Origin of the sequence: Bradyrhizobium sp. 1 (assembly GCF_023073315.1) — a bacterium.
Classification (GTDB): domain Bacteria; phylum Pseudomonadota; class Alphaproteobacteria; order Rhizobiales; family Xanthobacteraceae; genus Bradyrhizobium.
On the sequence record NZ_JADPJH010000033.1, the window covers coordinates 883,098 to 938,982 of the forward strand.

At 63.8% G+C, this 55,885-nt stretch carries 55 protein-coding genes and 1 riboswitch; of the genes, 25 read left to right on the forward strand and 30 right to left on the reverse strand.

The window, feature by feature from the left end; all coding sequences use genetic code 11:
- Window positions 1-4: 4 nt before the first annotated feature.
- The 4 genes from IVB29_RS29275 to grxD are packed head-to-tail and all read right to left on the reverse strand — an operon-like array spanning window position 5 to window position 3,483.
- Window positions 5-1,267, reverse strand: coding sequence for a serine hydrolase domain-containing protein (locus tag IVB29_RS29275; protein ID WP_247506852.1), 1,263 nt, complete (start codon window positions 1,265-1,267; stop codon window positions 5-7).
- 1 nt (window position 1,268) lies between these two features.
- A complete protein-coding gene (locus IVB29_RS29280; protein ID WP_247506853.1) occupies window positions 1,269-2,555 on the reverse strand; it encodes a serine hydrolase domain-containing protein in 1,287 nt (428 codons plus the stop codon).
- 46 nt (window positions 2,556-2,601) lie between these two features.
- A complete protein-coding gene (locus IVB29_RS29285) occupies window positions 2,602-3,153 on the reverse strand; it encodes an O-acetyl-ADP-ribose deacetylase (protein ID WP_247506854.1) in 552 nt (183 codons plus the stop codon).
- Window positions 3,154-3,156: 3 nt separating this feature from the next.
- The gene (grxD, locus tag IVB29_RS29290) at window positions 3,157-3,483 is read right to left on the reverse strand and encodes a Grx4 family monothiol glutaredoxin (protein WP_247506855.1); all 327 of its coding nucleotides are present in this window, start codon (window positions 3,481-3,483) and stop codon (window positions 3,157-3,159) included.
- Between the two features lie 240 nt (window positions 3,484-3,723).
- Between grxD and egtB the strand changes: the two genes are divergently transcribed.
- Together egtB and egtD are read left to right on the forward strand one after the other, a co-directional pair.
- On the forward strand, window positions 3,724-5,022 hold the full coding sequence (gene egtB / locus IVB29_RS29295) for an ergothioneine biosynthesis protein EgtB (RefSeq protein ID WP_247506856.1): 1,299 nt from the start codon (window positions 3,724-3,726) through the stop codon (window positions 5,020-5,022).
- Window positions 5,023-5,073: 51 nt separating this feature from the next.
- On the forward strand, window positions 5,074-6,045 hold the full coding sequence (egtD, locus tag IVB29_RS29300) for an L-histidine N(alpha)-methyltransferase (RefSeq protein ID WP_247506857.1): 972 nt from the start codon (window positions 5,074-5,076) through the stop codon (window positions 6,043-6,045).
- Window positions 6,046-6,058: 13 nt separating this feature from the next.
- Here egtD and IVB29_RS29305 read toward each other — a convergent pair whose 3' ends face one another.
- Both IVB29_RS29305 and IVB29_RS29310 read right to left on the reverse strand, forming a co-directional pair.
- Window positions 6,059-7,252, reverse strand: coding sequence for a low temperature requirement protein A (locus IVB29_RS29305; protein ID WP_247507010.1), 1,194 nt, complete (start codon window positions 7,250-7,252; stop codon window positions 6,059-6,061).
- 41 nt (window positions 7,253-7,293) lie between these two features.
- Entirely contained in the window at window positions 7,294-7,530 is a 237-nt protein-coding gene (locus tag IVB29_RS29310; RefSeq protein WP_008139419.1) for a BolA family transcriptional regulator, read from the reverse strand.
- Window positions 7,531-7,737: 207 nt separating this feature from the next.
- On the opposite strand from IVB29_RS29310, the gene IVB29_RS29315 reads away from it, so the two are divergent.
- The gene (locus IVB29_RS29315) at window positions 7,738-8,097 is read left to right on the forward strand and encodes a DUF427 domain-containing protein (protein WP_247506858.1); all 360 of its coding nucleotides are present in this window, start codon (window positions 7,738-7,740) and stop codon (window positions 8,095-8,097) included.
- Window positions 8,098-8,208: 111 nt separating this feature from the next.
- Here IVB29_RS29315 and IVB29_RS29320 read toward each other — a convergent pair whose 3' ends face one another.
- Window positions 8,209-8,382 (reverse strand): DUF1328 domain-containing protein, encoded by a 174-nt coding sequence (locus tag IVB29_RS29320; protein ID WP_008139417.1) that lies wholly within the window; start codon window positions 8,380-8,382, stop codon window positions 8,209-8,211.
- A 179-nt stretch (window positions 8,383-8,561) separates the two neighbouring features.
- Here IVB29_RS29320 and IVB29_RS29325 point away from each other — a divergent pair, with 179 nt between their 5' ends.
- A complete protein-coding gene (locus tag IVB29_RS29325; protein ID WP_247506859.1) occupies window positions 8,562-9,749 on the forward strand; it encodes an acyltransferase in 1,188 nt (395 codons plus the stop codon).
- A gap of 144 nt (window positions 9,750-9,893) precedes the next feature.
- Here IVB29_RS29325 and purL read toward each other — a convergent pair whose 3' ends face one another.
- A complete protein-coding gene (gene purL / locus IVB29_RS29330; RefSeq protein ID WP_247506860.1) occupies window positions 9,894-12,104 on the reverse strand; it encodes a phosphoribosylformylglycinamidine synthase subunit PurL in 2,211 nt (736 codons plus the stop codon).
- A 183-nt stretch (window positions 12,105-12,287) separates the two neighbouring features.
- Here purL and IVB29_RS29335 point away from each other — a divergent pair, with 183 nt between their 5' ends.
- Together IVB29_RS29335 and IVB29_RS29340 are read left to right on the forward strand one after the other, a co-directional pair.
- A complete protein-coding gene (locus IVB29_RS29335) occupies window positions 12,288-12,767 on the forward strand; it encodes a PaaI family thioesterase (RefSeq protein ID WP_247506861.1) in 480 nt (159 codons plus the stop codon).
- Window positions 12,768-12,841: 74 nt separating this feature from the next.
- On the forward strand, window positions 12,842-13,810 hold the full coding sequence (locus IVB29_RS29340; protein WP_247506862.1) for a DMT family transporter: 969 nt from the start codon (window positions 12,842-12,844) through the stop codon (window positions 13,808-13,810).
- A gap of 1 nt (window position 13,811) precedes the next feature.
- Here IVB29_RS29340 and IVB29_RS29345 read toward each other — a convergent pair whose 3' ends face one another.
- The 5 genes from IVB29_RS29345 to purC all read right to left on the reverse strand — a co-directional run bounded on the left by IVB29_RS29345 (window position 13,812) and on the right by purC (window position 17,415).
- Window positions 13,812-14,549 (reverse strand): tetratricopeptide repeat protein, encoded by a 738-nt coding sequence (locus IVB29_RS29345; protein ID WP_247506863.1) that lies wholly within the window; start codon window positions 14,547-14,549, stop codon window positions 13,812-13,814.
- A gap of 177 nt (window positions 14,550-14,726) precedes the next feature.
- Window positions 14,727-15,698, reverse strand: a complete 972-nt coding sequence (locus IVB29_RS29350) for a tripartite tricarboxylate transporter substrate binding protein BugD (RefSeq protein ID WP_247506864.1) — start codon at window positions 15,696-15,698, stop codon at window positions 14,727-14,729.
- Entirely contained in the window at window positions 15,695-16,396 is a 702-nt protein-coding gene (gene purQ / locus IVB29_RS29355; RefSeq protein ID WP_247506865.1) for a phosphoribosylformylglycinamidine synthase subunit PurQ, read from the reverse strand. The genes IVB29_RS29350 and purQ overlap by 4 nt, the downstream gene beginning before the upstream one ends.
- Window positions 16,396-16,635 (reverse strand): phosphoribosylformylglycinamidine synthase subunit PurS, encoded by a 240-nt coding sequence (gene purS, locus IVB29_RS29360; RefSeq protein ID WP_015685059.1) that lies wholly within the window; start codon window positions 16,633-16,635, stop codon window positions 16,396-16,398. Before purS ends, purQ begins: the two co-directional genes overlap by 1 nt.
- A gap of 12 nt (window positions 16,636-16,647) precedes the next feature.
- Entirely contained in the window at window positions 16,648-17,415 is a 768-nt protein-coding gene (gene purC, locus IVB29_RS29365; RefSeq protein ID WP_173015815.1) for a phosphoribosylaminoimidazolesuccinocarboxamide synthase, read from the reverse strand.
- Between the two features lie 341 nt (window positions 17,416-17,756).
- On the opposite strand from purC, the gene IVB29_RS29370 reads away from it, so the two are divergent.
- Window positions 17,757-18,080 (forward strand): DUF1476 domain-containing protein, encoded by a 324-nt coding sequence (locus IVB29_RS29370; protein WP_247506866.1) that lies wholly within the window; start codon window positions 17,757-17,759, stop codon window positions 18,078-18,080.
- Window positions 18,081-18,161: 81 nt separating this feature from the next.
- Window positions 18,162-19,601 carry an adenylosuccinate lyase gene (gene purB, locus IVB29_RS29375; protein WP_247506867.1) on the forward strand — a complete coding sequence of 480 codons (1,440 nt, stop codon included), beginning with the start codon at window positions 18,162-18,164 and terminating at the stop codon, window positions 19,599-19,601.
- Window positions 19,602-19,662: 61 nt separating this feature from the next.
- Here the strand turns inward: purB and cynS are convergent, their stop codons facing one another.
- The 4 genes from cynS to IVB29_RS29395 form a co-directional block, all read right to left on the reverse strand.
- Window positions 19,663-20,145 (reverse strand): cyanase, encoded by a 483-nt coding sequence (gene cynS / locus IVB29_RS29380; RefSeq protein ID WP_247506868.1) that lies wholly within the window; start codon window positions 20,143-20,145, stop codon window positions 19,663-19,665.
- Between the two features lie 14 nt (window positions 20,146-20,159).
- Complete coding sequence (locus tag IVB29_RS29385) at window positions 20,160-21,083, reverse strand: ABC transporter ATP-binding protein (protein WP_247506869.1); 924 nt, start codon at window positions 21,081-21,083, stop codon at window positions 20,160-20,162.
- Window positions 21,084-21,282: 199 nt separating this feature from the next.
- Window positions 21,283-22,125, reverse strand: coding sequence for a nitrate ABC transporter permease (gene ntrB, locus IVB29_RS29390; protein ID WP_247506870.1), 843 nt, complete (start codon window positions 22,123-22,125; stop codon window positions 21,283-21,285).
- 141 nt (window positions 22,126-22,266) lie between these two features.
- Entirely contained in the window at window positions 22,267-23,646 is a 1,380-nt protein-coding gene (locus IVB29_RS29395; RefSeq protein ID WP_247506871.1) for a CmpA/NrtA family ABC transporter substrate-binding protein, read from the reverse strand.
- A 159-nt stretch (window positions 23,647-23,805) separates the two neighbouring features.
- Here IVB29_RS29395 and IVB29_RS29400 point away from each other — a divergent pair, with 159 nt between their 5' ends.
- Entirely contained in the window at window positions 23,806-25,716 is a 1,911-nt protein-coding gene (locus IVB29_RS29400) for a sigma 54-interacting transcriptional regulator (protein WP_247506872.1), read from the forward strand.
- 127 nt (window positions 25,717-25,843) lie between these two features.
- Window positions 25,844-26,839 carry a DMP19 family protein gene (locus IVB29_RS29405; protein ID WP_247506873.1) on the forward strand — a complete coding sequence of 332 codons (996 nt, stop codon included), beginning with the start codon at window positions 25,844-25,846 and terminating at the stop codon, window positions 26,837-26,839.
- A 65-nt stretch (window positions 26,840-26,904) separates the two neighbouring features.
- Here the strand turns inward: IVB29_RS29405 and IVB29_RS29410 are convergent, their stop codons facing one another.
- From IVB29_RS29410 to IVB29_RS29420, 3 genes are all read right to left on the reverse strand, one after another.
- On the reverse strand, window positions 26,905-27,783 hold the full coding sequence (locus IVB29_RS29410) for a sulfurtransferase (protein WP_247506874.1): 879 nt from the start codon (window positions 27,781-27,783) through the stop codon (window positions 26,905-26,907).
- Between the two features lie 71 nt (window positions 27,784-27,854).
- The gene (locus IVB29_RS29415) at window positions 27,855-28,967 is read right to left on the reverse strand and encodes an acyl-CoA dehydrogenase family protein (RefSeq protein WP_247506875.1); all 1,113 of its coding nucleotides are present in this window, start codon (window positions 28,965-28,967) and stop codon (window positions 27,855-27,857) included.
- Window positions 28,968-28,999: 32 nt separating this feature from the next.
- Window positions 29,000-29,542: an OsmC family protein gene (locus IVB29_RS29420; RefSeq protein WP_247506876.1), complete on the reverse strand. Its 543-nt coding sequence runs from the start codon at window positions 29,540-29,542 to the stop codon at window positions 29,000-29,002.
- Between the two features lie 246 nt (window positions 29,543-29,788).
- On the opposite strand from IVB29_RS29420, the gene IVB29_RS29425 reads away from it, so the two are divergent.
- Entirely contained in the window at window positions 29,789-30,439 is a 651-nt protein-coding gene (locus tag IVB29_RS29425) for a TetR/AcrR family transcriptional regulator (protein WP_247506877.1), read from the forward strand.
- 114 nt (window positions 30,440-30,553) lie between these two features.
- On the opposite strand, the gene IVB29_RS29430 is transcribed toward IVB29_RS29425, so the two are convergent.
- Window positions 30,554-32,119 carry an alpha/beta fold hydrolase gene (locus IVB29_RS29430; protein WP_247506878.1) on the reverse strand — a complete coding sequence of 522 codons (1,566 nt, stop codon included), beginning with the start codon at window positions 32,117-32,119 and terminating at the stop codon, window positions 30,554-30,556.
- A gap of 147 nt (window positions 32,120-32,266) precedes the next feature.
- On the opposite strand from IVB29_RS29430, the gene mddA reads away from it, so the two are divergent.
- From mddA to IVB29_RS29450, 4 genes are read left to right on the forward strand one after another with little or no spacing between them, the layout of a single operon-like run.
- Window positions 32,267-33,037: a methanethiol S-methyltransferase gene (mddA, locus tag IVB29_RS29435; RefSeq protein ID WP_247506879.1), complete on the forward strand. Its 771-nt coding sequence runs from the start codon at window positions 32,267-32,269 to the stop codon at window positions 33,035-33,037.
- Window positions 33,034-33,687, forward strand: coding sequence for a helix-turn-helix transcriptional regulator (locus IVB29_RS29440; protein WP_247506880.1), 654 nt, complete (start codon window positions 33,034-33,036; stop codon window positions 33,685-33,687). Before mddA ends, IVB29_RS29440 begins: the two co-directional genes overlap by 4 nt.
- Window positions 33,684-34,661 carry an NADPH:quinone oxidoreductase family protein gene (locus IVB29_RS29445; RefSeq protein ID WP_247506881.1) on the forward strand — a complete coding sequence of 326 codons (978 nt, stop codon included), beginning with the start codon at window positions 33,684-33,686 and terminating at the stop codon, window positions 34,659-34,661. The genes IVB29_RS29440 and IVB29_RS29445 overlap by 4 nt, the downstream gene beginning before the upstream one ends.
- Before the next feature lie 27 nt (window positions 34,662-34,688).
- Window positions 34,689-35,441: a hypothetical protein gene (locus IVB29_RS29450; RefSeq protein WP_247506882.1), complete on the forward strand. Its 753-nt coding sequence runs from the start codon at window positions 34,689-34,691 to the stop codon at window positions 35,439-35,441.
- Between the two features lie 123 nt (window positions 35,442-35,564).
- Here IVB29_RS29450 and IVB29_RS29455 read toward each other — a convergent pair whose 3' ends face one another.
- Window positions 35,565-36,917, reverse strand: a complete 1,353-nt coding sequence (locus IVB29_RS29455) for a tetratricopeptide repeat protein (protein WP_247506883.1) — start codon at window positions 36,915-36,917, stop codon at window positions 35,565-35,567.
- Window positions 36,918-37,024: 107 nt separating this feature from the next.
- Window positions 37,025-38,224 carry a TrmJ/YjtD family RNA methyltransferase gene (locus tag IVB29_RS29460; RefSeq protein WP_247506884.1) on the reverse strand — a complete coding sequence of 400 codons (1,200 nt, stop codon included), beginning with the start codon at window positions 38,222-38,224 and terminating at the stop codon, window positions 37,025-37,027.
- A gap of 338 nt (window positions 38,225-38,562) precedes the next feature.
- Here IVB29_RS29460 and IVB29_RS29465 point away from each other — a divergent pair, with 338 nt between their 5' ends.
- Both IVB29_RS29465 and IVB29_RS29470 read left to right on the forward strand, forming a co-directional pair.
- A complete protein-coding gene (locus IVB29_RS29465; RefSeq protein ID WP_247506885.1) occupies window positions 38,563-39,777 on the forward strand; it encodes an NADP-dependent isocitrate dehydrogenase in 1,215 nt (404 codons plus the stop codon).
- A gap of 125 nt (window positions 39,778-39,902) precedes the next feature.
- A complete protein-coding gene (locus IVB29_RS29470; RefSeq protein ID WP_247506886.1) occupies window positions 39,903-40,403 on the forward strand; it encodes a DUF3455 domain-containing protein in 501 nt (166 codons plus the stop codon).
- A gap of 4 nt (window positions 40,404-40,407) precedes the next feature.
- On the opposite strand, the gene IVB29_RS29475 is transcribed toward IVB29_RS29470, so the two are convergent.
- On the reverse strand, window positions 40,408-41,634 hold the full coding sequence (locus IVB29_RS29475) for a cyclic nucleotide-gated ion channel (RefSeq protein WP_247506887.1): 1,227 nt from the start codon (window positions 41,632-41,634) through the stop codon (window positions 40,408-40,410).
- Window positions 41,635-41,640: 6 nt separating this feature from the next.
- Window positions 41,641-44,319, reverse strand: coding sequence for an alanine--tRNA ligase (alaS, locus tag IVB29_RS29480; RefSeq protein WP_247506888.1), 2,679 nt, complete (start codon window positions 44,317-44,319; stop codon window positions 41,641-41,643).
- Window positions 44,320-44,552: 233 nt separating this feature from the next.
- A riboswitch (glycine riboswitch) is annotated at window positions 44,553-44,643 on the forward strand.
- A gap of 142 nt (window positions 44,644-44,785) precedes the next feature.
- On the opposite strand from alaS, the gene gcvT reads away from it, so the two are divergent.
- From gcvT to gcvP, 3 genes are read left to right on the forward strand one after another with little or no spacing between them, the layout of a single operon-like run.
- On the forward strand, window positions 44,786-45,934 hold the full coding sequence (gcvT, locus tag IVB29_RS29485; RefSeq protein WP_247506889.1) for a glycine cleavage system aminomethyltransferase GcvT: 1,149 nt from the start codon (window positions 44,786-44,788) through the stop codon (window positions 45,932-45,934).
- Between the two features lie 9 nt (window positions 45,935-45,943).
- Window positions 45,944-46,312: a glycine cleavage system protein GcvH gene (gene gcvH / locus IVB29_RS29490; RefSeq protein WP_247506890.1), complete on the forward strand. Its 369-nt coding sequence runs from the start codon at window positions 45,944-45,946 to the stop codon at window positions 46,310-46,312.
- Window positions 46,313-46,329: 17 nt separating this feature from the next.
- Entirely contained in the window at window positions 46,330-49,197 is a 2,868-nt protein-coding gene (gcvP, locus tag IVB29_RS29495; RefSeq protein ID WP_247506891.1) for an aminomethyl-transferring glycine dehydrogenase, read from the forward strand.
- Window positions 49,198-49,416: 219 nt separating this feature from the next.
- Here the strand turns inward: gcvP and IVB29_RS29500 are convergent, their stop codons facing one another.
- The 3 genes from IVB29_RS29500 to recA form a co-directional block, all read right to left on the reverse strand.
- Window positions 49,417-50,292 (reverse strand): hypothetical protein, encoded by an 876-nt coding sequence (locus IVB29_RS29500; protein WP_247506892.1) that lies wholly within the window; start codon window positions 50,290-50,292, stop codon window positions 49,417-49,419.
- A gap of 60 nt (window positions 50,293-50,352) precedes the next feature.
- On the reverse strand, window positions 50,353-51,342 hold the full coding sequence (locus tag IVB29_RS29505; RefSeq protein ID WP_247506893.1) for a hypothetical protein: 990 nt from the start codon (window positions 51,340-51,342) through the stop codon (window positions 50,353-50,355).
- Window positions 51,343-51,446: 104 nt separating this feature from the next.
- Window positions 51,447-52,535: a recombinase RecA gene (recA, locus tag IVB29_RS29510; RefSeq protein WP_092028156.1), complete on the reverse strand. Its 1,089-nt coding sequence runs from the start codon at window positions 52,533-52,535 to the stop codon at window positions 51,447-51,449.
- 259 nt (window positions 52,536-52,794) lie between these two features.
- On the opposite strand from recA, the gene IVB29_RS29515 reads away from it, so the two are divergent.
- The gene (locus IVB29_RS29515; protein WP_247506894.1) at window positions 52,795-52,992 is read left to right on the forward strand and encodes a hypothetical protein; all 198 of its coding nucleotides are present in this window, start codon (window positions 52,795-52,797) and stop codon (window positions 52,990-52,992) included.
- Window positions 52,993-53,141: 149 nt separating this feature from the next.
- On the opposite strand, the gene IVB29_RS29520 is transcribed toward IVB29_RS29515, so the two are convergent.
- Window positions 53,142-53,306, reverse strand: a complete 165-nt coding sequence (locus tag IVB29_RS29520; protein WP_247506895.1) for a hypothetical protein — start codon at window positions 53,304-53,306, stop codon at window positions 53,142-53,144.
- Between the two features lie 257 nt (window positions 53,307-53,563).
- Here IVB29_RS29520 and IVB29_RS29525 point away from each other — a divergent pair, with 257 nt between their 5' ends.
- Both IVB29_RS29525 and IVB29_RS29530 read left to right on the forward strand, forming a co-directional pair.
- Window positions 53,564-53,740, forward strand: coding sequence for a hypothetical protein (locus IVB29_RS29525; RefSeq protein WP_177196107.1), 177 nt, complete (start codon window positions 53,564-53,566; stop codon window positions 53,738-53,740).
- Between the two features lie 389 nt (window positions 53,741-54,129).
- The gene (locus tag IVB29_RS29530; protein WP_247506896.1) at window positions 54,130-54,333 is read left to right on the forward strand and encodes a hypothetical protein; all 204 of its coding nucleotides are present in this window, start codon (window positions 54,130-54,132) and stop codon (window positions 54,331-54,333) included.
- 22 nt (window positions 54,334-54,355) lie between these two features.
- Here IVB29_RS29530 and IVB29_RS29535 read toward each other — a convergent pair whose 3' ends face one another.
- Window positions 54,356-54,568 (reverse strand): hypothetical protein, encoded by a 213-nt coding sequence (locus tag IVB29_RS29535; protein WP_247506897.1) that lies wholly within the window; start codon window positions 54,566-54,568, stop codon window positions 54,356-54,358.
- A gap of 200 nt (window positions 54,569-54,768) precedes the next feature.
- On the opposite strand from IVB29_RS29535, the gene IVB29_RS29540 reads away from it, so the two are divergent.
- Complete coding sequence (locus IVB29_RS29540) at window positions 54,769-54,969, forward strand: hypothetical protein (RefSeq protein WP_247506898.1); 201 nt, start codon at window positions 54,769-54,771, stop codon at window positions 54,967-54,969.
- A gap of 146 nt (window positions 54,970-55,115) precedes the next feature.
- On the forward strand, window positions 55,116-55,298 hold the full coding sequence (locus tag IVB29_RS29545) for a hypothetical protein (RefSeq protein ID WP_247507014.1): 183 nt from the start codon (window positions 55,116-55,118) through the stop codon (window positions 55,296-55,298).
- Window positions 55,299-55,885 lie beyond the last annotated feature (587 nt).

A 55,885-nucleotide genomic window follows, 5' to 3' on the forward strand; every position in this document is an offset into this window, starting at 1 on the left:
AAATCTACCGCCCCATCGCCTGATAGATCAGCGTCTTCAGCGCGAGCTGAATCCGGCCGCGCTGCGACGGGGTCTGCACCATGAAAATCCCGAACAGATCGTCTTCGGGATCGATGAAGAAGAACGTGCCGCCGACGCCGTCCCAGCGATATTCGCCAAGCGGCCATGAAGTCCCTGAAGGCACCGAGGTGCGCACGGCGAAGCCGAGGCCGAAGCCGCTGGTCCCGCCCGGATAATAATTCTGGTCGCGCGCGATCTTGGTCTCGGGACCAATGTGATCCGACGCCATCATCGCGATGGTCTCGGGCTTGAGATAGCGCCGGCCCTCATATGTGCCACCGTTGAGCAGCATTTGTGAGAAGCGCGCATAGTCGCTGACCGTGCCGACCATGCCGCCACCACCCGATTCCCATTTCAATGGTTTCCTGGGATCGCGGACCTGCGTCATCGGACTGATCGCGCGATCAGCCGGCATCGGCTCGGCGATGCGCGGCCATTTGGCGGGATCGGCCACGTAGTATGCGGTATCCGTCATTCCGAGAGGATCAAGCAGCCGCTCCTTCTCGAACTGGAGCAGCGTCTTCCCCGAGATCACCTCGATGATGCGGCCGAGCACGTCGGTGGAATGGCCGTAATCCCAGATCGTGCCGGGCTGTTCGGCGAGCGGCAGCGCCGCGATCTTCGCGACGAGTTCGGCATTGGTCAAAGCCTTGTTGTCGAACAGACCCGCGTCGGCATAGACCTTGTTCACCAGGCTCCCGCCATAATAGCCGTAGGGCAGTCCGGCGGTGTGGCGCATCAGATCCTTGATCGTGACGGGGCGATTGAGCGGCTCCAGCGCCAACGAAACCTTGCCGTCCTCCGCCTTCTTCTCGACGCCGACCTTCATCTCGCCAAAGGCCGGAATGTACTTTGCGACGGGATCGTCGAGCGAGAGCTTGCCCTCCTCGACCAGCATCATCGCCATGACTGTCGTGATCGGCTTCGACATCGAATAGAGACGAAAGATCGTATCCGTGCTCATCGAAATTTCGGTCGCGACGTCGCGGACGCCGAAATTCTCGTAATAGACCGGCTTGCCGTGCTGCTGAAGCAGCAGGATCGCGCCCGGAAACGTGCCGGCCACGATCTCGTTCCGGATGTAGTCGGAAACCTTTGCGAGGCCCTCGGGCGAGAGATTGTGCGTGGTGCGCTCGGAGCCTGCCTTCGCACCCACGACGCCGAACAGAACAACAAGCGCCGCGATCAGTGCGCGGCGCCCGTTCATGTCACTTTTCCATAGCTTCATAAACCAACTGCTTCAATGTCCGCTGCACGCGCTGGCGCTCGGTCGGGGTCTGCTCCAGCAGGACAAAGAACATGTCCTGCTTCGGGTCGATCACGAAATAGCAGCCGGAGGCGCCGTCCCACTTCAATTCCCCGAGATCACCGGGCGGCGGCGGTTTTGCGTTGCCGGGGTCGGTGCGAACCGCAAGGCCAAGGCCGAAGCCAAAGCCGTCGCCGGGGAAGTAGAAATAGTCGCGATCGACGCCGGACTTCGGACCGATCTGGTCGGTCACCATCAGCTTGAACGTTTCGGGCTTGAGGATGGTCTTGCCGTCGAGCGAACCGCCGTTGAGCAGCATCTGCGCAAAGCGCTCGTAGTCCGCCATGGTCGAGACCATGCCGCCAGAGGCCGACTGCCATTTCTTGACAACGGTCGGATCGTTGATCCGGCCGACGCGGAAATCGCTGTCGTTCGGCACCGGCTGCGCGAGAAGCTTTTGTTTCTCGGGGTCGGTAACGAGGAAGCCGGTGTCGACCATGCCGAGCGGACCGAGCAGCTTCTCCCGCTCGATGTCCAGCAGCGGCTTGCCGGCCGCGACTTCCATGACGCGCGCCAAAATGTCGGTGGAATGGCCGTATTGCCAGAGCGCGCCGGGCTGATTGTGCAGCGGCAGTTTGGCGATGCGCTCCGCGAACTCGGCGAGGTCGAAATCGCCGTCGTAAATCTTGGCGTCACGATAGGCCTTGCGGACAAGACTCTCGCCGTAGAAGCCATAGGTGACGCCTGAGGTGTGCGTCATCAGATCGTGCACCGTCATCGGCCGGTTTTGCGGCACCAGCTCGAGCGACTTGGTGCCGTCGTCGGCCTTCTTCTCGACGCCGACCTTCAAATTGGCGAAGGACGGAATGTATTTCGAGACGGGATCATCGAGCTTGATCGTGCCGTCCTCGACCAGCTTCATCGCGACCACCGAGGTGATCGCCTTGGTCATCGAGAACAGACGGAAGATCGTCTTGTCGGTGATCGGCGCCTTGCTGGCGACGTCCTGCACGCCGAAGGCTTCGCGGAAGACCGGCTTGCCATGCTGCTTGATCAGCACGGTTGCGCCGGAGATCTTGCCGGTCGCGACCTCGTTCTTGAAGAACTCGCTGATCTTGGCGAGCTTCTCCTGATTGAAATGCGCGCCGGCGGGAATCTCGTAAGTGCCCTCCGCGCGCGCGAGCGACATCGCGCCGAGCGAAACGAGCGCGCCGCAGACCAGCGCACGCAGTCCAGACTGTAAAATCATATCCCCTCCCCGGAACATGGGCGGGCGGAGTGTACTGGCCGCGCCATCAGGCACAAGGGTTGCCGTAGCGCGCCAAAACGTCCGTGTGGAGAGCGGCGCTTGCCTCGGAGAAGCAACAAAATATGACATGCGCGACCAGCGGCGCGGCCGGCAGGGCTTCCATGGTCGCATTGATCGCGATCTTCGCGGCCCGGTCGGCCGGGAAACGGAAAATGCCGGTCGAAATCGCGGGGAATGCTACCGAGGTCAGCTTGTGCTTGCCGCACAGCTCGATCGAACGGCGATAGCAGGAGGCGAGCAGATCGTCCTCGCCGAGCGTACCGCCGTTCCAGACAGGTCCGACGGTGTGGATCACATGCGCGGCCTTGAGCCGATAGCCTTTGGTGATCTTGGCATCGCCCGTCTTGCAGCCGTGAAGCATACGGCACTCGGCGACGAGATCAGGCCCAGCAGCCCGATGGATCGCACCGTCCACGCCGCCCCCGCCAAGGAGCGACGTGTTGGCCGCGTTGACGATGGCGTCAACGCTCAGCGTGGTGATGTCAGCAACGACGACCTCAAGCCTGGCGCCGCCAATGCGGCGCGACAGCGAGGTCATGCGTCAGGCCGCGACGGCGACGCCCTTCTCGGAGAGAAGCTGCTGCAATTCGCCGGCCTGGAACATCTCGCGGATGATATCGCAGCCGCCGACGAACTCGCCCTTCACATAGAGCTGCGGAATGGTCGGCCAGTTCGAAAAGGTCTTGATGCCGTCGCGGAGCTCGGCGGATTCGAGAACGTTGAGGCCCTTATAGCCGACGCCGATGTGGTCGAGGATCTGGACGACCTGGCCGGAGAAACCGCACTGCGGAAACTGCGGCGTGCCCTTCATGAACAGAACCACGTCGTTCGACTTGACTTCGTTGGCGATGAATTCCGCGATGCTCATATCCGTGTCCTTCTGGGGCGGAGCCCCCAACAATTGGTTCGGGCCGGCTCAGCCGATCTAACCCGATCCTTCCCTATATATGTAGCCCAAACCGTTGTGCATCCAAAGTAAAATGGCGGCGAACAGCCCCAGAATGAGCGGTCCAGAGGGCGCCGGGCTCATTGCATGATGCCACGAATATCATCGCCGGGGAGGACTTTCATACCGTAACGGAGCCCCTATCTAGGACAAACCCCGGTTTTGGAACCGGGCAACGCCAACAACGTTCTCTTGTCCTGTCTGGAGAAAAACGTGACGAAACAAGCCTCCGCTACGGCCAGTCCGCCGCTTTCGTCACCGCCTTTTGACCGGGGCAACCTCGCCCGGCGGCTGGAGGACGCCTTTGTCACCGTCCGCAACGAGACCGAACGTCGGGCCGCGCCGCTCTCGCCCGAGGACCAGCAGATCCAGTCCATGCCGGACGCGAGCCCTGCGAAATGGCACCGGGCCCACACCACCTGGTTCTGGGAGCAATTTTTGCTTGGCGAGCATGCGCCGGGCTACCGGCCCTTCCACCCCGATTTCGCGTTCCTGTTCAATTCCTATTACGTCAGCGCGGGCCCTCGTCATGCCCGCAATCATCGCGGTGACATCACCCGTCCCGGCGCCAACGAGGTCGGGGCCTATCGCAGCCATGTCGATGCGGCCGTCGTCAAATTCTTCCGCGAAACCAGCGAAGACAAGCTCCAGGCCCTGGCACCGCTGGTCGAGGTCGGGCTCAATCACGAGCAGCAGCATCAGGAATTGATGTTCACCGACATCCTGCACGCCTTCGCGCAGAACCCGGTCTATCCGGCTTACGACCGGGACTGGCGCTTTCCGTCCGCGACGCGCACCGGTGACGACTGGCTGATGCTCAACGAAGGCATCCACACCGTCGGCCATGTCGACGACAGTTTTCATTTCGACAACGAGAAGCCGGCGCATCGCGCGCTCGTCGGCCCCGTCAAGGTCGCCCGCAATCTCGTCACCAACGCCGAATGGCTCGCCTTCATGCGCGACGGCGGCTACGCAAAAGCAACGCTCTGGCTGATGGACGGCTTTGCCGCCGCCAGCAAGGAAGACTGGCAAGCCCCAGGCCATTGGCGCGAGGTCGACGGCGCATGGCAGGTGATGACGCTCGCAGGCCTGAAGCCCGTCGATCCGGACGCACCGGTCTGCCACATCAGCTATTACGAAGCCGACGCCTTCGCGCGCTGGACCGGGAAACATCTGCCGACCGAGACGGAATGGGAGGTCGCGGCACGCGCGGGCGCGCTCAACGACGCCTTCGGCATCGTCTGGCAGTGGACCCGCAGCTCGTACTCACCCTACCCCGGCTACCGCGCCATCGAAGGCGCGCTCGGCGAATACAACGGCAAGTTCATGATCAACCAGCTGGTGCTGCGAGGCTCCTCGCTTGCAACTCCTGACGACCACAGCCGTATTACCTATCGCAACTTCTTCTATCCGCACCATCGCTGGCAGTTCACCGGACTGCGGCTCGCAGATTACGTCTAGTCTTTAATCCGACGACAGATGCGCGCCGGACAGCGCGTTCAGGAGAGTATCATGAATGTGCACGCCAGCGCTTTGGCCGAAGCCCATCTTCCCGACGAGCAGACCACCGCCTTCGCCCGCGAGGCCATCGAGGACCTCTCGCAGCAGCCGAAAAAGCTGTCGCCGAAATACTTTTACGACGCGACAGGGTCGGAGCTGTTCGAGGCCATCACGAAGCTGCCGGAATATTATCCGACGCGCACCGAGCTATCGATCCTGAAGGAACGCGGCAGCGAGATCGCAAAGATCATTCCGGAGCATGCGGCGCTGGTCGAGTTCGGCGCGGGTGCAACCACGAAGGTCCGCCTGCTGCTCAACCAGTGCAAGTTCGCGGCCTATGTGCCCGTCGATATCTCCGGCGATTTCCTGAAAGCGCAGGCGAACGGCCTGAAGCGGGATTTTCCCTCGCTCGGTATCTATCCGGTGGCCGCCGACTTCACCACGCCATTCGAGCTGCCCAAGGCGGTCGCGTCGATGCCCAAGGTGGGCTTCTTCCCGGGCTCGACCATCGGCAATTTCGAACCGCATGAAGCCCAGGCCTTCCTGAGGAGCGCACGCGAGATCCTCGGCCGGGGCGCGCAGATGATCATCGGCGCGGATCTCGAGAAGGACGAGCGCGTGCTCCACGACGCCTACAACGATGCCGCCGGCGTCACCGCGCGCTTCAACCTCAATGTTCTCGTGCGGATCAACCGCGAGCTCGGCGGCAATTTCGACCTGTCCGCCTTCACCCATGGCGCGATCTACAATCGCGAGCGGCACCGCATCGAGATGCACCTGATCAGCAAGAAGAACCAGACGGTGCGCCTGCTCGGCACCAGCTTCTCGTTCCGCCCGGGCGAGAGCATCCACACCGAGAACAGCTATAAATACAGCATCGAACGTTTCGCCACGCTGGCGCAGGGCGCCGGCTGGCGGGTGCGCGAGAGCTGGACCGATGCGGCGAAGATGTTCTCGGTGCATGCGCTGGAGGTGGCGGAGTAAGCGCTTCGGAAGTTCAGTGCTCCGCGGCCTCCTCCACCTTTGACCCCAGCGACAGCGACTCCCACACCGCCACGACGATCATGATCACGGTCGTCGCGACCGACAGCCAGAGCGGCGAGAGATCGGCGGCGAACCACCACAGCATCAGCAGCAGGATGATGCCGATACCGTGCGAGAGCTGGAGGAAGCCGCGGATCGCGTGCTTGAACAGAATGGTGCCGACCAGGAATACCAGGGGCCCGCCGATCGTGCTGACGATGGTCCTGATATCGGAATGTCCGGTCGGGTGCTTCAGCACCAGTTCGTCCGCGACCGCGGTCAGGATGATGCCGGCGATGATCGGCATGTGCAGATAGGTGTAGGCGAGCCGCGCCAGCCGGCCGGATTCTGCGGATTTCGAGATCGTTTCGGAGCCGGCCTCGGCGCCCTTGTGGAAATACACCCACCACATCGCGATGGCTCCGACCAGTGCCGAGACGAAGGCCAGGATGTTGTCCGCGGTCCACTCCAGCTCGGCGAAGGTCGCGCCGTTGACGACGACGGCCTCGCCGAGCGCGATGATGATGAAGAGTGAGCAGCGCTCGGCCATGTGGCCGCCTTCGACGGCCCAGGCCTCGACCGACGAGAAACCCAGCTTCGGGACCCAGAAGCGGACCGACGGCGAGACATATTCGATCGTCAGCGCCACGATCCAGAACCACAGCCGCGCCTCATCATGCGCGAGGCCGCCGACGATCCAGAAGATCGCGGAGCCGCACAGCCAGACCAGGATGCGGATCGCATTGTGCCGGACCGCGGTCCGGTGACGCGGGGTCGCAAACAGCCAGAACGCGGTGCGTCCGACCTGCATGGTCGCGTAGGCGATCGCAAACCAGAGGCCACGGCCGTCGAAGGCGGTCGGGATCGTCGTGGACAGCACGAGGCCGCCGAGCATCATCAGGAAGATCAGGATGCGGACCGGCGTCAGTTCGGGATTGAGCCAGTTGGTGACCCAGGCGGTATAGACCCACACCCACCACACCGCCAGAAACAGCAGCGTGACCTCGACCGCGCCGAGCGGCGTGAAATGGTGCAGCAGCGTGTGTGACACCTGTGTCACCGCAAAGACGAAGACGAGATCGAAGAACAGCTCGACGTTTGTGACCCGGCTGTGCTGGTTCGGCAGGATGACGCGGAACATCGCGCCGCGTGGATTGTCCGCAGCCATCATCGTGCCCCGTCGCGCTGGTCAGGTCGGGTGCAACTTCGTCAAGTGCCGGGTACGCCGGTTTGCAGCGCCAGCGCGTGCAGCACGCCGCCCATCTGGCCTTGCAGCGACTGATAGACGATCTGGTGCTGCTGGACGCGGGACTTGCCGCGGAAGGATTCCGAGATCACGGTCGCGGCATAGTGATCGCCGTCACCGGCGAGGTCACGGATGGTCACCTCGGCATCGGGGATCGCTGCCTTGATCATCGCCTCGATATCGTGGGCGTCCATGGGCATTCGGGTCGTGCTCCTGTCTCGTCTTTCGGTCTCGGCTTCGAATCGCTTGCCGGGGTCCGGATCGGTAAAGCCAAACTTGCCGGCAGGGCCAAACTTAGCGTGAACGGCCTTCTACGTCACGCCTTCAGGCACTATATGCCTGATCCCATCCGGATAAAGGCACGACAAAGTGCCGCGCGCGGCAGATGATCGAAAAGGCGTGAACTCATGAAGCTCCCAGGGCCCGACCACCCCATCACCATCACCCAAAACCCCCGCCGCGTCCGCGTCACGGCCGGCGACGTCGTGATCGCCGAGAGCAGCAAGGCGCTGGTCTTGAAGGAGGCCAAATATCCGGCGGTGCAATATGTGCCACGGGAGGACGCCAACATGGCGCTGCTGGAGCGCACCGAACGCGTCACCCACTGCCCGTACAAGGGCGACGCGAGCTATTACAGCGTCAAGGCCGACGGCAAGACGCTCGACAACGCGATCTGGACCTATGAGGCGCCCTTCCCCGCGATGACGGAGATTTCCGGTCATCTCGCCTTTTATCCGGACAAGGTGAAGATCGAGGAAGTGGGGTAGCCCCCGCTATACGTCGCCGTCATGGCCGGGCCTCGTCCCGGCCATCCACGTTCTTTGCCACTGCCCGGGACAAGCCCGGCATGACGGCTGAGTGCGTGGCAAGCAGTCCGGCTACGCCCTGAAGATCGTGAGCCCGAGCACCAGCAGCACCAGGAAGATCACGACGAAGACGTAGAACAGGAAGCGGGCAATATCGGCGGAGGCGGCCGAGATGCCGGTGAAGCCGAGCACGCCCGCCACGATCGAGATCAGCAGGAAGATCAGCGCCCATTTCAGGATCGTCATCGCCAACTCCGATCTAAGGGCGCGCCTTACGGCCCTCAACCTTTACGTGGACCCTAACTACGCTGCACGGAACTGGTTCCTGACGCGCTGCGCGGGCGATGCGCGGCACAAACTGCGCTTGCTGAATCCGGTTCCCGGCGGCACAGTCCGCCCGGGACAGGAGCGCAACCGGGGCGGCCATGATCACGATGTCACATTCCGCGGCGATCGGTGCAGAGGCGCATGCCGCGCCGAAGGCCAAGGCGCGCAACGTCTCGCTCGATCGCGCCCGCACCTTGCTGACGCTGGTGGTGCTGCTGCATCACGCCGTGATTCCCTACACCTATTTCGGTCACACCGATCCGGCCTCCTGGATCGGCTTCGACATCGTCGTGCTCGCCACCGACAGCTTCTTCATGGCGATGTTCTTCTTCCTGTCGGGCCTGTTCACCTGGCCCGGCATCGCGCGCAAAGCGCCTTCAGTTTTCCTGCGCGATCGCCTGCTGCGGCTCGGGCTGCCGTTCGCGATCGCGGCGTTCACCGTTATTCCGCTCGCCTATTACGCGATCGCGCTGCGGGCCGATCCCGAGCTGACCTTCGCCGCGTTCTGGTGGAAGACGATTACCGTTGGCCCATGGCCGAGCGGCCCGATCTGGTTCGTGTGGGTGCTGCTGGCCTTCGACCTGACCGCAAGCCTGCTCTACCGGGTCTCTGCGCATCTGGTCGATCCCGGCAACCGCGTCTCGCTGCGCGGATTTGAGCAGCCGTTCGTCTTCTGGCTGATGGTCGCTATTGTCTCGATCATCGCCTACGTACCGGCGCTGATTTATTTCGGCGGCAGCAGATGGTTCGAGTTCGGGCCGTTCTCGGTGCAGGCGAGCCGCATCCTGCTTTACTTCGCCTATTTCTTCATCGGCGTCAGCGTCGGTGCTGCGAATTTCGATCGCGGCATTCTCAGCGCCGACGGCCAGCTGCCGAAAAGCCGCTGGCTATGGGTGATCGCCACGCTGATCCCGTACTGCCTGATGTGGGTGATGATCTACATCAAGCGCGAAGTTTTGGGCAATCCAGACCCGCAGCCGCACTGGTACCAAGCGATCTACGGCACGTTCTTCGTGCTGTTCTCGGCCGGAATCCTGCTCGCGATCCTCGCTTTCTTCCTGCATTCGAAGGCGCCGGGCCCGAACCTGCTCGACCGCATGCAGGCGGACGCCTACGGCATGTTCCTGGTGCACTATCCGATCGCGCTGTGGATCCAGTACGCGCTGTTCGACACCAGCCTGCCGGCGATCGTGAAAGCGGCGATAGGCTTCGTGCTCACGGTGATGCTGAGCTGGGGCCTGACGGCGGGCTTACGGAAGATTCCGGGGGCCTCGCACGTGCTGTGAGGCCGAGGTCTCTCAACGCGTCATTGCGAGGAGCTCGCGACAAAATTGCGAAGCAATTTTGCGCTGATGCGACGAAGCAATCCAGAGTCCCTCCGCAGAAAGACTGGATTGCTTCGCTACGCTCGCAATGACGGAGAAAGCAGCTTACGCCGCCTTCCCGCCCATATACTCCGGCAGCCAGCGCTCGAACGATTTCCGCAAGCTGTCGATCGCAACCGGTGCCTCGCCCGCGATCGCGATCGTGTCGCCACCTGTGGTGCCGATCCGCACGCAAGGTACCTCGCAGCCGCGCATTTTTGCGAGCACGCGGCCGGCTTCGGTTTCCGGCACGGTGACGAGATAGCGCGCCTGATCCTCGCCGAACCAGTAGGCCTGCGAGACAAGCGAAGTCGGCGCCGCCAGCAGCTTTGCGCCGATGCCGCTCGCCATCGCCATCTCGGCGAGCGCGATCAGCAGGCCGCCATCCGAGAGGTCGTGCACGGCGGTCGCGGTGCCCGCATGGATCATGCCGCGCACGCAATCGCCGTTGCGCTTCTCGGCAGCGAGATCGACCGGCGGCGGCGCGCCCTCCTCGCGACCGCAGATGTCGCGCAGATAAACGGACTGGCCGAGCCAGCCATGGGTGTCGCCAATCAAGAGAATCGCCTCGCCCTCGGCCTTGAAGGCTAGCGACGCCGACTTGGTGAAATCGTCGAGCAGGCCGACACCTCCGATCGACGGTGTGGGGAGGATCGCGCGGCCGTTGGTCTCGTTGTAGAGCGAGACGTTGCCGGAGACGACCGGGAAGTCGAGCGTGCGGCAGGCCTCCGAGATGCCCTTCAGGCAGCCGACGAACTGGCCCATGATCTCGGGCCGCTCAGGGTTGCCGAAATTGAGATTGTCGGTGATCGCGAGCGGCCTGCCGCCGACCGCCGTGATGTTGCGCCAGGCCTCCGCCACCGCCTGCATGCCGCCTTGATAAGGATCGGCCTCGCAATAGCGCGGCGTGACGTCGACGGTCAGCGCCAGCCCCTTCGGCCCGTCCTGCACACGCACCACGGCGGCATCGCCGCCCGGGCGCTGCATGGTGTTGCCAAGGATGACGTGGTCATACTGCTCCCAGACCCAGCGCTTGCTGCACATGTCGGGCGTGCCGATCAGCTTCTCCAGCGCGGCACCGAGGCCCATCGGCGCCGGCACCTCGCGCGCATGCACGACCGGCAGCGCCGCGGAGGGGACATGCGGGCGGTCATAGAGCGGCGCCTCGTCGCCGAGCTCCTTGATCGGCAGATCGGCCATGACGTCGCCGCCATGCTTGACCACGAAGCGCTTGCTCGGCGTGGTGTAGCCGACCACGGCGAAGTCGAGCCCCCACTTCTTGAAGATCGCCTCGGCTTCCTTTTCCTTCTCGGGCTTGAGCACCATGAGCATGCGCTCCTGGCTCTCCGAGAGCATCATCTCGTAGGCGCTCATGCCGGTCTCGCGGGTCGGCACCGCATCGAGATCGAGATCGACACCGAGGTCGCCCTTGGCTCCCATCTCGACCGCCGAACAGGTGAGCCCCGCCGCGCCCATGTCCTGGATCGCGATGACGCAATCGGCTTCCATGATCTCCAGGCAGGCCTCGAGCAGCAGTTTTTCGGCGAAGGGATCGCCGACCTGCACGGTCGGGCGCTTCTCCTCGGACTTGTCGTCGAATTCGGCGGACGCCATCGAGGCGCCATGGATGCCGTCGCGGCCGGTCTTGGAGCCCAAATAGACGATCGGCATGTTTACGCCGGAGGCCGCCGCATAGAAGATCTTGTCGGTGTCGGCGAGACCCACCGCCATCGCGTTGACGAGGATGTTGCCGTCATAGCGGGTGTGGAAGCGGACCTGGCCACCGACCGTCGGCACGCCGAAGGAATTGCCATAGCCGCCAACGCCGGCGACGACGCCGGACACGAGATGCCGCGTCCTGGCATGCTCGGGCGCGCCAAAGCTCAGCGCATTGAGGCAGGCGATCGGGCGCGCGCCCATGGTGAACACGTCGCGCAAGATGCCGCCGACGCCTGTGGTCGCGCCCTGATAGGGCTCGATGTAGCTCGGGTGGTTGTGGCTCTCCATCTTGAAGACCACCGCCTGGCCGTCGCCGATGTCGATCACGCCGGCATTCTCGCCCGGGCCCTGGATCACCCAGGGCGCCTTGGTCGGCAACCCCTTCAGATGGAGGCGCGAGGATTTGTACGAGCAGTGCTCGTTCCACATCGCCGAGAAGATGCCGAGCTCGGTGAAGGTCGGCTCCCGCCCGATCAGCTTCAGGATGCGCTCGTACTCATCGGGCTTGAGCCCGTGGGCGGCGATCAGCTCGGGGGTGATCTTGGGTTCGTTCTTCATGGATTCGAAGCTTTCGGCGGGGTTTGGCCGTTCTTAGGAACATCGGGGGCTCACGAAAAGCCCTTTATGGCGCATTTTCCCGCTGTCCCACGTTTTGCGGCAGGACGGTGCGGGAACAGGAATTGCAACGCGCTGACGGATCGGATTTAAGGGCTAAAGACCCGTAATTGAAGGCCCATCTCCTTGCACGAATTGACCAAAGCGGCCGCTTCCCCCCGCCCCGAGCTGCATGTCGCGACCGAGGGCGAATTCGAGGGCTGGCAGACCTGGATCCGCGACAGCTTTGAGAACCATATCGGCCCCTTCTGGCACCGCCTGGAGGCCGATGGCAGCGTCCGCTGCGCCTTCCGGGTTGAAAAGAAGCATTTGAACGGCTCCAGCAACGTCCATGGCGGCTGCTTCATGGCCTTCGCGGACTATTGCCTGTTCGCGATCGGCCGCCATGCGCTGCAGGGCCGGGGCGTGACGGTCAATTTCGCCTGCGAATTCCTCGATGCGGGACACGAGGGCGAGCTGATCGAATGCACCGGCGAGGTCACCCGCGCCGGCGGTTCGCTGATCTTCCTGCGCGGGCAGATGGCCGCCGGCGAGCGCCTTCTGTTCACCTTCTCCGGGACGATCAAGCGGGCGAAGCGGAAGCCGCTCCCTCAGCCAAACGCATAGCTCGACGCCTTCCCTTTTGCCGCCCCCTCACCCAGACTTGGCCAAGCGCGTTCGCGCCGGGGAGCAGAAACAAGGTGCCGCAGAGCACGTCGCCGACGGGCCGCAGCACAGCGGCCTCCGTGTCATCGCCATTGCCGTCCATGCCCGCCACCGGCGCGCGCAACTGGCGCGACTATGCGCTGCTGGTCGCGCTCGCCTGCTGCTGGAGCTCCACCTATCCGCTGGCCAAGCTTGCGCTCCCAACGATTCCGCCCATCACCTTCATCTCGGCGCGCTCGCTGATCGCGGCCGCCTTCCTGTTCGCGATCCTGTGGATGCGCGGCATTACGGTCCCGACCGACGCAAAAGCCTGGAAGCTGTTCGCGACCCAGCAACTGATCAACTCGACCTTCCCGTTCCTGATCATCACCTGGTCGCAGCTCTATGTGCCGGCCTCGAACACCGTGGTGCTGGCCTCGACGACGCCGATCTTCGCCTTCCTGATCACCTCGCTGATCACGCGCCACGAGCCCGCGACGCTGCTCAAGCTCGCCGGTGCGATCCTCGGCCTCGCCGGCACCATCGCCATCGTCGGCCTCGACGCGCTGCGTGGCTTCGGTAGCGAGATCATCGCGGAGATCGCGATCCTGCTCGCCACCATCTCCTTTGCCTGCGCGACGATCTTCGGCCTCAGGCTCTCCGAATACGATCCGATGGTGGTAGCGGCCGGCTCGCTCTTGTTCGGCGGCCTCATCCTGCTGCCGCCCGCGCTGATCATCGACCAGCCCTGGACGCTGCACCCGACACCCACCGCAATCATCGCCACCATCGTCATGGGCATCGTCTCCAGCGCGCTCGGCTTGATGCTGTTCTACGTCTGCCTCGGCCGCCTCGGCACGCTGACCACCAACGCGCAGGGCTATCTGCGCATCCCGATTGGCGTCGGGCTATCAGTGCTGCTGCTCGGCGAGAGCGTGCCCTCGAACCTGGCGCTGGGGCTGCTGCTGGTCATGGCGGGCGTTGCCGCGATGACGGTGCCGGCGGAAAAGTTCAAGCTGCGGTAGCTCAGGCCGAGATCTGCTTCTCCGCGATCGACAGCCAGTCGGCCTGTGCCTCGCGCAGATATTTCGGCGCGCGGCGCATCTGGATCAGGAGTTCGTTGAAGACCAAGCGCGCCTCGGCGGTGCGGCCGACCATTTGCAGCAACATGCCGTAGCGCACCCGCGCTTCGGCGCCCGGGAAGTAGCCGGCGACGGCGTGAAATTCCTCGAGCGCTTCGTCGAGACGTCCGACTTCGGCGAGCGCGCGGGCATAGAGCAGATGCGCATCGCCGGAGTCGAAATCCGGCCATTGCTTCTGGAGATCGTCCAGCGTCGCCAACGCATCTGCCGGACGCTTGGCGGAAAACTCGGCTTGCGCCTTGCCGAGCGCATAGGCGGGGTCCTGGCCCATCGGCAGGCTCAGGATATGACCGTAATGCTGCTCGGCTTCACCATGGCGGCCGACCTTCGCGCACTCCTCGGCCAGCGCCGCGCGGTTGGCAATGGTGTCGGTGCCGGCCAGCCGGTCGCACAGCTCGCGATAGCGTTTCTCGGGATCAAGCCGATTGGCGACACGCTGGCGCGCCTGCCGCGCACCAGGGCTGGAAAACCATTCCGGCACGAGCTCGACCGCGATATAGGCGAGCGCGCCGATCAGCGGCACCATCAGGATGATGAAGGCCCAGGGCTGCAACCGCCCGGTCCGCGAGGCGTGATAGATCAGCGTGATATCGAGCAGCAGAACGACCAAAGCGACGGGCATGTGACATCCACAACGACAGCGTACGTTTCCTGATATCGCAACTGGCGCGATGAGACAACTTTGAGTTGCTCATCTCGCAAAAATCAGCGATATCGAATGCGCACGCCTTGATGGCGACGAGGAGTCAGTCGTCTCGAACGCGATGCAGGTTCACGAGACCGTAGCCGAAAACGGCTATTACTTGGCGTCGTCCGCCAGCATTTTCCGGTACTTCTCGACGTCGCGCGCCACCAGCTGCTGAAGCAGCTCCGGCGTATGCTCGCTGTCATCGGGCGCAACGGTCGAGAGCTCGCCAAAACGCTTCTTCACCGCGTCGGTCTCGACCGCGGTACGCGCCGCCGCGTTCAGTTTGGCGATGATCGCTGGCGGCGTGCCCTTGGGCGCGAACAGGCCGTTCCAGCCTTGCGCCTCGAACTCGGGCAGACCCGCTTCAGCCGACGTCGCCAGATCGGGCAGCGTCGCAAGCCGCACGGTCGAGCCGACCACGAGCCCCCGCACCAGCTTCTCGTTGACCGACTGCGAGACGGAAGCCGCGGCATCGCAGACGCCGTCGATCTGTCCGCCGATCGCATCGGTGAGCGCGGGCGCAGCGCCGCGATAGCCCACCAGCGTCGCATCGATCCCGGCAGCGGTGACGAAGCTCTTGCAGATCAAATAATTCGACGAGCCGACGCCGGCATGGCCGAGATTGATCTTGCCCGGATTGGCCTTGGCATAGGCGATGAACTCCTTGAGGTCCTTCGCCGGAAAATCCTTGCGGATCGCGATGATGCCGAACGTCTTCGCCACCATCGCGATCGGCACGAAGGAGTCCGGCGTGAACGGCAGCTTTGGGTAGATCGTGTAGGTCGCAGCATTGGTGCCGGCATTGCCGATCGCGATGGTGTAGCCATCAGGCTCGGCGCGGGACGCGCGTGCCAGCGCGGTCGAACCGCCGGCGCCCGCAACGTTCTCGATCACGATGGTCTGGCCGAGCGCAATGCCCATCTGCTCGGCGACCGTGCGCGCGATCACGTCCGAGGTGCCGCCAGCCGCGAACGGCACGATCATGGTCACAGGACGCTTTGGGAAATCCTGCGCGGACGAGGCCGTTGCAAACGCAACGACGGCGATGGCGGCCGACAGCCGCTTCAGCACGAACGAGATCACGCGGCCTTTTCCAGATGCGCAGTGAGACCGGCGAACAGGCCGCGGCCGTCGGTGCAGCCCATGATGTCTTCGACGTGGTTTTCCGGATGCGGCATCATGCCGAGCACGTTGCCCTTGTCGTTGACGAGGCCCGCGATGGAATGCGCGGCACCATTGATGTTGTGGCTCTCGTCGACCGCGCCGTCGGCCGAGCAGTAGCGATACAGCACCCGCCCCTCGCCCTCGATGCGCTTGATGGTCTCTTCATCCGCCTCGTAATTGCCTTCGCCATGCGCGACGGGCACGCGGATCACCTGGCCGGCATTGTAGCCGCGGGTGAACGGAGTGTCGGAGCGCTCGACGCGCAGATGCACGTCCTTGCAGATGAACTTCAGCCGCGCGTTGCGCATCAGGACGCCCGGCAGCAAGCCGGACTCGCAGAGGATCTGAAACCCGTTGCAGACGCCGAGCACGAGGCCACCCTGGGCCGCATAGTCGCGCACCGCATCCATCACCGGCGCACGCGCGGCGATTGCGCCACAGCGCAGATAGTCGCCATAGGAGAAGCCGCCGGGCACGACGACCAAGTCGGTGCCGGCAGGCAGTGAGGTCTCGGCGTGCCAGATCATCGCGGGCTCGTGGCCCGAGATGAGTTTCAGCGCGCGAGCCATGTCGCGTTCGCGGTTGATCCCGGGAAATACGAGGATCGCGGCCTTCATCAGAGCAGTTCCACCCGATAGTTCTCGATCACGGTGTTCGCCAAGAGCTTGTCGGCGGCGTCCTTCAACGCCGCCTCCGCCTTGGCCTTGTCCGCGCCGGCGAGCTCGATGTCGAACACCTTGCCCTGGCGGACGCTGGCGACGCCGTCGACGCCGAGCGACTTCAGCGCGCCTTCGATGGCCTTGCCCTGCGGATCGAGGATGCCGGTCTTCAGGGTAACGGTGACACGTGCCTTCACGTCAAGATCCTCTTAGCTCTTCACCAGCACCGGGCCGGAGCCCTGCGGACGCTCGTTCTCCATGAGGATGCCGAGGCGCTTGGCGACTTCGGTATAGGCCTCGAGCAGGCCGCCGAGGTCGCGGCGGAAACGATCCTTGTCGAGCTTCTCGTTCGACTTGATGTCCCACAGACGGCAGCTGTCCGGCGAGATCTCGTCGGCGACGATGATCCGCATCATCTCGTTCTCGAACAGCCGGCCGCACTCCATCTTGAAGTCGACGAGGCGGATGCCGATGCCGAGGAAGAGGCCGGTCAGGAAGTCGTTGACACGGATGGCGAGCGCCATGATGTCGTCGATCTCCTGCGGCGTGGCCCAGCCGAACGCGGTGATGTGCTCTTCCGACACCATGGGGTCGTTGAGCTGGTCGTTCTTGTAGTAGAATTCGATGATCGAACGGGGCAGCTGCGTGCCCTCCTCGATGCCGAGACGCTGCGACAGCGAGCCGGCGGCGACGTTCCGCACCACCACTTCCAGCGGCACGATCTCGACCTCGCGAATCAACTGCTCGCGCATGTTGAGGCGGCGGATGAAATGGGTCGGCACCCCGATGTCGTTGAGGTGCTGAAACAGGTACTCCGAGATCCGGTTGTTGAGGACACCCTTGCCCTCGATCACCTGATGCTTCTTCGCATTGAACGCGGTCGCGTCATCCTTGAAGTGCTGGATCAGGGTACCGGGCTCGGGACCTTCATACAGAACCTTTGCCTTGCCTTCATAAATGCGACGTCGACGGCTCATGGGGATGTACCGTGTTTTGTTGAAATCCATGTATTTGGTGTGCTCCGGTTGACTAGAACGACGACACACAGCGGAGCTGCCGTGAACGGCCCTGCACCCGCCTGGAACCCAAGGAAAGACCAAGGAAACAGAACAGGAACCGAGCCTCAGGCAACCTATCTGATTGGCCGTCCCAGTACAATCGATCCGGCTCATCCGATGCCAACTTATACCGCCTTGCCTGCGGCTTAACGGCTCGTTGTTTTGCCGATTCGTGCCCCCTATCTAGGCATGCGCCGGGGCCCTCGCAACGAGGCCGCCAAAGGGCGATCAGGTCCAGCCAGCAGGGAATTGGAAGCCGCATGAGCACGTTCGACAAGCGCCAGGAAGGCTTTGAGAAGAAGTTCGCCCTCGACGAGGAGCAGAAATTCAAGGCGGAAGCCCGCCGCAACCGGCTGCTCGGGCTGTGGGCAGCCGAAAAGCTCGGAATTACCGGCGAAGCCGCCGCGGCCTATGCCAAGGAGGTCGTCGCTGCCGATTTCGAGGAAGCCGGCGATGCCGACGTCCTGCGCAAGGTCATGGGTGATTTCGCAGCCAAGAACGTGGCAATCACCGAGCAGGCGATTCGCGCCAAGATGAGCGAATTGATAGCGGTCGCGGCTGCCGAGGTGAAGGCGGGGAAATAGGCGGCGGGAGCGGCGAATGCGCGGTACCCCCGTTCGCCGCTCGCTCCATAACGGCTTGCAGCGAGGCCCGGGCAGTGCCAAATGAGCGGCATGTCCCAGGATCACATTTCAAACGTTCTCGCCGAACGCTATGCCTCACCCGCCATGCGCGCCATCTGGAGCGGCGAAGGCAAGGTTCGCCTCGAACGCGACTACTGGATCGCCGTGCTGAAGGGTCAGCGCGATCTCGGCATTCCGGTGCCGGATGGCGTGATCGAAAGTTACGAGCGCGTGAAGGACCAGGTTAACCTTGAGTCCATCATGCGCCGCGAGCGCGTCACCCGCCACGACGTCAAGGCGCGCATCGAGGAGTTCTGCGAACTCGCCGGTCACGAGCACCTGCACAAGGGCATGACCAGCCGCGATCTCACCGAGAACGTGGAACAGCTCCAAGTCTACCGTGGCCTCCAACTCATCGAGACCAAGAGCATCGCTGCGCTGATCCGTTTTGCCAAGCATGCAAAACAGTTGCGCGACATGCCGTTCACCGCGCGCACACACAACGTGGCCGCGCAGGTCACGACGCTCGGCAAGCGCATCGCCATGTTCGGTGAGGAGATGCTGCTGGCGCATCAGAGTCTGGTCAATGTGCTCGACACCTATCCTGCGCGCGGCCTGAAGGGCGCGGTCGGGACACGGCTCGACCAGATCACCCTGTTCAATGGCGATGCCGGCAAGGCCCGCGCGCTCGAGCAGCGCATCCTCGTCCATCTCGGCTTGCCGAAGAGTTTTGATGCCGTCGGCCAGGTGTATCCGCGCAGCCTCGACTTCCGCGCCGTCAGCGTGCTCGTCGATCTCGCCAGCGGTCCGGGCAGCTTCGCCAAGACGTTGCGCCTGATGGCCGGCTACGAACTCGCCAGCGAAGGTTTTGCCAAGGGCCAGGTCGGCTCATCCGCGATGCCGCACAAGATGAACAGCCGCTCCTGCGAGCGTATCAACGGCCTGCATGTGGTGCTGAAGGGCTACCTTGCCATGGGCGCAGGCCTCGCCGGCGATCAGTGGAACGAAGGCGACGTCTCCTGCTCCGTGGTCCGCCGCGTCATGCTGCCCGATACCTTCCTCGCCATGGATGGCCTGCTCGAGACCCTGCTCTCCGTGCTCGACCAGATGGAAATTTTCGACGCCGTCGTTGCGACCGAGCTCAACCGTTATCTGCCCTTCCTGCTGACCACCACGGTCATGATGGAAGCGGTGAAGAAGGGCGCCGGCCGCGAAGGTGCACACGAGGCGATCAAGGAACACGCGGTCGCGGCCATTCGCGACCTGCGCACCGGCAAGATCGCGCAGAACGACCTGCTTCAGCGTCTCGCCGCCGATCAGCGCCTCGGCCTGAGCGCGGCCGAATTGCAGAGCGTGCTCGATCACGGCCGCGCCAATTCCGGCGACGCCGGCGCGCAGGTCGATCACTTCGCCGAGCAGGTCGATGCGTTGGCCAAGGCGAAGCCTGAAGCGGCGGGCTACACGCCGGGCGCAATTCTTTAGCGAATGGTGAGTGGCGAATAGCGAATGGGAAAAAACCATTCGCCACTCGCCATTCGCCCCCTCACCCCTCCTTGAATCCGTACTCCGGCACGTTGCCGCTGGCGCCGTAATATTTATACGGCAGGAACTTGCCGGACATGGTGATCTTGACGCGGTCGCCCTTCGGATTGGGCAGGCGCTCCATCACCATGTCGAAGTCGATCGCCGACATGATGCCGTCGCCGTACTCCTCCTCGATCAGCGCCTTCCACGCCGGGCCGTTGACCATGACCAGCTCGTAGAAGCGATAGATCAGGGGATCGGTCGGCGGCATCGGCATGCCACGCATCGGCGTCTCGTTCAACATCGCCGTCTCGGACTTGGAGAGACCAAACAGCTCGGCTGCATTGGCCGCTTGCGGCTTCGTCAGCTTCATCTGGCCGAGGATCGCGCCTGTTATCAGCACTTCCGAATAGCCGCCGATCTGCTCGCAGATGTATTTCCAGGTCCAGCCCTTCTCGCGCTTGATGTCGAGCAGTTTTTCGGTGAGGTCTTCGCGTTTCATGTCAGGTCTCCCTTTCAGGCGGTTAGTCCAGGATTGGTCCCGGGTGTCCAAGTCTGTCGTGGCTCGTCGCCGTTTGATGCGATCGTCAGTCCGGGCTTGGCGATGTGAACCACAGGCACATTGCGCGGATCGTGATCGGGCGTCTCGGCCGTAAAGGTCTTGCTGCGCGTCACCAGGAAATCGATGATGTGGTTACGCAGCGCATAGTAGAGCGGATGGCGGTGCAGGTCGGTGCGGCCGCGATCCCTGGGCAGCGGATTTTCGACGACCTCCGCCAGCACCGCACCGGGTCCGTTGGTCATCAGAAAGATCTTGTCGGCGAGATAAATCGCCTCGTCCACGTCGTGGGTGATCATGAACGCGGTCTGCCCGGTCTCCAGGCAGATCCGCCGCACCTCGTCCTGCAGCGTGCCGCGCGTCAACGCGTCCAGCGCCGAGAACGGCTCGTCCATCAGCATCATCTTCGGCGTGATCGACAGCGCGCGTGCGATGCCGACGCGCTGCTTCATGCCGCCGGACAGTTCTGATGGCCGCTTGTGTTCCGAACCCGTCAGGCCGACGAGATCAATGAAAGTCTGCGCATGCGCCTTGACCCTGGCGCGATCCCACTTCCGCCATTTCGAGCTCACGGCGTAAGCGACGTTGCCGAGCACGGTGCGCCACGGCAGCAGCGCATGGCTCTGGAAGATCACGGCGCGGTCGAGGCTCGTGCCCGAGATCGCCTGCCCGTCGACGATGACGACGCCCTCACTCGGCGCATCGAGGCCGGCGAGGATGTTGAGCACCGTGGTCTTGCCGCAGCCGGAATGGCCGATCACGCAGCAAAACTCGCCGCGGGCCATCGAGAGCCAGAGATTCTCGAACACGGTGGTCGTGGCACCGCTCGCGCCGGGATAACGTTTCGCGATGCCTTCGATGGAGATGAATTTGTTGGTCACCGACGGCTCCGCAAACGTGCTGCGCCCGCTCGCCCCGCTTGCGGGGAGAGCGTTGGGGTGAGGGGGACTCTCCCCGGTGACGGTGAGAGTTGGACTCGCGGAGAGTCCCCCTCACCCGATCGCTTCGCGATCGACCTCTCCCCGCAAGCGGGGCGAGGTGAACATGCGGCGGCGCTCGTGGACATCATCAGCACCGCCCCTATTCCGGAAACGTGACCATGCGCGTGAAGCGCGCGAGGATCTGGTCGAGCAGCATGCCGACGACCCCGATCAGCAGGATCGCGATGATGACGTTGGTGATCGAGAGGTTGTTCCACTCGTTCCAGACGAAGTAGCCGATGCCGGTGCCGCCGACGAGCATCTCGGCCGCGACGATCACGAGCCAGGCGATGCCGATGGAGATGCGCATGCCGGTCAAAATCGTCGGCGCCGCTGCGGGAAGGATCACGGTGAAGGCGCGCCTGAGCGTGCCGACTTCCAGCGTGCGCGCGACATTGATCCATTCCTTGCGCACGCTCGCCACGCCGAAGACGGTGTTGAGCAGCATCGGCCAGATCGAGCAAATGAAGATGACGAAGATCGCGGAAATCGAAGAGTCCTTGATGGTGTAGAGCGCGAGCGGCATCCAGGCGAGCGGCGAGATCGGCTTCAAGACCTGGATGAAGGGATCGAGTGCCTTGCTCAGCAGCGGCGACATGCCGATCAGGAAGCCGAGCGGAATCGCGACCAGCACTGCGAGCAGATAGCCCATGCCGACGCGCGCGATGGAATAACCGAGCTGGATGCCGAGCCCCTTGTCGTTCGGCCCGTTGTCGTAGAACGGCCGCCTCAAATGCTCCCAGAGCTTTGCACCGACATCGAGCGGGCCCGGCATCGCGGATTTGCCCTGCGTGGCGGTGAGGCCCATCAGCTTGGCGTATTCCGGGCTCATCGTCGCAACGGTGCCGGTCGAACGCGTTGCGAGATGCCAGACGCCGAGGAAGGCGGCGAGCAGCGCGATCGAGACGAGGCCGGCGCGGAGGCGGAGGGAGCTGGTCGTCATCTCACACTCCGCCGTGTCCCGGGCGCGGCGCAGCACGAAGTGATGCGACGCAGAACCGGGACCCATGCGGCGACATGGGTCCCGCATCTGCGGCGCACCGCTGCGCGCTGCGCCGCGTGCGGGACACGAGAGCCGAAATCATCACGACGCCTTCCTGATCTTGAAGCTCGCGACATAGTCCTCCGGCTTCGCCGGATCGAAAGTCTTGCCCATCACCGCGAACGACTTGTACGCGCTCGCGGGCGGCGACAGGCCCATCTCGGTCATCAGCTTCCTGGTGTCGGTCGCTAGATACACCTGCTCGGCAACGGCTTTGTAGTCGACGTCGCCCTTGATCTGGCCCCAGCGCTTCATTTGCGTCAGCATCCACACCGCAAAGGACTGCCAGGGGAACGGATCGAAATCGACGCGCTTGGCATCGGTCTTCACACCACCGAGGCCATCGGCATAGGTGCCGGTCAAGACCTGCTCCAGCACGGTGACGGGCGCGTTGATGTAGTTGGCCGGCGCGATGGCTTCCGCGATCTGCTTGCGGTTCTCCGCTTTCGAGGCATAGGCGGTGGCATCGACGATCGCGCGCGTCAGCGCCGCAAAGCTGTTCGGCGCCGTCGTGATGAACTCGCGGCTCGCGGCGAAGCTGCAGCAGGGATGGCCATCCCAGATCTCCTTGGACAACAGGTGCATGAAGCCGACGCCGTCGTAGATCGCGCGCTGGCAAATGTTGTCGGGCGCAAGGAAGCCGTCGATGTTGTCGGCGCGGAGGTTAGCGACCATCTCCGGCGGCGGCACCGAGCGCAGCTGCACATCGGTATCGGGGTCGATGCCGTGCTCGGCGAGATAATAGCGCAGCAGGTAATTGTGCATGGAATAGTCGAAGGGAATCGCGAACTTCATCCCCTTCCAGTCCTTCGGGTCGCGCTTGTCCTTGTGCTTGGTCGCGAGCACGATGCCCTGCCCGTTGATGTTCTCGATCGCGGGCACGGCGAAGGGAATGGCGTTGGCACCGAGACCGAGCGAGATCGCGAGCGGCATCGGCGCCAGCATGTGCGCGGCGTCGTATTCCTTGTTGATGGTCTTGTCGCGGATCACGGCCCAGCCGGCAGTCTTGACCACGTCGACGTTGAGGCCGTGCTTGGAATAGAAGCCGAGGGGAGCAGCCATGATGATCGGCGTCGCGCAGGTGATCGGGATGAAGCCGACCTTGAGGTCCTTCTTCTCGGGCGTGCCGGTCTGCGCAAAAACTTCGGTCGCGGTCTGAAGCGGGAAAAACTGCGACAGTGCGGCAAGCGCCGTGGACGCCCCGACCGATTTCAGAAAAGCGCGCCGCGCTACGTCCTGCGGAAACATCGCGCGCATCACGGCGGAGGCGACGACGCCCTCGTAACGCTTCTCTTCGCTCTCGATGGGATCACAGCGCAGCGCCGTCGCCTGCTCGTGCTCCACTGCTGATTGATGCTGGCCGCAGGCACAGCCGGCTCGAAGGTTGCGATCGGGATCGAACGGATTGTCGAAAATGGACATCGGACCTCCAGCGCGTCATTGCGAGAAGGATTACGCAAGGAGCGTGCCACCCCTTTTGGGCGAGCCAGTGCCTTGATGGCGCAGCGCTTTCGCTCACACTTGGTCACTACGAAAACTCGTGATATACGAAAATTCGTAATCGAATAACGAGATTTCGTAATGGCAACGACGCCAGCGCTCGCCCACGACGACCCCGCCGATCCGCGGGTCGCGGCGTTCGAATCCTCGGTCGAGGCAACGCTGCTGGTCGATCCCTATGGCGACCAGATCATTGACGCCAATCCCGCCGCCTGCACCCTGCTCGGCTACGACCGCGCCCTGCTGCGGCAGACCAGGGCGAGCACGCTGCACGCCGGTGAGTTCGCGGCTCTCACCGTCTTCACCCAGGCCGTGCTGCACAAGGGCGCCTACTGGACCACGGCGCTCAATCCCCGCCATGCCACTGGGCAAAATCTCCGGCTGGAATATGCGGGCTGCGTGCTGCCCCATGACGGGCGCACGCTGGTGCAGCTCACCCTCACCGATCTCGAAGCGCGCCGCCGCCGCAATGTCGATGCCGCCGCCGAAGACCATATGCGCAGCGGCATCTCGACCTGGCAGCGCGTCGAGCGCGTGTTCCAGGACATCGAGCGCGAGAACCAGCTGATCCTGCGCGCCGCCGGCGAAGGCATCTATGGCGTCAACGCCGAGGGCAAGACCACGTTCGTGAACCCCGCGGCCGAGCGCATGCTGGGCTGGACCGCCGAGGAACTGGTCGGCAAGGAAATCCATCCCATCATGCATCACACCCATCATGATGGCCGGCACTATCACAACCACGATTGCCCGATCTATGCGGCGTTCCGCGACGGCGCCGTGCACCAGGTCGATGGCGAGGTGTTTTGGCGCAAGGACGGCTCGCCGGCCTGGGTCGAGTACACCTCGACCCCGATCCGCGACCGCGGCGTGGTGGTCGGTGCCGTCGTGGTGTTTCGCGACGTCAGCCAGCGACGCGAGGCCGACGAGAAGCTGCACGCCGCGCTCACCGAGGTCGACCGCCTGCGCGAACGCCTCGAGCTGGAAAACGCTTACCTCCAGGAAGAAATCCGCATCGAGACCAATCCGCGCGGCATCATCGGCGGAAGCGACGCGGTCCAGCAGACGCTGCGCCAGGTCAAACTGGTGGCGCCGACCAGCGCGGCGGTGATGATCACCGGCGAATCCGGCACCGGCAAGGAGCTGATCGCGCGCGCCATCCACGAGGATTCAACCCGCAGCGACCGGCCGCTGATCCGCGTCAACTGCGCCGCGATCCCGCGCGAATTGTTCGAGAGCGAGTTCTTCGGCCATGTCCGCGGCGCTTTCACCGGCGCCACGCGCGACCGCATCGGCCGGTTCGAGCTTGCCGATGGCGGCACGCTATTCCTCGACGAGGTCGGCGAGATCCCGCTCGAATTGCAAGGCAAGCTGCTGCGCGTCTTGCAGGAGGGCAATTTCGAGCGCGTCGGCCAGGAGCGCACCCGCACCGTGGATGTCCGCGTCATCGCCGCGACCAATCGCGATCTCAAGCAGGAGGTGCAGCGCGGCCGTTTTCGCGAGGACCTCTATTTTCGCCTCAACGTGTTTCCTATCGAGACCGTGCCCCTGCGCGAACGGCGCGAGGACATCCCCCTGCTCGCCCAGCATTTTTTGACGCGCGAGAGCAAGGCGCTGAAATCGAATTTGCGCCTGTCGGAAGGCGATGCGCGGCGGCTGACGCGTTACGATTGGCCCGGCAACGTCCGCGAACTGCAGAACGTGATCGAGCGCGCCGCGATCCTGTCGCAGAACGGCCGCCTGCGCATCGATCTGCCCGATCCCTCCGGCGCGCAGCCCGCAACCGCCGCCGCGCGCCAGAAGGCGGACGCACGGCCGGTTGTCATGACCTCATCGGAGATGCGCGACCACGAGCGCGCCAACATTCTCGCGGCGTTGGAGGCCTGCGCCGGAAAAGTGTTCGGTCCCGGTGGCGCGGCCGAACTGCTCGATATCAGGCCGACCACACTGGCCTCACGGATCAAGGCGCTCGGAATTGCGCGAGCGAACAACTAGCGACGCACCGCAGGGCGCCACCACTTCAAATTGCCTTGACGGCCCCTGCACGCTCATAGGATCATGAGCAGGAACGCGGAATGCCGAAGCCAAGAAACTGCGATATGCACCCCTCGCCGATTGTCTCATGCCATCATTGATTGAAGACGTTATTCTGCCGGCCGAACGCGGCAGCGGGATCGCCTACCGTATGCGCCAAATGGGCGTCGATGCGCGCGCCGCCGAATCCATGGCCGTCCAGGAAAAGATCGACGAGGTAACCAGCTTTGCCCATGGTCTCTGGGAGCGGTACGTCCTCGACGACGAGATGCCGCCGAAGGTCATCAACGTCTCGCGCGTCAACTATCTCGTCGGACAGGTCCTGAACGGCGGCTTCATCCAATTTGTCCTGAACTCCCAATGGCACAAAGGCTTCATCGCGGACGTCAGGTCCGGTCTTACGGCGGTCGGCGCGAGCGAACATCTTGCGGTCTTCGAGGGCGCCGCGCGCGTGATCGACGACGCCTACATTACAGGTGGCGGCTTTATCGACAACGACAAGCTGGATGCGACGCTCGACCAGCTCGAGAGCGAGTATTTCAGCAATGCCAGGCTGAGCCGCCGCATGAGGCAGAGCGTGGACGACAGCTGGACGTGGGGTGACCGCTGGGAATGCGCTCAAATGCTCAGCGCCCGTTACATCGCCGGATGGAAAAATGTGCGGCGCGTGGCTGCGGAGCACTACGAGGCCGAGCTCGACAAGCTCGCGTCTGCCGTCCCCGATCGCGCGGCGCGCCGTCGGGCGCGTGAGGACACCCGCCCCTGGGAAAAGAAGGCCATCGACCGCTTGGTTGCCGAGGCGTTTTACAGCGACATCTGGTACACCGCTTTCGATACCCGGCATCATGACGGCAAGACGGTGTGGTGCTGGAGTTTCACCGTCGGGAAGACGCCGGGCCAGGGTCACCACCAGGCCATCTTCGTCGACGGCGAGGCGATCATGTTCGAGGGGCGGACCAACAAGATCGTCGCACGGAGGCCCGCACCGGAGTGCGCCCCGGGAAGCGCTGTCGCCAGCAACGCACCCGACCTGGAGCCTGGAACGGAAGGCAAGAATATTTCTCTTCTCATCGCCAACCCCTGAGAGACGACCTTTGCCCGCGGGCCCGTCGGGGTCTGACCTTGGGATCAGACCCCGACGCGCGTCACTCACGCCGCCTTGGTGGTGACTTCCGTTGCAATCGGCAGACCCTGCTCGATCGGCAGCGACGGGTCGCGCGACCATTCGTTCCAGGAGCCGAAGTACATCCGCACGTCCTTCACGCCGGCGTTCTTGAGCGCGAGAAACGTGTTCGAGGCGCGCGCGCCCTTGAAGCAGTAGAGATAGACCGGCGTCGTCGTCGAGATGCCGACGGTGGCGCATTCCGCCAGAATCTCGTCCTTGGATTTGAAGCGCGGGCCCTCAGAGGTCGGCTTCATCATGCGATACCATTCCAGCCAGACGGCACCGGGGATGCGGCCCTTGCGGGGGCAGAAGTCCTTGCCGTACGGCGACGAGCTGTCGCCGATCCACTCGTCGACATCGCGCACGTCGAGGATCGCGATGCCGGGCTTACCGACGGCGCCCAGCATTGTCTTGGCGTCGATCAGGATCTCGCCCGCTTCAGGCACGATTCCGAACGAGGCCTTTGCCGGTGCCGGCACGGCCTTCGTCACCGGAAAGCCCGCGCCCGACCACGCGTCAAAACCGCCATGCAGCACCTTGATCTTGGGATAGCCAAGCATGGTGAGGAGGTAATAGCCGCGGCAGGACTGGCCGAAGCCCGAATTCATCGACTGTTCGTAGATCACGGCCGTTTCCTTGCCGGAGAGACCGGCGCCGCCGAACGCGTCGGCGAACTTGGTCTTCAACTCAGCCATGCCTTCCGGCGTCGAGGTCGCAAGGAACGTAAAAATCTCATGCACGTTGACGGCATTCGGCAGGTGGCCGGCGGCGTAGGCGTCGGGATTGCGGGTGTCGATGACGACACACGGTTCGCTCTTCAAGAGATCGGCGAGTTCGACGGCAGTGATCAGGACGTCAGTCATGGCAGCCTCTCCGTTGAGGTTGGGGGTACACAGGGTCGCGTCTTCGTCGTCTTGGGGTGGACTCGGTAAACTCAGGAATCGGCGAGCATCTTGCGCAGCTGCTTGGTGGCCGGCGTGACGATCGCGACGAAATAGGCCTCGCGCAGGCGCCGCTGCGCGCGGTGGCTCTTGAGATAGCCGCGCGCGCCACAATGCAGCATCGCCGCATGCGCCGCCGCGACACTGGCTTCGCCGGCGCGAAGCCTGAGCGCGATCACCTTGCGCCAGTAGGTCTCCTCCTCGTTGTAGGGATCGCGCGCCAGCACCATCGTCTCGGTCTCGAGCTCGGCGGCAAGATCGCGGAAATGCACCGGCTGCTGCGGCAGATAGCGGTTGATATGGCCGAGGGGGTTATCGACCTCGTCCATGATGTTGATGCAGTCGCGGATGACGCCGAGCGCCATGCCGGCCTGGAGCAGGATGAAGCCGGCGCGGATCTTCTTGATGAAGGGTCCGGCGGGATCGGCGAGGATCAGCTCGTCCGGCACGAAGACGTCGCGGAACTGCACGCCGTATGTGCCGGTGCCGTCCATCGCGAGGAACGGCTTGCACGGCGTCAGCGTGATTGAAGGGTCCGAGCAGTCGGCCAGGAACATGACAGTGCCCTGGTCGTCTTCGCGCTCAAAAATGGTGCCGAAATAATGGCCGGGCCCGAGATTGGAGACCCAGGGCAGCGCGCCGCGCACCATGTAGCCGCCCTCGACCTTGCGTCCTTTCAGCTTCAATTTCTCGATGCCGAAAAAGCTTTTCATGGGATTGGAGAGCCCGGTGCCGCCGAGCACGCGTCCGGTCGAGAAGGCATCGCCGAAGCGCTTTGCCAGTTTCATATTGGTCGAGTTCGCGGCGTACCAGACCAGCGTGTTCTGGCACCACGCCATGAAGGCCGAGGCGCCGCAGACCTCGCCGATCGCCGCCATCGCCTCGATGGCGCAACGCAGATCCGCGGGTCCTTCGTGCGGCACGTGACTGCCCCAAGCTCCGACCGCGCCGAACGCGCGCAGCACCTCGGCCGGATAGACCGATCCCTCATCGATGCCGGCGGCGAGCGGCGCGAGCTGCTCCTTCGCAATCCGCGCCACCTCGCCGGCAATGGACGGTGCGGGCTGATCCAAAATGTCGGCCCGTGATAAAGCCAGTGAACCCATGATCGTCTCCCGCACCTTGTCCTGTTGATCCGCTAGATGCCGACCTCGAGATTGACCGGGCGGGTAAACGTATTGGCGACCGGCGACCATTGCTTCACATGGGCGACCAGCGCGTTGATCTCGTCCTGCGAGATGCCCTCGCATTCCATGTCGACCTTGACGCGCACATCCGTAAATCCAACGGGCTTGTCGGAGACATCGCCGGTGCCCCAGACCGCGGTGATATTGAGGTCGCCTTCGAGCTCGAGCTCGAGCTTGTTGACGATCCAGCCGCGATGCACGGCATTGGCGTGCAGACCGACCGCAAGGCACGAGCCGAGCGCGGCGAGCGAGGCTTCCGACGGATTTGGCGCGGTGTCGTCGCCCAGAAGGCCCGGCGGCTCGTCGACGATGTAGGGCTGCAAATTGCGGATGTAGTTGGCGTGGCGGAATTTTCCTTCCGCGACCGTCTTGCATTTCAAGGTCTTGATGACCTTCGGATTGGCCTTGCCGTTGGCGATCAGTTGCTCGAGGCCATTCTTGTCGATGGGTGCGAGGCAACCCGTCAGCACTGTCTTTTGAACGACGGCAGTCATCATTTTCTCCCTGGCAGCCGTGGAATCCGGCAGGATACCGAACGGTCTGTTTCCTTGCATGGAGCGTGCCAGACCATACGAAAAACAAAAGGCGAGGCATTGGAGCCGCTTAGCCGGCGCTGCCTGCGGATTGATCAGCCGCCGCTTGCTCAAAGGCGATGCAGACGCGTTGTCCCCTGCGAATCTTTTCAGCGCGGAACAGATGCGGCTTGCTGATGCGGCGCGGCTGCGGGTAAGTTCGTCACCATGACAAAGACGTCGAAGAAAAAATCCAACTCGCCCCACGCCAGCGCAGGCGAAGACGAGTCCGCGCGCGGGCGCCTGCTCAGCGCGGCGACGCATCTGTTCTGCAAGAACGGAATCAACGCCACCGGCATCGATGCGATCATCGCGGAAGCCGGCACTGCGAAGACCACGCTCTATAAATTGTTCGGCTCCAAGACCAATCTCGTCAACGCGGTGCTGGAGAGCGAGGGCAAGCAGTGGCGCGAATGGTTCATCGGCGCCATGGAAGCAGGCGGGGGCGACGCGCAAGCCAAACTGACGCGCATCTTCCCCGCGCTGAAGAGCTGGTTTGCGGAAGAGCGCTTCTACGGCTGCCCGTTCATCAACGCGGTCGGCGAGCACGACAAGGACGCCAAGCAGTTTCGCAACATTGCGCTGAAGCACAAGAAGATCGTGCTCGGCCACATCGAGAAGCTCGCGGGCGAGCTCGGCTCGAGCGAGCCGGTCGTGCTCGCACACCAGCTCGGGCTGTTGATCGACGGCGCCATCGTCGCGGCGATGATCTCGCGCGACCCGGGCGTAGCGGATACGGCGGCGCTGACCGCAGGCCCCCTGCTCGGCCAATCGAAGCCGAAGAAGAAGCGCGCGGCGGATCAGCTAGAGGCGGTGTGAGCGCGGCTTTCGTATGGTGGGCAAAGGCGCAAAGCGCCGTGCCCACCACTTGTGTCTTGGAACGCTTGAAGATGGTGGGCACGCTTCGCTTTGCCCACCCTACGAGACCTGCGCCTAGCGGCTCGATCGCGCCTCCCTCGCCAAAGCCTCCATAAATCCCCTGATCGCCTCCAGCACCGGCTGCTGATCGCCCGCGAAGAACCAATGATCATGGCCGTCGAGCTCGACGAATTCCGCGCCCGCGATCCGGCTCGCGATATCGCGGCCAGCCGCGATGCGCACGGCCTTGTCGTCCCGTCGGTGCATCACCAATGTCGGCACGGCAATCTTCGGCAGAAGGTGCCGCACATCGGCATCGCGAAACGCCTCCAACACCGCCGAGATGCCGCCGGGACTGGACGCGGCGCGCAACAGCCCCGCCCACCACGCGCGCGCCTGCGGATCATTGGCGAGGCTTGGCGCAAAAGCTTCGATCCCGACCGGGCCGCCCCATTGCGCGATGAGATGCTTGCTCCACGCATCATACTGGCTGGCGCGCAGCGCGTGCGGGTAGTCCTCTGACCAGCAGCCCTTGGCTAGCGCGCCGAACAGAATGAGCCCGGCCACGCGGCGCGGTTCATCAACCGCGAACTTGATGCAGGCCGGCCCGCATTCGGATGCGCCAAACAGCACGACGCGCCGCGAGTCCACCGCGCGCAGCACGGTGCCGATATCCTCCGCGGTGACGTCGATGCCTGGAGCCGATCCGACGCGGTCCGACAGGCCGATGCCGCGGCGATCGAAAACGACCAGACGTCCGAGCTTCATCAACGACGCCAGAAACGTCCGGCTCGCGGGATGCTCCCAGCCGCGTTCCACATGGGAGACGAAGCCGGGCATTACCAGAATATCGAGCGGCCCGCTTCCGTAGGTCTGATAGGCCAGGTGCACGCCGGCGCCCTTGACGTAGCGCGTCGCCGGGATGGTATCGCGCGGTGTCGCCGCGGGATTCATCAGCGCTTCAGTCTCGGCTTCCGGCGCAACGCCGAGCTCGTCGCGCAGCCGCTGTGTGAGCGCTGCGTGATGCCGCTCCGCCGCGCTGCGGTCGCCGGCGAGCAGGAGGCTGCGAATCAGATGCCGGACGTAGACCTCGCTGAGCGGATCGAGCTCGACCAGACGCCCCGCAGGCGTGGTCGCGGCAAAATGATCGCCGGCGGCGTTCCTGTCCTGTACGAGACGCTCCAGCGCGTGCATCAGCCGCCCCCGCAGCGCCTCGCGGCGAAAGAACGCCCAATCATCGAATTCGGAAGAATCCTCCGGAGAGAACCCTGCAAGGAAGTCGCCCCGATAGACCCGGCAGGCCTCATCAAAGTCGCCGCGATCGCAGGCGCTCTCGAACAGATGCGTGTCGAGCTTCAGCTCGACCGCCGGTGACCATCGCAAGCTGGTGCGGTCCGTCTCGAAGACCGGTTGGCCAAGCGCAAGCTCAACGCGATGAAGCAGCCGCCGCAATCGCGCGAGGCCGGTCTCGCGGTCAGTCTCGGGCCACAGCAGCGTGGCCATGACGTCGCGCGCGACGGCGCCTCTGGCCTCCGCGAGGTAGACCAGCAGCGCAAGACCCTTGCGCAGGTTCAATCTGATCGGGCGGCCATCAGCGTGGACCTCGGGGAACCCGAACGTCTGTAGCGAGAGAGCCGTCATAAGGATCCTCTTCTCCCGGCGGGCGTCCCCGGGGGACGCGCAGGGGACGGTCCGGCGGGTACGGTCGGCCCAGATCGAGCCCGCTCGCCGGCGAGCGGCTCAGGCTCTGCATGCGGCACCGCCGTATCAGGCACAACAGGAAAATCCATGGTCACGCGCCTCGCAATCCTGCTCTACGCCATCGTGAGCTATGGCGTCTTCACCGCTTCATTCCTTTATGCGCTCGGTTTCGTCGGCAATTATGTCGTGCCGAAGTCGATCGACACCGGCCCCCCTTCGAATGTGAGCGAGGCCATCGCCGTCAACCTGCTGCTGATGAGCCTGTTTGCAATCCAGCACAGCGTCATGGCACGCGCATCCTTCAAACGATGGTTGGCCCAATTCATCCCTGCCGCCTGCGAGCGCAGCACCTATGTGCTGCTCTCCAGCCTGATCCTGCTGCTGCTGTTCTGGCAATGGCGTCCGATCCCCTCCCCGGTCTGGCAGGTCCACGGCATTGCGGCCGGGTTGCTGATCGGCGTCCATTGGCTCGGCTGGTCGATCGCCTTTGCCTCGACCCACATGATCGATCATTTCGATCTGTTTGGCCTGCGCCAGGCTTTCGTCGCGCTCCGCGGCACCGAAATGCCCAGTCAATCCTTCAAGACGCCGCTGCTTTACAAGATCGTGCGGCATCCGCTGATGCTCGGCTTCCTGATCGCGTTCTGGGCCACGCCCGAGATGACCGCCGGCCATTTGCTGTTCGCGCTCGCGAACACGGCCTACATCCTGGTCGCGCTCCAGTTCGAAGAGCGAGATCTGATCGCCGCGTTCGGCGCGACCTATCAGGACTATCGCCGCCGCGTCCCCATGCTGCTGCCGCGCCTTTTCACACGCCGCCAGGCGGACGAGCGCCGGCCTGCCGGATCGTCCCGGTGAACGCGCTGCTCCCTCTCCCAATGTCGGTGGAAGCCGCGACATTCGCCGCGACCCTCGATGGGCTCGACGTTGGTCTCTATCTCGTAGCCTCTGACGCGCGCCTCGTTCACGCCAATACCGCCGGGCAAGCCATTCTCGATGCGTGCAACGTCCTGCTTGAAATCCGCGGGCACCTGATGGCCTGCGATCCCTCGGTCAGCCAGACATTGCGGCAGGTTTTCGCGGCCAGCCGACACGGCGACCCGGCCCTTCGCGCCGGCGGAGGCGCCATCCCGATGATCGGGTTGGACGGGCAGCGCTACGTCGCCCATGCCCTGCCGCTGGTCTCAGGGCGGCGTCGGGGAGCGGGCGCCGCCTACAGCGCCGTAGCCGCATTGTTCGTCCGCAAGGCGACGCTGACGATACCGCCTCATTCGGAAGCGCTCCGCAACACATTCAAGCTGACGCCGACCGAACTGCGCGTCCTGCTCGCAATCGTTGAGCTCGGCAACATTCCCGAAGTGGCTGCTGCACTTGGTGTTGCCGGGAGCACGGTCAGGACGCATGTCCGCCATCTGTTCGAAAAGACCGGCGCCTCGCGACAGGCCGATTTCGTCAAGCTCGTCGCGGGATATGCGACACCGCTGAGAGACATTGGAGGATCACGATGAAAGCAATTCTGTGCCGTTCCTTCACTGGGCCGGACGATCTCCGCGTCGGAGAGATCGACGACCCGAAGCCCGCCGCCGACGAGATTCTCATCGACGTCCATGCGGCGTCCGTCAGCTTCATGGACCAGTTGATGGTCTCCGGCCTCTACCAGATGCGGCCGCCGACGCCGTTCGTGCCCGGCACGGAAGCATCCGGCGTGGTCGTCGAGGTCGGCGAGAAGGTCACGACATTCGCGCCTGGCGATCGCGTGGCCTGCAGCGCCTGGACCGGCGGTTACGGCGAACGGATGATCGCCAAGGAATCGAAGAGCGTCCATCTGCCTGACGGCGTTGCGTTCGAAGCGGCCGCGACGGTGCTGCACAATTACGGCACGGCCTGGTATGCGCTGGTCGAACGGGCAAGGGCGCAACGCGGCGAAACCCTCTTCGTCACGGGCGCGGCCGGCGGGGTCGGCCTCGCCGCCGTCGATCTCGGCAGCCATCTCGGCCTGCGCGTCATTGCCGGAATCGGCTCCGACGACAAAGCCGCCCTGGTGCGCAGTTACGGCGCCAGCGAAATCGTCAACTATCGCAGCGAAGATCTGCGCGACCGCATCAAGTCGATCACTGGCGGGAACGGCATCGATGTCGGCTTCGACAATGTCGGCGGCGCGATCTTCGAGCAAATGGCCCGGCTGATGGCATGGGGCGGACGGTTGATGCCGATCGGTTTCACCGGCGGCGAGATTCCGTCGATCCCGATGAACCTGCCGCTTCTCAAGAACTATTCGATCCTCGGTGTCTTCACTGGCGCCTGGGCGGAGAAATATCCTGCCGAAGCCGCGCGCATGAACGACGCGCTGATGCAATTGCTGGCCAGTGAAAAAATCCGCCCGCATATCGACCGCGTCCTCCCTTTGGAGGAGGCAGGCGAAGCCATGCGCGCCGTGGCCAATCGCACGGTTCAGGGACGAATTGTGCTCAGGATCAGATAAGGTGCGTCAACGACGAAGAGAGAACCGATGACTGAGATCATCATCGACAAACGCTATTGCGGTCCTCCGAACTCCGGGAATGGCGGCTATGTCTGCGGCCGGCTGGCCCGTCACATTCCCGGGGCTGCGGAGGTGACACTGCGCGCGCCGCCTCCTCTGGACACGCCGCTCGATACGATCGCGGCGGACAGCGGCACATGGGAGCTTCGCGATGGCGCCAAGGTCGTCGCGACAGGGCGCGCGACAAGCATCGAGCTTGCGCGCGTGGAGACAGCGAGCTTCAAGGAAGCCTGCGCCGCCGAATTGCTGACGCCGGTGAAGCCGCACGAGCATCCCCTGCCGACATGTTTCGTCTGCGGTCCCGCAAGGGCCAAAGGAGACGGCCTGCGCATTTTCGCCGGACCGCTCGGCCGTCATTCGCAGAACGCCGTTCTCGCGGCGAGCTGGACGCCGGATTCGAATCTCGCCGCCGAGGACGGCCTGGTCGCTCCCGAATTTCTCTGGTCGGCGCTCGATTGTCCCACCGGCTATGCCTGCAACTACAATCAAGAGAGCGATAGCTTCGATCAGGCGCCGCTCCTGCTCGGCCGCATGTCAGCCCGGATCGAGTCCCGCCCGCGCCCCGGCGACCGCTGCATCATCACGGCGTGGCCCACCGGCCGCGACGGCCGCAAGCGCACGGCCGAAGCCGCGGCACACGATGAAGGCGGGAGGCTGCTGGCGGTGGCGAAGGCGACATGGATTGCTGTCGAGCGCGACGTGCAGCTCGGGCGCGGATGACGGTCTCCTAAGGGTGGGCAAAGGCGCACAGCGCCGTGCCCACCCTTTCGTCTCGCCTTCACCTCTGGGGTGGTGGGCACACCTCACTTTGCCCAAGCTACGAGGCGATGCGCGGTTGTCTAGTCAGGGATTGACGTCTAACGCCTTGAGCTCGGCTGCGGCCGCCTGTCCTTCCACGAAGGTCGGCGGGCAATCGGCAAGCGCGAGACCAAAAAGCCGCCGCGCCTCCTCCTTCACGCCACGCTGCAAAGCGAGTTCGGCGGTGAAGAAATTCGCTTCGCACATCTGGCCCTTCTTCTTGATCGGGTCGGGATCGTCGGCAGCGCGCAGCAACTCGTCGACTGTCATCGTCCCCAACATGAGCCGCATGACTGGAGCAGGCCATTTGGTCATATCGAGCTTGGCGGTCGCCTCTGACAACGTAGCCGGGGTATTGCTCCGCCAGGCTGCGATTTCACGCCAAATCGCAGCATAAGGCTCCTTGGGATCGAGTTCTCGTGAACGATCGAGGTCGGCGATCGCCTGCCCGATCGAGCCGGCCTGAAGGTGTGCCGTGGCACATATACGATATTGGCCGGCCGCCTTCGGAGCGCGCTCGATCGCGAGATCGCATGCCGTGACGGCGCGCTGCGGATTCCCCATCGCCAGATAGGTCAAGGTGCGGCAAAGATACGCATTGGGATCCTTGGGACCGAACGCGACAGCGCGGTCGCAGTCATCCATGGCGCGCGCAAGCTCATGCTTTGCCCTATAAGCGCCTGCACGATAAACGTACGCAGGTGGGTACCCCGGATCGAGCGCGAGCGCTCCTTCGTAGTCGGAGATTGCACCATCGAGATTGCCCTTTTTGCTTTGGGCAACACCACGCGCCAGATAGGCCGCCCTGTGCAATGGATCAAATTGAGCGGACGGGCCAGGATCGGAGGGCGCCAGATCGCCGCCATGATAGTAAGCTCTCGCCTCGCCGGCAGCGAGCGCCGGCTCAAGCTTCAATTCAATTGCTCTCGTATAATCGGCAATAGAAAGGTCCAAATCGCCCTTTTTGCAGTAGGACACCCCGCGATTGTAGTAAGCTCGCTGATCTTTTGGGTTTAGACCGATGACTTCGCCGTAGTCGGCAATGGCACGCTCAAGCTCTCCCAGTTGATGGTATGAGTATGCGCGACTGTAGTAGGCGTAGACGTTTCGAGGATAGAGCTTGATCAGCTCACTGTAGTCGGCGACTGCGAGTTCGAACGCGCCCTTCTTGTTGTAGGCGCCGGCACGATTGAACCGGGCGCGGATCACACCCCGCTCGCCAAATTTTCCGGATTCGAGCACGGAGGTGCAGGCCGCAATCCGTTCGTCGACCGGAATCTCCGGGATCGCGGTGCATTTCCAATCTGTGGTGGGCTCTGCAACGGCGGCCGGGACGAGTCGAAGAGCGACCAAACAAATCACCGCGCAAGCAAACGCGCGGCTTACCATTCCAATCATGCGGCCCCCGGATGAATCTGCCGGGACGTTATAGCAACCGCAAATCCGGCTGCACAGCCGTCGGTTGTGACAATTTCGCCAATCTGGATATCCAGCCGCCTACGAGTTCACTTCGACTCCGCGATCATCCCCTGCAGCCGCACCAGCTCCGCCTCCAGATCCCGCTCCACGTCCGCCGCGCGCATCTCGATCACCCGATAATCCCGTGCCTCGAGCCATGACCGTCGGCCCGCGCGATCCGCCGCGATGGTCTCGCCCTCGCCCGGGTTGACCAGCTCGATCGCGATCCGGTGCGGGAACGAGACGAAATCCGGAATGTGCCGCCCCACGGGGGTCTGGCGCTTGAACCCTCCTGCGAAACGGCGATCACGCGTCAGCGCCTGCCACATCAGGCGCTCGGCATCGGTCGGGTTGCGGCGGAGGAGGCGCGCGAGGCCGCGCACGGTCGAGCCGCTGTCGGGCACCCCGCCGCCCTGCCCGTGCTCGGCGAGTAACGCGCGCAGGCGGGTGGCCTGCTCACCGTCGAGCACGCCGCCCTTCGCCGGGCCCTTGCGCCCTTCCGCGATCGCCATCACCACTCCGTGCAGGGTGTGCATGTCCTGCTTGGTCGGCTCCATCCGGCTGAAAATGTTGCGCAGGTTGACCAGCATGGTGGCGCGCTTCTCGGCCGGGCGCAAAAATTCGACCCGGTCGAGCTCGCGGATGAGGTTGTCGAAAAAGGCCTGGATCTGGTGCTGCGAGGCGCGCTCGGAACGCTCCGGCATGGCGTGCGGCAGCTCGCCCGAGGTTGCGCGCTTGAACCATTCGTAGCCGACCAGCAGCACGGCCTGGGCGAGGTTGAGCGAGGCAAAGCCCGGATTGACCGGGAAGGTGATGATGCGGTTGGAGAGCCCGACCTCCTCGTTGGTCAGGCCCCAGCGTTCACGGCCGAATAGGATGCCGCACCTGCCGCCGGCCGCGACGTGCCCCGCGATCTCACTGGCTGCGGCTTCCGGCCCGACCACGGGCTTGGCCTGGTCATGAGGGCGCGCAGTGGTGGCGAATAGCAGGTCGATATCGGCGACCGCCTGCTCGACCGTGTCGAACAATTCGACCTTTTCCAGAATGTGGTCGGCGCCGGCCGCGGCCCGCTGTGCCGCGATGTTGGGCCAGCCGTCGCGGGGATTGACGATGCGCAAGGCGCCAAGCGCAAAATTACCCATGGCGCGCGCGCACATGCCGATGTTTTCGCCAAGCTGCGGCTCGACCAGGATCACGATGGGACCGTCCAGGGAAAGGCCCGCCTTGGTCTTGTCAGTCCCCGACATCTGGTTTCGCTTTCACGCTGGTTCTCAAGGCCTTGCAGAGGCCGTCTTAGGAATTGATTCAAGCCGGCCGCCAGCCGGCTCGGCCCCGTTCGCCTGTCGTTTGCCTGTCCTGACGAAATTCTCAAGGGAAATAACGGGTTGGATTCGACTTTTGAATCTCGCCCGAAACTTCAGCCCCGCCCCGGCGGCGAGACGCCACCCGGCCCCTCATCTGTGGAAGCTGGATGAGCTAAAAGTGCATAATCACTTGGCTTTCGCCCGCCGCGGTCAGGTGCTATGACGCCGCTTATATTCCCGTTTGCGCCCCCGGGCGCCGTTCCCAAGAGGCTTCTCCGATCATGGCAAAAATCAAGGTATCCAATCCCGTCGTCGAACTCGATGGCGACGAGATGACCCGGATCATCTGGCAGTACATCAAGGACAAGCTGATCACCCCCTACCTCGATGTCGAGCTGCTCTATTTCGACCTGGGCATGGAATACCGCGACCAGACCAACGATCAGGTCACGATCGACGCCGCCGAAGCCATCAAGAAGGTCGGCGTCGGCGTCAAGTGCGCCACCATCACTCCGGACGAGGCCCGGGTGAAGGAGTTCAACCTCAAGCAGATGTGGAAGTCGCCGAACGGCACCATCCGCAACATCCTCGGCGGCTGCATCTTCCGCGAGCCGATCATCTGCAAGAACGTGCCCCGCCTGGTTCCCGGCTGGACCAAGCCGATCATCATCGGCCGCCACGCCTATGGCGACCAGTACCGCGCCACCGACATCAAGTTCCCCGGCAAGGGCACGCTGACGATGAAGTTCGTCGGCGAGGACGGCACCGTGATCGAGAAGGAAGTGTTCAAGACGCCCGGCGCCGGCGTCGCCATGCAGATGTACAATCTCGACGATTCCATCATCGACTTCGCGCGCGCCTCGCTGAACTACGGCCTGCTGCGCAACTACCCGGTCTATCTCTCGACCAAGAACACCATTCTCAAGGTCTATGACGGCCGCTTCAAGGACATCTTCCAGGACGTCTACGAGCGCGAGTTCAAGAAGGAATTCGACGCCAAGGGCCTGACCTACGAGCACCGCCTGATCGACGACATGGTGGCTTCGGCTCTGAAATGGTCCGGCGGCTATGTCTGGGCCTGCAAGAACTACGACGGCGACGTGCAGTCCGACACCGTCGCGCAGGGCTACGGCTCGCTCGGCCTGATGACCTCGGTGCTGCTCACGCCCGACGGCAAGACCGTGGAAGCCGAAGCCGCCCACGGCACCGTGACCCGCCACTACCGCGAGCACCAGAAGGGCAAGGAGACCTCGACCAACTCGATCGCGTCGATCTTCGCCTGGACCCGCGGCCTGTCGCACCGCGCCAAGCTCGACAACAATGCCGAGCTCGCCAAGTTCGCGAACACCCTGGAGAAGGTCTGCGTCGACACCGTCGAGGAAGGCTACATGACCAAGGACCTCGCGCTTCTGGTCGGCGCCGACCAGCGCTGGCTCTCGACCACCGGCTTCCTCGACAAGGTCTCGGAGAACCTCACGAAAGCGTTGGCGGCGTAACGCTACAGGCGTAACGCTACCGGCGTAAGCCGTCCGCAATTTCGCCCGGTTGGGCCAGACATCATCACGGGCCGCGCCTCCAGCGCGGTCCGTTCTTTTTTTGAGACCATTTTGCGGAGACCACCATGTTCATCAAGCTTGCTGCCCCCGCCCTGCTGCTCGCAGCCCTGATCGGACCGGCCACCGCCGCGGAGACCCTCCCCGAGGCCATCGCCGCACCCGGCGAGACCGTCGTCCTCAGCGTCCACGCCGAGGGCGCGCAGGTCTATGAGTGCAAGGCGGCTGCCGACGGCAAGCTCGCATGGAGCTTCCGCGAGCCGATCGCGACGCTTCTTTCCGAGGGCAAGACCATCGGCCGCCACTATGCCGGCCCGAGCTGGGAGCTCGCCGACAGCAGCGTGGTGGTCGGCAAGGCCATCGGCAATGCGCCGGGCGCGACGGCTGCCGATATCGCCTGGTTGAAGCTCGAGGTCGCCTCCCGCCGCGGCAGCGGTATCCTGACGCCTGTCACCACCGTCCAGCGCATCAACACCCATGGCGGCAAGCTCGACGGTTCTTGCGACAAGGCCGGCGAGTTCAAAAGCGCGCCCTACTCAGCCGAATATGTTTTCCTGAAGAAGGGCTGACCGCTCAGCGGTCGGTACCCTCTTTCTCCGCCTGTGCCAGCTCTGCCGCCGCAAGGTCGCCCGTCTCCTCCAGCCGCGCTTTCGCGGTCTCGTGGACGTGGGCGGCCAGCGTCGGCATGCGTTCGATCAAAGCGTGAAAATCCTGGGCGTCGAGCAGCAACAGCCGGGTCTTGCGCATCGCCGTCACCGTGCCGCTGCGTTTTGTTTTATGCAGCAGCGCGATCTCGCCGAAGAAGGTGCCGTCGGTGAGCCGCACCTGCTGGCTCGGCAGCGCGATCTCGACTTCGCCGGCGGTGATGAAATACATCGACGAGGCCGCATCGCCACGACGAACCAGGATCTCGCCTTGCTCGATGGTGCGCGCGCGCAAGAGCCGCATGATGTCGGCGATCTCGGCGGCCGTGAGATGCGAGAACAGCGGCACCCGCGCCAGCATGCCCCAGGTCACCACGAAGTCGCGCCGCCTCACCTCTTCCGCGAACGCCGTGGAGATGATCGCGACCGGCAGTGCGATCATGGCAAAGCCCGAGATGATCGCGAACACCGAGACGAACTTGCCGAGCGGCGTCACCGGTACCACGTCGCCATAGCCGACGGTGCCGAGCGTCACGATCGCCCACCACATCGCATCCGGAATGGTGCCGAGCTTGCTCGGCTGCACGTCGCGCTCGATGGCGTAGAGCAGCGAGGCAAACGTAAGAACCACGCCAAACAGGATGACGATGCAGCCGATCAGCGCCCGCCGCTCGGCATGCACGGCGGCGAGCAACGAGCGCATCGCCGGCGAGTAACGTATCAGCTTGAAGAACGGCAGCACGCCGAGCGCCGCGAGCGTCGCATGCCGGCCCGTGGCAAGCACGATCGCGGCGGGCAAAAACGCCAGGAGGTCGATGATGCCGAGCGCGGAGAAGGCATAACCGAGCCGGTCGGCGAGCGCCGTGCCCTTGCGCGGCGTGTGTCCCGCGACCGTCCACAGACGCGCGGCATATTCCAGCGCGAACACGATCACGGACAGGATGGTAATCGCGGCGAACAGCGTGCCGAACTGCGCATCCAGCTCCGGCACAGAAGCCAAAATCATCGCGGCGACGTTGAGCACGATGACGCCGATGATCAGCTGGATGAAGCGCGATCCGACCGAATAGGCCAGCGGATCGTGCTCCAGCAATTCGTAGAGGCGATCCCTCAGATCGGGATCGGCTGAGCCACGCCCTCGCGGAACGAGGCCCACGGCCGTTTACGCAGCCCCCATCGCTTTTTCGATCGCCGCGAGCGCGTCGGCCGCCTTGGCGCCATCGGGGCCGCCGGCCTGCGCCATGTCGGGACGGCCGCCGCCGCCCTTGCCGCCGAGCGCTTCGGAGGCGATCTTGACCAGATTGACCGCGTTGAAGCGCGCGGTCAGGTCCGCGGTGACGCCGACCACGACGCCGGCTTTGCCATCCTCGGTGACGCCGACGATGGCGACGACGCCGGAGCCGATCTGCTTCTTGCCGTCATCCGCGAGGCTCTTGAGATCCTTCATCTCGATGCCTTCGACCGCGCGCGCCATCAGCTTGACGTCGCCGATTTCGCGCAGGCCGGTGGCCGCGCCATTGCTGGCCGCGGCACCGCCGCCCATCGCGAGCTTCTTGCGGGCGTCGGAGAGTTCGCGCTCGAGCTTCTTGCGCTCGTCCATCAGCGCGGTGATGCGCGCGGGGACGTCGTCGATGGAGGTGCGAAGCTCATGGGCCGCAGTCTTCGCCAGCGCCATGGTCTCGTTGGCGTGTTTTCGCGCGTAGTTCCCGGTCAGCGCCTCGATGCGGCGGACGCCCGAGGCGACCGCGCTCTCGCCGGTCAGCGTGATCAGGCCGATGTCGCCGGTGCGCCTCACATGCGTGCCGCCGCAGAGCTCGACCGACCAGCCGAGCGCGTTGGTGCCGCGCTCACGCGCGGTGCGGCCCATCGAAACGACGCGGACCTCGTCGCCGTATTTCTCGCCGAACAGCGCACGCGCCCCGGCCTCACGGGCTTCATCGACGCCCATCACGCGCGTCGTGACCTCGTCGTTCTCCAGCACCACGTTGTTGGCGATGTCCTCGACGCGGGCAAGCTCTTCCGGCGTGATCGGCTTCTGATGCACGAAGTCGAAGCGCAGACGGTCGGGCGCGACCATCGAGCCGCGCTGGGCGATGTGATCGCCGAGCACCTGGCGCAGCGCCTCGTGAATGAGATGCGTCGCCGAATGATGCGCGCGGATCGAGGAGCGCCGCGAATGATCGACCTCGAGCTGCAGCGCGGTGCCGAGCTTCAGCTCGCCGCTCTCCACGTTGCCGACGTGAACGAAGAAATCACCGAGCTTCTTCTGGGTGTCGGTGACGCGGAATTTGATGCCGCCCTCCCCTAGCAACACGCCGGTGTCGCCGACCTGGCCGCCGGACTCCGCGTAGAACGGCGTCTGGTTCAGCACGATCGCCCCCAGCTCGCCGGCCTTGAGGCTGGGGGCTTCCTTGCCGTCCTTCACCAGCGCGGTCACCACGCCCTCGGCGCTCTCGGTCTCGTAGCCCAAAAATTCAGTGGCCCCGAGCTTCTCACGCAGCGGGAACCAGATCGCTTCGGAGGCAGCTTCGCCAGAGCCCTTCCAGGATTCGCGCGCCTTGGCCTTCTGGCGCTCCATTGCGTCGGTGAACGAGGCCTGATCGACGCCGATGCCGCGCGACTTCAGCGCGTCCTGCGTCAGGTCCAGCGGGAAGCCGTAGGTGTCGTACAGCGTGAAGGCGACATCGCCGTCGAACATGTCGCCCTTCTTCAAGGACGCGCTCTTCTCGTCGAGGATAGAGAGGCCGCGCACCAGCGTCTTGCGAAAACGTGTCTCTTCCAGCCGCAGCGTTTCCTCGATCAAATTCTCCGCACGCATCAAATCCGGGTAGGCCTGGCCCATCTCGCGCACCAGCGCCCACACGAGGCGATGCATCAGCGGCTCCTTGGCCCCGAGCAGCTGCGCATGGCGCATCGCGCGGCGCATGATCCGGCGCAGCACGTAGCCGCGGCCCTCGTTCGAGGGCAGCACGCCATCCGCGACCAGGAAGGCCGAGGAACGCAGATGGTCGGCGATGACGCGGAACGAGGCCACGGTCTGCTCATCCGGCCCGCTACCGAGTGCGGACGCGGTCGCATCGATCAGATGACGGAACAGATCGGTCTCGAACACGCTGTCGACGCCCTGCATGACGCTGGCCATGCGCTCGAGGCCCATGCCGGTGTCGATCGAGGGACGCGGCAGATCCACGCGCTCCTCCTTCGTCACCTGCTCGTATTGCATGAACACGAGATTCCAGAATTCGAGGAAGCGGTCGCCGTCCTCTTCCGGTGAGCCCGGAGGTCCGCCCCAGATGTGATCGCCGCGATCGATGAAAATCTCCGAGCACGGGCCGCACGGGCCGGTGTCGCCCATCGCCCAGAAATTGTCCGAGGTCGGGATGCGGATGATGCGGTCGTCGGAGAAGCCGGCGATCTTCTTCCAGAGCCCGGCCGCCTCGTCGTCGGTGTGATAGACGGTGACGAGCAGCTTGTCTTTCTTCAGCCCGTACTCTTTGGTGATCAGCTTCCAGGCAAGCTCAATCGCGCGCTCCTTGAAATAGTCGCCGAACGAGAAGTTGCCGAGCATTTCGAAGAAGGTGAGATGGCGCGCGGTGTAGCCGACGTTGTCGAGGTCGTTGTGCTTGCCGCCGGCGCGCACGCATTTCTGCGACGTGGTGGCGCGCTGATACGGCCGCTTCTCGACCCCGGTGAAGACGTTCTTGAACTGCACCATGCCGGCATTGGTGAACATCAATGTCGGGTCGTTGCGCGGCACCAATGGCGAGGACGACACGATCTCGTGGCCGTTCTCGGCAAAGAAGTTCAGAAAGGTCGACCTGATCTCGTTGACGCCGCTCATGTTCATCCAATCGGGTGTGCTTGGACCCGCCATACGCCATCCAAACCGCGAGTTTGAGCTGTTATCTGCGGGCCACAGCGCTTTTAGACAAGGCCAGCTTCGCTGTCCAGAAACTGTGCAAGCAGATCAAAGCGTTGCCGCAGGCGCGCAATCCCGTTGCAATCCCTTTGGAAAGCCGCAAAGCCCGCGTTGACAGGCTTGGCCGCCCTGTGGTCTGTACCCATCTGTATCGTACGGCCACGTCGGGAGAGACCGGCTTTGGGTAGCCGGCGCCGAAGGAGCAACCGCCCCGGAAACTCTCAGGCAAAAGGACCGCGTGGCTTTGACAGCATCTGGAAAGAGGCGCCGGCGGACTTAGGTCCGGACAGCGTCCGCCGACGGGATAATACTCTCAGGCACAGCGACAGATGGGGCTTCGGGTGGTGTCCGCGGGGAATTGTCCCCGGGAACCGCCGAGGGCCCTGTGATGCTTTCGCGCGACGACCAAGATTCCCTGAAAAAGACCCCGCTCCACGCGCTGCACGTGTCGCTCGGCGGCAAGATGGTGCCGTTTGCGGGCTATGACATGCCGGTTCAATACCCGGCCGGCGTCCTGAAAGAGCACCTTCATACCCGCAACGCCGCCGGCCTGTTCGACGTCTCCCATATGGGCCAACTCGCGCTCCGGCCGAAGTCGGGCAAGGTCGAGGACGCCGCCCGCGCGCTGGAGCGGCTGGTGCCGCAGGACATCGTGGCGATTGCACCGGGCCGCCAGCGCTACGCCCAGTTCACCAATGCGGATGGCGGCATTCTCGACGATTTGATGGTCGCCAATTTCGGCGATCATTTGTTCCTGGTCGTCAATGCCGCCTGCAAGGACCAGGACGAGGCGCATCTGCGCGCGAATCTCTCCGGCGACTGCGTCATCGAGCAGCTCTCCGACCGCGCGCTGATCGCGCTGCAGGGCCCGAAGGCGGAATCGGCGCTGGCGAAATTATGTGCAGAGGTATCAGCCATGAAGTTCATGGATGCCGGTCCGCACAAGGTTGCCGGCCTCGCCTGTTTCGTTTCGCGATCGGGCTACACCGGCGAGGACGGCTTTGAGATTTCGGTCCCCGCGGCCGACGCCGAGCGTCTCGCGAAGACGCTGCTCGACAATCCTGACGTGATGCCGATCGGCTTGGGGGCCCGCGACAGCCTGCGGCTGGAAGCCGGGCTCTGTCTCTACGGCCACGACATCGACACGGTGACCACGCCGGTCGAAGCCGCGCTGGAATGGTCGGTGCAAAAGAGCCGCCGCAGCGGTGGCGCGCGCGCCGGCGGTTTTCCCGGCGCGGAGAATATCCTCGCTCATTTCGATCACGGTGCGGCCCGCCGCCGCGTCGGCCTGCTCGCCCAGGGCCGTGCGCCCGTGCGCGAAGGCGCACTGCTGTTTGCCGATAGCACGGGCGGCGAGCCGATCGGCAAGGTCACATCGGGCGGTTTCGGCCCGAGCCTGAATGCGCCGGTCGCGATGGGCTATGTACCCACCTCTCTCGCCGCGCTCGACACAAAAATCTTCGCCGAGGTGCGCGGGCAATTTCTGCCGCTCACCGTCGCCGCCATGCCTTTCGTGAAAAACACCTACAAACGCTGAGGATCGCAAATGACCACGACGCTGTACACCTCCGACCATGAATGGCTCGCCATCGACGGCGACGTCGCCACCGTCGGCATCACCGACTACGCGCAGTCGCAGCTCGGCGACGTCGTGTTCGTGGAGCTGCCCAAGCTCGGCCGAATCCTGAAGAAGGCGGAAGCCGCGGCCGTCGTGGAATCGGTGAAGGCCGCCTCCGACGTCTACGCGCCCGTGACCGGCGAGGTGCTCGAGACCAACCCCGAGCTCGCGAGCGAGCCCGCGCTGGTGAATTCGGATGCGCAGGGCGCAGCCTGGTTCTTCAAGATCAGGATCGCCGACAAGAGCGAGCTCGGCGGCCTCATGGATGAAGCCGCGTACAAGGCACATACGGCTTAAGGACGATGGAGCAAGCGATGACCGCGCACCGTAAATCCAGCGGCGACACCGCCGCCACTTTCGTTCGCCGCCACATCGGCCCCTCCGCGCGCGATGTCACCGCCATGCTCGAGGCCGTCGGCGCTAAAAGCGTCGACGCGCTGATGGCGGAGACGCTGCCGGCCTCGATCCGGCAGACCACGCCACTGGATCTCGGCAAGCCGCTCAGCGAGACCGAAGCGATCGCGCATATGGCCGAGCTTGCCGCGCAGAACCAGGTCTTCACCTCGCTGATCGGCCAAGGCTATTCCGGCACGATTTTGCCCGCGGTGATCCAGCGCAACATTTTGGAAAACCCGGCCTGGTACACGGCCTATACGCCCTACCAGCCCGAGATCAGCCAGGGCCGGCTGGAGGCGCTGCTTAATTTCCAGACCATGATCTGCGACCTCACCGGGCTCGACGTCGCCAACGCCTCGCTGCTCGATGAAGCAACGGCTGCTGCCGAAGCGATGGCGCTCGCGGAGCGGCACTCGCGGGTTGAAGCAAAGGCCTTCTTCGTCGACAAGGACGTGCATCCGCAGACGCTGGCCGTGATGCGCACCCGCGCCGAGCCGCTCGGCTGGACCCTGATCGTCGGCGATCCCCTCACCGATCTCGCGAAATGTGACGTGCTCGGCGCGCTGCTGCAATATCCGGGCTCTTCGGGCGCGGTGCGTGACCTCAGGCCCGCGATCGCAACGCTCAAGGCCAAGGGCGCGCTGGCGATCGTTGCCGCCGATCTGCTGGCGTTGACGCTGCTCGCCTCGCCCGGCGAACTCGGCGCCGACATCGCGATCGGCTCGGCGCAGCGTTTTGGCGTGCCGATGGGCTATGGCGGACCGCACGCGGCCTATATGGCGGTGCGCGATGCGCTGAAACGCTCGCTGCCCGGCCGCATCGTCGGCCTCTCCGTGGATTCGCGCGGGATGCCCGCCTATCGCCTCGCGCTGCAGACCCGCGAGCAGCACATCCGCCGCGAGAAGGCGACCTCCAACATCTGCACCGCGCAGGTGCTGCTCGCCGTGATCGCCTCGATGTACGCCGTCTATCACGGCCCCGAGGGCCTCGCGCAGATCGCGCGCAATGTGCATCGCCGCGCCGCCGTGCTGGCAGCGGGCTTGCGCAAGCTAGGCTTTGCGTTGAGTTCCGAGAACTTCTTCGACACGCTCAGCGTCGATGCCGGTGCCAAGCGCGCCGAGATCGTCGCGCGCGCCGCCGCCGCGACAATCAATCTCGGCATCGGTGAGACCTCGCTCCGCATCGCGCTCGACGAGACCACGACGCCAGCGACGGTCGAGGCCGTCTGGCGCGCCTTCGGCGGTACGCTTGCCTATGCCGAGATCGACGCGACCACGCGCGAGGCGCTGCCGGAAGCGTTGAAGCGCGGCACGCCCTTCCTTACCCATCCGGTGTTCCACGCGCATCGCTCGGAGACCGAGATGCTGCGTTACATGCGCAAGCTCAGCGATCGCGACCTCGCGCTCGACCGCGCCATGATCCCGCTCGGCTCGTGCACCATGAAGCTGAACGCGACCACCGAGATGATGCCGCTGACCTGGCCGGAATTCGGGTCCTTGCACCCGTTCGCCCCGCGCGAGCAGGCGGAGGGCTATTACGCGCTGTTCGCGCGGCTGGAAAAATGGCTGTGCGACATCACCGGCTATGACGCGATCTCGCTGCAGCCGAATTCGGGCGCGCAGGGCGAATATGCCGGGCTGCTCGCGATCCGCGGCTATCACGCCGCGCGCGGAGAGACGCATCGCAAAATCTGCCTGATCCCCTCCTCCGCCCACGGCACCAACCCGGCCTCGGCCGCGATGGTCGGCATGGAGGTGGTGGTGGTCGCCTGCGAGGCCAACGGCGACGTCGACGTCAACGATCTCCGCGCCAAGGCGGAAAAGCATTCGAACGATCTCGCAGCCGTGATGATCACCTATCCCTCGACGCATGGCGTGTTCGAGGAGCACATTCGCGATATCTGCGACATCGTCCATGGCCATGGCGGCCAGGTGTATCTCGACGGCGCCAACCTCAACGCGCAGGTCGGTCTCTCCAGGCCCGGCGATTACGGCGCCGATGTCAGCCATCTCAATCTGCACAAGACCTTCTGCATCCCGCATGGCGGCGGCGGCCCCGGCATGGGTCCGATCGGCGTCAAGGCGCATCTCGCGCCGTTTCTCCCCGGCCACCCCGGCACTCACGCCGATGCGCCAGTCGGCCCGGTCTCGGCCGCACCGTTCGGCTCGGCGTCGATCCTGACCATCTCCTACATCTACATCCTGATGATGGGTGGCGACGGCCTGAAGCGCGCGACCGAGATCGCGATTCTCAACGCCAACTACATCGCAGCGCGCCTCGATGCGCATTTCCCGGTGCTGTACAAGAACGCCAAGGGACGCGTCGCGCATGAGTGCATCGTCGATCCCCGTCCGCTGAAAACGACGAGCGGCGTCACCGTCGACGACATCGCAAAGCGCCTGATCGATTACGGCTTCCACGCGCCCACCATGAGTTTTCCGGTGCCGGGCACGCTCATGATCGAGCCAACCGAATCGGAATCGAAAGCGGAGCTGGATCGCTTTTGCGATGCCATGATCGCGATCCGGAAAGAAATCGCCGAGGTCGAGGCCGGCCGCTTCGAGATCGCGGCGTCACCGCTCCGTCACGCCCCGCACACCGTGCACGACATCGCGGATGACGATTGGAAGCGCGCCTATACCCGTGCCGAAGGCTGCTTCCCCGCGGGCACCTCACGCACCGACAAATACTGGTGCCCGGTCGGACGCGTCGACAATGTCTATGGCGACCGCAATCTGGTGTGCTCCTGCCCGCCGTTGAGCGATTATGCGGAGGCTGCGGAGTAAGATGCGACGGAGGTTTCGTAGGGTGGGCAAAGCGAAGCGTGCCCACCACCTTTGTCTGAGTTGAGATATGGTGGGCACGGCGCTCGCGCGCCTTTGCCCACCCTACGGCACTGAACGCATGTAAGGCGCCACCAGCGAGCGCGTCTCGCGATCCCAACGCCACAGTCGCTCGTTGGTCAGTTCAGTGCCACCCCACCAACGCTTGATCAGGTTGTGGCGCTACATGTCATCTTCACGAGCGACAAGGGAACGCCCGAGTTCGGTGAGCGTGACATTCCACTCGCTCCTGCCGAAGTAGCGGTCCTCATTGTCGAACGACGGATCGCCCAACAGGATTGGCGCCACGGAATGCTCCCCCAGTTCGAGTAAGGCATCACGCGCTTCGTGTTCTTCGAGTACATTGCGAAGCCACCTCGCCTCTTCGACGCGCCTCGGGTCGGTCTGCCCGTCGTTCACATAGTCCAGCAAATCCATTTCGCTGGCACCGAGTCCGGTGATGCTGTCCGGAAGTTCTTCGAACACCGCAATGAGCGCCGATCGAAGTCTCGGAAAGATCATCAGATCCGTCATCAGCAGATCGAAACAGGGTTTTGGCGTTTCAGCCCGATAGGCGCGCCAGGCGCGGCTTGCCATCACCAAGTGATTGTCGGCGACCTTGAAGGCCGGCAACTTCCATTTTGCGACGGACTCCGCAGCATAGTCCGCAACAGAGTCGTCCGCATACACGAGGCTCAGCTTCGTCGTGATCTCCCTGTAGGGACGAAGCAGGTCGAGCAGCCAGACAAGCACGAGCTGATCGTTCGACAAAGTATCAACCCATATTTCGATCGAGTCGAACTTTGCACATAGCTCGAACAAACCGATATCGCGCGTCCCGAAACCGTCCAGCGCACCGCAACCGGCGGCGTCCAGCCAGTGATCGCCTGGATTGCTATGTTTCGTCGATCGCCGCTCCAGCCCCATCAAGAGCTGCTCCTCGGAGGCCAATTTCCCCCGGACGAAGCGTGGGAAGAAGCCAACCGCAACATTCGCAATAAGGGACTGGCGAAGCGTGTCTGTCGCACGATCGTTCGTTGCCAGGATCAAATGTGACAAGGTGACCTTCTCAGTCAAACGACAACATGAAAATCAGGAATGCTATCAGCAGCCCTCACATTAGGTCGGAGCGATCAACGAGCGGGTCTCGGGGTCCCACCGCCAGAGTCGCTCGTTGGTCAGGTGAGTGCCGCCCCACCAGCGTTTGATCGGATTGTGGCGGCGGAAATCGTCGCGACCTTCCAGGACCGCTTTGCCAAAATCGGTCAGCGACAGCCGGCTTCGGCGAAAGGCGGCGTTACGACCTCGCGCGTTGTCTGGGTCGAGTGTCGCCAGCTTGCCGTCAAGTCCCGCGACCGCCGGCATCGGGCCGAGCGCAAGCCCCTCCAGCAACGGGCCCAACTCCCACTGATCAAACACACGCGTGCCGGGCGCATTCGGCCGAAACAGCTCAGCGGTACGGCTGTGTCCACTTGCAATCAGATCGAGGAGTTGTAGCTCGGTTGCGCCTAGCCCCGTTGTTGGGGACGGCAGCTCTGCGAACAGGACTTCCAAGGCCGGTTGCAGGAAGGACAGTCTGCCGAGTTGCCTGCCAAGCAATCCGAAACAAAGCTCGGGCGTCGACGCGCGATAGGCTTCCCAGGCGATACTGGCGATCTCAAGGTCGTTGTCCGAGATATCCAGCTTTCCCACAGCGCGCTGACGAAGCTCCCTCGGATCCGCCCCGCGCAGCTCGAAATCGACGCATCGCAATCTCAGACTCGCTGTGATGGACGGCTCAGAACGCAGGTAGTCGAGGATCCAGATCAACTGCAGCTGGCTGTTTGGTTCAGGATCGAACCACAGCTCGATGAGCTCGACACCGTAAGTCTCACAGAACCGGAGTAATGCATCTTCCCGATCCGCCCGATAGACATAGGGCAATTGGCGGACGCAATCAGACCAGCAAATGTCTCCGGAGGTATCGCGTCCGCGGAGATAGCGATTGAGGTGCATAGCCGACGGAAGTGGCCCCGAAACGAAGCGAAAGATCAGCGGGACGACCATATCGGCGCGGTTCGCATGGGCAAGACCAATGCCGGACGAACTGGTCAGGATCACACGCCTCATCGCGGACGCGCCCCATCCCACGCAAAACGAAACGGGCGCCGAAGACGTCGGCAACTCAACATCCTCAGCGCCCGCTCCTCGCGAAAAACTCTCCGCGTTAAGGCTTACTCGTCCCCCGGCTCCTCGCCGTCAGCGTCACGCTCGGGGCTGCCGGCGAGAATCTGCTCGGCGATCAGGCCGGAGTTCTGGCGGATCGAGGTTTCGATCTTGGCGGTGATATCAGGGTTGGCCTTCAGGAACGCTTTCGAGTTCTCGCGGCCCTGGCCGAGACGCTGGCTGTCGTAGGAGAACCAGGCGCCGGATTTTTCGACGATGCCGGCCTTGACGCCGAGATCGAGGATCTCGCCCATCTTGGAGACGCCCTCGCCGTACATGATGTCGAACTCGACCTGCTTGAAGGGCGGCGCCAGCTTGTTCTTGACCACCTTGACGCGCGTGGTGTTGCCGACCACTTCGTCGCGCTCCTTGATCGCGCCGATGCGGCGGATGTCGAGACGAATGGAGGCATAGAACTTCAGCGCATTGCCGCCGGTGGTGGTTTCCGGCGAGCCGTACATCACACCGATCTTCATACGGATCTGGTTGATGAAGATCACCATGGTGTTGGACTTGTTGATGGAGGCCGTGAGCTTGCGCAGCGCCTGGCTCATCAGACGGGCCTGCAGACCCGGCAGCGCGTCGCCCATCTCGCCCTCGAGTTCGGCCTTCGGCACCAGCGCCGCAACCGAATCGATCACCAGCACGTCCACCGCGCCCGAGCGCACCAGCGTGTCGCAGATTTCCAGCGCCTGCTCGCCGGTGTCGGGCTGGGAGATCAGGAGTTCGTCGATATTGACACCGAGCTTGCGGGCATAGACCGGGTCGAGCGCGTGCTCGGCGTCGATGAAGGCGCAGATGCCGCCCTTCTTCTGCCCTTCCGCCACCGTGTGCAGCGCCAGCGTGGTCTTGCCCGAGGATTCCGGCCCGTAGATTTCCACGACGCGCCCCTTCGGCAGGCCGCCGATCCCGAGCGCAATATCAAGCCCCAGCGAGCCCGAGGAGATCGCCTCGACATCCATCGAGCGGTCGTTCTTGCCGAGCTTCATCACCGAGCCCTTGCCGAACTGGCGCTCGATCTGGGAGAGCGCGGCGGCCAGAGCTTTACTCTTGTCCATGGAAGATCCTTCGACGATACGCAGGGCAGTGGTGGACATCGGGTCGTGCTCCTTATGGCGAGGATTCGGGTGCGGGACAAACGATTGGCGCGGCGGGTCGTCGATAAAGGCAATGTACCCTATTTGTTCTAGGTTCGCAATATGTTCTTTTGCGGATTTGGGTATTGGCCGGTTTCCGACCTCAGTGGCCTAGTTTTGAAAATCACAGTGGCCGGATTTGATTGCGTTCAGAATTGGACAGAGGGAACTCCGCGGCCGTTTTTAGAATTATACGGGCCGAAGAAAATGGAGGACCGCCATGGAGCGACGCCGGTTCAAGCAAACCCTGTCTCTTGAGGAGCGACTTGCCCAGGAAGCCGAACGACTAAGGGAGGAAGCCAAGAAGCTCCCGCACGGCCATGAGCGCGAAATACTGATCCGCAAAGCTCGCCAAGCCGAGACCTGCTCTCACATGAGCGAGTGGCTTAGATCGCCCGGACTACAACCGCCCGAATAGAACCTGAGCGTCCCTGGATCCCTGATGGTGAAGAGGGACGAACTTGAAGCCTTCATTGAACGGGCGAAAATCGATCATCCAAATCCTCAACCCGGCTCGATCACAATGCACATTCCGGAGGTTCCGGGATATCCAGGAATGAGGCGGACTCAATCGCTGTAGCTGGCCGGCTCTTTCACTTTCCCCGATCCGCCGCATTTCGGGCAGGGGCGAAAGTCGTTCTTTTCGCCCAGGCGAACCGGCTTCATGCTTCGGTCCTGGCCCGTCGCGTCGCACTCGGGGCAGTCGCGCTCTACTTCCACTTGGTCGGTCATGCGCACCTCTGCGGCGGATTGGCGGACGAAGCCGAACTGCCTCAATCTACTTCTGCGGGTGTCCTAATTAGGGCATGACCCGGAGTTGGGCTGCCTCCTGCCCCGATTTGAAGAATTGCGTTCTGTTTCCCGGGTCCTGCGGAAGGGCGGCCTGTCCATGCTCTCAGATCCGGGCTTGCCTTTTAATGCTACGATATGTAACGCTTATATCCGTAGCGCTACAAGACGAGCCATTTTGAACAACCTCTGGAGGAGACATGAAGTCGGTTCTCAAATTTGCTCTGGCACTCGCCATCTTCGCCGGCTCGCTGGCGCAGGCATCGGCGGCTCCGATCACGGAGTGTGCTCCGAAGCTCAAGATCACCAAGCGGTGGCAGCTGCACGACGGCTGCCATAGCCGCTACGCGCAGATGCGCGGCAGGCCCTGCCACTAAGGCATGATCCGGACCCTAGGGGCCGCATCAGCGCAAGTGCGACGCGGTTCTCCGAGAGGATCATATGCAAACAACGACCTGAAGCGCGATGACGATTGATCCCGATCGCATCGCGCTTTGGCCGGACGCGATTCCAGGATGATGAGGCCGCCTCGTTACGAGTTTGTGAATATCGTCATTTGCTGGAGGTGCCCATATTTTGCAGATGATCATGAACGCCCTCAAGCTAGCCGCGACTGCCGGGCTCGTATTCGTAGCCGGCGGGGCATGGCCCTCTCCCCGCTACGGCGCGGCACTCTCCATCGGCCTGTGCATCATGGCCGCTGTCGTTCTTCACTTCGTCGCGCCCTGAAGACCAAACGAGTGGAATTGCCGGGAGGACATCGATCATGAGAGCGAGACTGTTGATCGCGGTGGCCGTTGCCATCGGGCTCGTGGCCACCAGCCTCAATGCCGGCGCGAACGAAGCGGCACCTGACGCCATCAAGTCGCGGCCCGCCGCCGCCGATGCGCAGAAATATCGGCCGAAGCACGGATGTTTCGGCACCGGCACGCGGGACGCCGCCGGGAATGCGCAAATGGTCTGCCGCTGAACCGCAGCAGGCAAAGACCGCCTCAACTGGCGGACGACTGAATCTTCGCGTCACCCAGGATCAGCAACGCCAGCGGCGCCAGGGGGCCGACGGCTATTGCGGCCCAGAGCCAAGTCTTCGACGACCTGTTGCGCTCACGTGCCATCGCGCCGGCGAGCGGGATCGATCCAGTCGCGATGATGACGAACAGCCAATAGCCCATGGCCATCTCCGATGCGGCGCGCAACGATAGCATGGCAGCAGCCCACGCTGCTCACCCTCCGCAAAAAGTGAGGTCGTCTGGTCGGCCGCCGCACTCGCGTGTGTGCACAAATGGACAGACCGGATCCGTCAGTCGGGAGCTTAATGGGCCATCACCGCACGGACCGTGGCTGCTACCGGTGATGAGAACGCCGATCGCGCTCCCGCTTTCCACGGATGGATAAGGAGTACACCATGCTCAAACGGCGGCGTTTCAAGCAAAAGCTGACCCTTCAGGATCGGCTCTCGGCATGGGTGAAACAGGTCCAGGAGCAGGCTTCAAAGCTTCCCGCAGGTCCCGAGCGGGACGCCCTGCTCAAGAAGGCCCGTCAGGCCGACGTAGCCAATCATCTGCACGACTGGGCCAAGTCTCCCGGGCTTCAACCGCCGAATTAGTCGCGCTGGCTTGCCTCGCAGCGCGCTTGTTCGCCTGAAGCTGACGTGCATCAAAGACGCGCAGCCCGCTCGCCGTCATAATTCCGCAATCCTGCGGCATCGAACCTTCCGCGGTGTGCGGACTTCTTTTGGGTTCGAGCGCAACAATGGGGACCTTGGCCGTGACGGAAAACACGCAGCATGATGCTACCAGGCGCAATCCTCTGCTCGAGGCGGCGCACGAGGAGATGATCAAGTTCGAGCGGAAGGAGAACGAGTTCCGCAAGAAGGATCGTCAGGAGCGTGCCGCCGAGCTCCATTTGCCGCTGGACGCGATCAAGGTTCATTAGGATCGGGATCAGCTTCGGGCGGAGCGAGGGCTCCGGCGGTAGGGCGGACAGCCCATACGCCGTCGTTGCGCGCGGTAAAGGTATCTAAATACTACTTATAAGTCACTGATCCGACAGCGAAATCCTGCAGCTTCCTACTGTGCATGGGGTTGTTTTCCCGTTTTTGATGGCGCGCCGGTGGTCCCTGGCGCCCCACCCTCAAGGCGCGCGCTCATCCGCCGGATGCCGGCCCGTACGGGCCTACAGCAGCGCCAGCAGCGCTATTCCGATCACCAGGACCACGAAGCCAGCCGCCGTCGCGGCGGCGAATGACCGCTCGACCTTATCCATGATGCCACCCCGCTGTCGGCGCGCCACGTTTCCCCCATGGCTGCGCCTGACGGCGTGGAATCTCGCCGAGGGGTGTGGCTCCAGTTGTGCGATCGGATGGCCGAATTGGGACGGGTGCGGGGCCAGTCTGCGGCCACGCGGGCTTGAGCTTTCGGCGCGGCCGTCAGGCGAGTGTAAGCCTGCTCCTCTAATGTTGCGTTGTCCGGTGGACCAACACCGGGCCTCCATACCCAGCCGACGACCCCGCTCCGCCACGA

Coding starts and splice junctions, on each gene's coding strand:
- IVB29_RS29310 (WP_008139419.1), bottom strand. CDS start 7,530: ATGCCCATGGACGCCCACGATATCGAGGCGATGATCAAGGCAGCGATC.
- purQ (WP_247506865.1), bottom strand. CDS start 16,396: ATGAAGGCCGCGATCCTCGTATTTCCCGGGATCAACCGCGAACGCGAC.
- IVB29_RS29415 (WP_247506875.1), bottom strand. CDS start 28,967: ATGGGTTCACTGGCTTTATCACGGGCCGACATTTTGGATCAGCCCGCA.
- IVB29_RS29280 (WP_247506853.1), bottom strand. CDS start 2,555: ATGATTTTACAGTCTGGACTGCGTGCGCTGGTCTGCGGCGCGCTCGTT.
- IVB29_RS29465 (WP_247506885.1), top strand. CDS start 38,563: ATGGCAAAAATCAAGGTATCCAATCCCGTCGTCGAACTCGATGGCGAC.
- ntrB (WP_247506870.1), bottom strand. CDS start 22,125: ATGACGACCAGCTCCCTCCGCCTCCGCGCCGGCCTCGTCTCGATCGCG.
- IVB29_RS29505 (WP_247506893.1), bottom strand. CDS start 51,342: ATGAGGCGTGTGATCCTGACCAGTTCGTCCGGCATTGGTCTTGCCCAT.
- IVB29_RS29275 (WP_247506852.1), bottom strand. CDS start 1,267: ATGAACGGGCGCCGCGCACTGATCGCGGCGCTTGTTGTTCTGTTCGGC.
- IVB29_RS29455 (WP_247506883.1), bottom strand. CDS start 36,917: ATGATTGGAATGGTAAGCCGCGCGTTTGCTTGCGCGGTGATTTGTTTG.
- recA (WP_092028156.1), bottom strand. CDS start 52,535: ATGTCCACCACTGCCCTGCGTATCGTCGAAGGATCTTCCATGGACAAG.
- grxD (WP_247506855.1), bottom strand. CDS start 3,483: ATGAGCATCGCGGAATTCATCGCCAACGAAGTCAAGTCGAACGACGTG.
- IVB29_RS29425 (WP_247506877.1), top strand. CDS start 29,789: ATGACAAAGACGTCGAAGAAAAAATCCAACTCGCCCCACGCCAGCGCA.
- IVB29_RS29345 (WP_247506863.1), bottom strand. CDS start 14,549: ATGCCCGTCGCTTTGGTCGTTCTGCTGCTCGATATCACGCTGATCTAT.
- IVB29_RS29320 (WP_008139417.1), bottom strand. CDS start 8,382: ATGACGATCCTGAAATGGGCGCTGATCTTCCTGCTGATCTCGATCGTG.
- gcvT (WP_247506889.1), top strand. CDS start 44,786: ATGCTTTCGCGCGACGACCAAGATTCCCTGAAAAAGACCCCGCTCCAC.
- IVB29_RS29400 (WP_247506872.1), top strand. CDS start 23,806: ATGGCAACGACGCCAGCGCTCGCCCACGACGACCCCGCCGATCCGCGG.
- gcvP (WP_247506891.1), top strand. CDS start 46,330: ATGACCGCGCACCGTAAATCCAGCGGCGACACCGCCGCCACTTTCGTT.
- IVB29_RS29430 (WP_247506878.1), bottom strand. CDS start 32,119: ATGACGGCTCTCTCGCTACAGACGTTCGGGTTCCCCGAGGTCCACGCT.
- mddA (WP_247506879.1), top strand. CDS start 32,267: ATGGTCACGCGCCTCGCAATCCTGCTCTACGCCATCGTGAGCTATGGC.
- IVB29_RS29540 (WP_247506898.1), top strand. CDS start 54,769: ATGCTCAAACGGCGGCGTTTCAAGCAAAAGCTGACCCTTCAGGATCGG.
- purC (WP_173015815.1), bottom strand. CDS start 17,415: ATGAGCCGTCGACGTCGCATTTATGAAGGCAAGGCAAAGGTTCTGTAT.
- IVB29_RS29315 (WP_247506858.1), top strand. CDS start 7,738: ATGAAGCTCCCAGGGCCCGACCACCCCATCACCATCACCCAAAACCCC.
- IVB29_RS29325 (WP_247506859.1), top strand. CDS start 8,562: ATGATCACGATGTCACATTCCGCGGCGATCGGTGCAGAGGCGCATGCC.
- IVB29_RS29450 (WP_247506882.1), top strand. CDS start 34,689: ATGACTGAGATCATCATCGACAAACGCTATTGCGGTCCTCCGAACTCC.
- IVB29_RS29445 (WP_247506881.1), top strand. CDS start 33,684: ATGAAAGCAATTCTGTGCCGTTCCTTCACTGGGCCGGACGATCTCCGC.
- purL (WP_247506860.1), bottom strand. CDS start 12,104: ATGAAGAACGAACCCAAGATCACCCCCGAGCTGATCGCCGCCCACGGG.
- IVB29_RS29405 (WP_247506873.1), top strand. CDS start 25,844: ATGCCATCATTGATTGAAGACGTTATTCTGCCGGCCGAACGCGGCAGC.
- egtD (WP_247506857.1), top strand. CDS start 5,074: ATGAATGTGCACGCCAGCGCTTTGGCCGAAGCCCATCTTCCCGACGAG.
- IVB29_RS29545 (WP_247507014.1), top strand. CDS start 55,116: ATGGGGACCTTGGCCGTGACGGAAAACACGCAGCATGATGCTACCAGG.
- IVB29_RS29370 (WP_247506866.1), top strand. CDS start 17,757: ATGAGCACGTTCGACAAGCGCCAGGAAGGCTTTGAGAAGAAGTTCGCC.
- IVB29_RS29530 (WP_247506896.1), top strand. CDS start 54,130: ATGAGAGCGAGACTGTTGATCGCGGTGGCCGTTGCCATCGGGCTCGTG.
- IVB29_RS29395 (WP_247506871.1), bottom strand. CDS start 23,646: ATGTCCATTTTCGACAATCCGTTCGATCCCGATCGCAACCTTCGAGCC.
- IVB29_RS29420 (WP_247506876.1), bottom strand. CDS start 29,542: ATGACTGCCGTCGTTCAAAAGACAGTGCTGACGGGTTGCCTCGCACCC.
- IVB29_RS29460 (WP_247506884.1), bottom strand. CDS start 38,224: ATGTCGGGGACTGACAAGACCAAGGCGGGCCTTTCCCTGGACGGTCCC.
- IVB29_RS29470 (WP_247506886.1), top strand. CDS start 39,903: ATGTTCATCAAGCTTGCTGCCCCCGCCCTGCTGCTCGCAGCCCTGATC.
- IVB29_RS29525 (WP_177196107.1), top strand. CDS start 53,564: ATGAAGTCGGTTCTCAAATTTGCTCTGGCACTCGCCATCTTCGCCGGC.
- IVB29_RS29305 (WP_247507010.1), bottom strand. CDS start 7,252: ATGGCTGCGGACAATCCACGCGGCGCGATGTTCCGCGTCATCCTGCCG.
- gcvH (WP_247506890.1), top strand. CDS start 45,944: ATGACCACGACGCTGTACACCTCCGACCATGAATGGCTCGCCATCGAC.
- IVB29_RS29520 (WP_247506895.1), bottom strand. CDS start 53,306: ATGACCGACCAAGTGGAAGTAGAGCGCGACTGCCCCGAGTGCGACGCG.
- IVB29_RS29410 (WP_247506874.1), bottom strand. CDS start 27,783: ATGACTGACGTCCTGATCACTGCCGTCGAACTCGCCGATCTCTTGAAG.
- cynS (WP_247506868.1), bottom strand. CDS start 20,145: ATGAAACGCGAAGACCTCACCGAAAAACTGCTCGACATCAAGCGCGAG.
- IVB29_RS29285 (WP_247506854.1), bottom strand. CDS start 3,153: ATGACCTCGCTGTCGCGCCGCATTGGCGGCGCCAGGCTTGAGGTCGTC.
- purB (WP_247506867.1), top strand. CDS start 18,162: ATGAGCGGCATGTCCCAGGATCACATTTCAAACGTTCTCGCCGAACGC.
- IVB29_RS29515 (WP_247506894.1), top strand. CDS start 52,795: ATGGAGCGACGCCGGTTCAAGCAAACCCTGTCTCTTGAGGAGCGACTT.
- alaS (WP_247506888.1), bottom strand. CDS start 44,319: ATGAGCGGCGTCAACGAGATCAGGTCGACCTTTCTGAACTTCTTTGCC.
- IVB29_RS29535 (WP_247506897.1), bottom strand. CDS start 54,568: ATGCTATCGTTGCGCGCCGCATCGGAGATGGCCATGGGCTATTGGCTG.